The sequence below is a fragment of the Sphingomonas sp. PEI4 genome, from assembly GCF_056679955.1.
Genome location: NZ_CM155258.1, coordinates 3,213,194 through 3,270,540 on the forward strand (window position 1 = coordinate 3,213,194; position 57,347 = coordinate 3,270,540).

General features: G+C 65.8%; 48 protein-coding genes and 1 other RNA gene (2 of these 49 running past the window's edge). 14 read left to right on the forward strand and 35 right to left on the reverse strand.

Translation table 11 applies throughout. The features are described 5' to 3' along the window. Positions 1-397, forward strand: the final stretch of a protein-coding gene (locus AC1MLZ_RS14860; protein WP_480959147.1) for a CocE/NonD family hydrolase. Its footprint begins 1,454 nt before the window's first position; 397 of the gene's 1,851 nt are visible here — the last part of the coding sequence; its start codon lies beyond the left edge, outside the window; it ends in the stop codon at positions 395-397. A gap of 66 nt (positions 398-463) precedes the next feature. Here the strand turns inward: AC1MLZ_RS14860 and AC1MLZ_RS14865 are convergent, their stop codons facing one another. The 5 genes from AC1MLZ_RS14865 to AC1MLZ_RS14885 form a co-directional block, all read right to left on the reverse strand. After that, positions 464-1,225: an ABC transporter permease gene (locus AC1MLZ_RS14865; protein WP_480959148.1), complete on the reverse strand. Its 762-nt coding sequence runs from the start codon at positions 1,223-1,225 to the stop codon at positions 464-466. 127 nt (positions 1,226-1,352) lie between these two features. Next, entirely contained in the window at positions 1,353-2,282 is a 930-nt protein-coding gene (locus AC1MLZ_RS14870; RefSeq protein WP_480959149.1) for an ABC transporter ATP-binding protein, read from the reverse strand. 177 nt (positions 2,283-2,459) lie between these two features. Then, positions 2,460-3,170: a DsbA family protein gene (locus tag AC1MLZ_RS14875; RefSeq protein WP_480959150.1), complete on the reverse strand. Its 711-nt coding sequence runs from the start codon at positions 3,168-3,170 to the stop codon at positions 2,460-2,462. Further along, positions 3,167-4,522, reverse strand: coding sequence for a M48 family metalloprotease (locus tag AC1MLZ_RS14880; RefSeq protein WP_480959151.1), 1,356 nt, complete (start codon positions 4,520-4,522; stop codon positions 3,167-3,169). Before AC1MLZ_RS14880 ends, AC1MLZ_RS14875 begins: the two co-directional genes overlap by 4 nt. A 729-nt stretch (positions 4,523-5,251) precedes the next feature. Continuing rightward, positions 5,252-8,200, reverse strand: coding sequence for an Rne/Rng family ribonuclease (locus AC1MLZ_RS14885; protein WP_480961572.1), 2,949 nt, complete (start codon positions 8,198-8,200; stop codon positions 5,252-5,254). Positions 8,201-8,751: 551 nt separating this feature from the next. Between AC1MLZ_RS14885 and AC1MLZ_RS14890 the strand changes: the two genes are divergently transcribed. Together AC1MLZ_RS14890 and AC1MLZ_RS14895 are read left to right on the forward strand one after the other, a co-directional pair. Further along, positions 8,752-9,993, forward strand: a complete 1,242-nt coding sequence (locus tag AC1MLZ_RS14890) for an N-acetylmuramoyl-L-alanine amidase (RefSeq protein WP_480959152.1) — start codon at positions 8,752-8,754, stop codon at positions 9,991-9,993. A 201-nt stretch (positions 9,994-10,194) separates the two neighbouring features. Next, positions 10,195-12,168: an OPT family oligopeptide transporter gene (locus tag AC1MLZ_RS14895; RefSeq protein ID WP_480959153.1), complete on the forward strand. Its 1,974-nt coding sequence runs from the start codon at positions 10,195-10,197 to the stop codon at positions 12,166-12,168. Positions 12,169-12,419: 251 nt separating this feature from the next. On the opposite strand, the gene AC1MLZ_RS14900 is transcribed toward AC1MLZ_RS14895, so the two are convergent. The 3 genes from AC1MLZ_RS14900 to queF form a co-directional block, all read right to left on the reverse strand. Beyond that, positions 12,420-13,703: a glycoside hydrolase family 130 protein gene (locus AC1MLZ_RS14900; RefSeq protein ID WP_480959154.1), complete on the reverse strand. Its 1,284-nt coding sequence runs from the start codon at positions 13,701-13,703 to the stop codon at positions 12,420-12,422. Between the two features lie 64 nt (positions 13,704-13,767). After that, entirely contained in the window at positions 13,768-16,038 is a 2,271-nt protein-coding gene (locus tag AC1MLZ_RS14905) for a glycosyltransferase family 4 protein (protein WP_480959155.1), read from the reverse strand. 185 nt (positions 16,039-16,223) lie between these two features. Then, positions 16,224-16,682: a preQ(1) synthase gene (queF, locus tag AC1MLZ_RS14910; RefSeq protein ID WP_480959156.1), complete on the reverse strand. Its 459-nt coding sequence runs from the start codon at positions 16,680-16,682 to the stop codon at positions 16,224-16,226. A gap of 164 nt (positions 16,683-16,846) precedes the next feature. Here queF and AC1MLZ_RS14915 point away from each other — a divergent pair, with 164 nt between their 5' ends. The 5 genes from AC1MLZ_RS14915 to AC1MLZ_RS14935 all read left to right on the forward strand — a co-directional run bounded on the left by AC1MLZ_RS14915 (position 16,847) and on the right by AC1MLZ_RS14935 (position 22,186). After that, positions 16,847-18,397, forward strand: coding sequence for a cryptochrome/photolyase family protein (locus AC1MLZ_RS14915; RefSeq protein WP_480959157.1), 1,551 nt, complete (start codon positions 16,847-16,849; stop codon positions 18,395-18,397). Positions 18,398-18,421: 24 nt separating this feature from the next. Beyond that, complete coding sequence (locus AC1MLZ_RS14920) at positions 18,422-19,252, forward strand: sulfurtransferase (protein ID WP_480959158.1); 831 nt, start codon at positions 18,422-18,424, stop codon at positions 19,250-19,252. Further along, on the forward strand, positions 19,249-20,445 hold the full coding sequence (metC, locus tag AC1MLZ_RS14925; protein ID WP_480959159.1) for a cystathionine beta-lyase: 1,197 nt from the start codon (positions 19,249-19,251) through the stop codon (positions 20,443-20,445). The genes AC1MLZ_RS14920 and metC overlap by 4 nt, the downstream gene beginning before the upstream one ends. Before the next feature lie 84 nt (positions 20,446-20,529). Beyond that, positions 20,530-21,114 carry a 5,6-dimethylbenzimidazole synthase gene (gene bluB / locus AC1MLZ_RS14930; RefSeq protein WP_480961573.1) on the forward strand — a complete coding sequence of 195 codons (585 nt, stop codon included), beginning with the start codon at positions 20,530-20,532 and terminating at the stop codon, positions 21,112-21,114. A 220-nt stretch (positions 21,115-21,334) separates the two neighbouring features. Beyond that, positions 21,335-22,186, forward strand: coding sequence for a TorF family putative porin (locus tag AC1MLZ_RS14935; protein ID WP_480959160.1), 852 nt, complete (start codon positions 21,335-21,337; stop codon positions 22,184-22,186). Between the two features lie 270 nt (positions 22,187-22,456). Here the strand turns inward: AC1MLZ_RS14935 and AC1MLZ_RS14940 are convergent, their stop codons facing one another. The 7 genes from AC1MLZ_RS14940 to AC1MLZ_RS14970 form a co-directional block, all read right to left on the reverse strand. Continuing rightward, positions 22,457-22,870: a DUF3035 domain-containing protein gene (locus AC1MLZ_RS14940; protein WP_480959161.1), complete on the reverse strand. Its 414-nt coding sequence runs from the start codon at positions 22,868-22,870 to the stop codon at positions 22,457-22,459. Then, positions 22,863-23,366, reverse strand: a complete 504-nt coding sequence (gene lspA / locus AC1MLZ_RS14945) for a signal peptidase II (protein ID WP_176501154.1) — start codon at positions 23,364-23,366, stop codon at positions 22,863-22,865. The genes AC1MLZ_RS14940 and lspA overlap by 8 nt, the downstream gene beginning before the upstream one ends. Beyond that, a complete protein-coding gene (gene ileS / locus AC1MLZ_RS14950; protein ID WP_480959162.1) occupies positions 23,359-26,238 on the reverse strand; it encodes an isoleucine--tRNA ligase in 2,880 nt (959 codons plus the stop codon). The genes lspA and ileS overlap by 8 nt, the downstream gene beginning before the upstream one ends. A 191-nt stretch (positions 26,239-26,429) precedes the next feature. Further along, positions 26,430-27,353, reverse strand: coding sequence for a bifunctional riboflavin kinase/FAD synthetase (locus AC1MLZ_RS14955; protein WP_480959163.1), 924 nt, complete (start codon positions 27,351-27,353; stop codon positions 26,430-26,432). 99 nt (positions 27,354-27,452) lie between these two features. Next, positions 27,453-27,917 (reverse strand): dihydrofolate reductase, encoded by a 465-nt coding sequence (locus AC1MLZ_RS14960; RefSeq protein WP_480961574.1) that lies wholly within the window; start codon positions 27,915-27,917, stop codon positions 27,453-27,455. Between the two features lie 259 nt (positions 27,918-28,176). Further along, complete coding sequence (locus AC1MLZ_RS14965; RefSeq protein ID WP_480959164.1) at positions 28,177-28,695, reverse strand: hemerythrin domain-containing protein; 519 nt, start codon at positions 28,693-28,695, stop codon at positions 28,177-28,179. 54 nt (positions 28,696-28,749) lie between these two features. Further along, positions 28,750-29,544 carry a thymidylate synthase gene (locus AC1MLZ_RS14970; protein ID WP_480959165.1) on the reverse strand — a complete coding sequence of 265 codons (795 nt, stop codon included), beginning with the start codon at positions 29,542-29,544 and terminating at the stop codon, positions 28,750-28,752. Positions 29,545-29,629: 85 nt separating this feature from the next. On the opposite strand from AC1MLZ_RS14970, the gene AC1MLZ_RS14975 reads away from it, so the two are divergent. Beyond that, complete coding sequence (locus AC1MLZ_RS14975; protein ID WP_480959166.1) at positions 29,630-30,022, forward strand: JAB domain-containing protein; 393 nt, start codon at positions 29,630-29,632, stop codon at positions 30,020-30,022. 361 nt (positions 30,023-30,383) lie between these two features. Here AC1MLZ_RS14975 and AC1MLZ_RS14980 read toward each other — a convergent pair whose 3' ends face one another. From AC1MLZ_RS14980 to AC1MLZ_RS14990, 3 genes are all read right to left on the reverse strand, one after another. Continuing rightward, positions 30,384-31,079 carry a class I SAM-dependent methyltransferase gene (locus tag AC1MLZ_RS14980; protein ID WP_480961575.1) on the reverse strand — a complete coding sequence of 232 codons (696 nt, stop codon included), beginning with the start codon at positions 31,077-31,079 and terminating at the stop codon, positions 30,384-30,386. A gap of 23 nt (positions 31,080-31,102) precedes the next feature. Then, on the reverse strand, positions 31,103-32,230 hold the full coding sequence (gene prfB, locus AC1MLZ_RS14985) for a peptide chain release factor 2 (protein WP_121884314.1): 1,128 nt from the start codon (positions 32,228-32,230) through the stop codon (positions 31,103-31,105). A 112-nt stretch (positions 32,231-32,342) separates the two neighbouring features. Next, positions 32,343-34,862, reverse strand: coding sequence for a penicillin-binding protein 1A (locus tag AC1MLZ_RS14990; RefSeq protein WP_480959167.1), 2,520 nt, complete (start codon positions 34,860-34,862; stop codon positions 32,343-32,345). A gap of 513 nt (positions 34,863-35,375) precedes the next feature. On the opposite strand from AC1MLZ_RS14990, the gene hrpB reads away from it, so the two are divergent. Both hrpB and AC1MLZ_RS15000 read left to right on the forward strand, forming a co-directional pair. Then, positions 35,376-37,904, forward strand: coding sequence for an ATP-dependent helicase HrpB (hrpB, locus tag AC1MLZ_RS14995; RefSeq protein WP_480959168.1), 2,529 nt, complete (start codon positions 35,376-35,378; stop codon positions 37,902-37,904). Positions 37,905-37,914: 10 nt separating this feature from the next. Next, positions 37,915-38,196, forward strand: a complete 282-nt coding sequence (locus AC1MLZ_RS15000; protein WP_480959169.1) for an ETC complex I subunit — start codon at positions 37,915-37,917, stop codon at positions 38,194-38,196. A gap of 314 nt (positions 38,197-38,510) precedes the next feature. Here the strand turns inward: AC1MLZ_RS15000 and AC1MLZ_RS15005 are convergent, their stop codons facing one another. Genes AC1MLZ_RS15005 through AC1MLZ_RS15020 form a run of 4 tightly spaced genes read right to left on the reverse strand, consistent with a single transcriptional unit; the run spans position 38,511 to position 41,145 of the window. Beyond that, positions 38,511-39,014, reverse strand: coding sequence for an NUDIX hydrolase (locus tag AC1MLZ_RS15005; RefSeq protein WP_480959170.1), 504 nt, complete (start codon positions 39,012-39,014; stop codon positions 38,511-38,513). Next, positions 39,011-39,676 (reverse strand): TPM domain-containing protein, encoded by a 666-nt coding sequence (locus AC1MLZ_RS15010; protein ID WP_480959171.1) that lies wholly within the window; start codon positions 39,674-39,676, stop codon positions 39,011-39,013. Before AC1MLZ_RS15010 ends, AC1MLZ_RS15005 begins: the two co-directional genes overlap by 4 nt. Position 39,677: 1 nt before the next feature. Beyond that, positions 39,678-40,538, reverse strand: a complete 861-nt coding sequence (locus AC1MLZ_RS15015) for a TPM domain-containing protein (protein ID WP_480959172.1) — start codon at positions 40,536-40,538, stop codon at positions 39,678-39,680. 10 nt (positions 40,539-40,548) lie between these two features. Then, a complete protein-coding gene (locus AC1MLZ_RS15020; protein WP_480959173.1) occupies positions 40,549-41,145 on the reverse strand; it encodes a LemA family protein in 597 nt (198 codons plus the stop codon). A 105-nt stretch (positions 41,146-41,250) separates the two neighbouring features. Here AC1MLZ_RS15020 and mscL point away from each other — a divergent pair, with 105 nt between their 5' ends. After that, entirely contained in the window at positions 41,251-41,721 is a 471-nt protein-coding gene (gene mscL / locus AC1MLZ_RS15025; RefSeq protein ID WP_480959174.1) for a large conductance mechanosensitive channel protein MscL, read from the forward strand. Positions 41,722-41,868: 147 nt separating this feature from the next. Here mscL and AC1MLZ_RS15030 read toward each other — a convergent pair whose 3' ends face one another. Then, positions 41,869-42,300, reverse strand: a complete 432-nt coding sequence (locus tag AC1MLZ_RS15030; RefSeq protein WP_480959175.1) for an RrF2 family transcriptional regulator — start codon at positions 42,298-42,300, stop codon at positions 41,869-41,871. Between the two features lie 121 nt (positions 42,301-42,421). On the opposite strand from AC1MLZ_RS15030, the gene ssrA reads away from it, so the two are divergent. Next, positions 42,422-42,777, forward strand: a transfer-messenger RNA (tmRNA) gene (gene ssrA, locus AC1MLZ_RS15035). 167 nt (positions 42,778-42,944) lie between these two features. On the opposite strand, the gene AC1MLZ_RS15040 is transcribed toward ssrA, so the two are convergent. The 10 genes from AC1MLZ_RS15040 to AC1MLZ_RS15085 all read right to left on the reverse strand — a co-directional run bounded on the left by AC1MLZ_RS15040 (position 42,945) and on the right by AC1MLZ_RS15085 (position 54,583). After that, on the reverse strand, positions 42,945-44,129 hold the full coding sequence (locus tag AC1MLZ_RS15040) for an acyltransferase family protein (protein WP_480959176.1): 1,185 nt from the start codon (positions 44,127-44,129) through the stop codon (positions 42,945-42,947). Beyond that, a complete protein-coding gene (locus tag AC1MLZ_RS15045) occupies positions 44,120-44,920 on the reverse strand; it encodes a GDSL-type esterase/lipase family protein (RefSeq protein WP_480959177.1) in 801 nt (266 codons plus the stop codon). Before AC1MLZ_RS15045 ends, AC1MLZ_RS15040 begins: the two co-directional genes overlap by 10 nt. Before the next feature lie 113 nt (positions 44,921-45,033). Then, positions 45,034-45,423, reverse strand: a complete 390-nt coding sequence (locus AC1MLZ_RS15050) for a response regulator (RefSeq protein WP_480959178.1) — start codon at positions 45,421-45,423, stop codon at positions 45,034-45,036. 119 nt (positions 45,424-45,542) lie between these two features. Continuing rightward, a complete protein-coding gene (gene pnp, locus AC1MLZ_RS15055; protein ID WP_480959179.1) occupies positions 45,543-47,963 on the reverse strand; it encodes a polyribonucleotide nucleotidyltransferase in 2,421 nt (806 codons plus the stop codon). Positions 47,964-48,154: 191 nt separating this feature from the next. Beyond that, positions 48,155-48,424: a 30S ribosomal protein S15 gene (gene rpsO / locus AC1MLZ_RS15060; RefSeq protein WP_307089093.1), complete on the reverse strand. Its 270-nt coding sequence runs from the start codon at positions 48,422-48,424 to the stop codon at positions 48,155-48,157. Positions 48,425-48,442: 18 nt separating this feature from the next. Beyond that, a complete protein-coding gene (gene truB / locus AC1MLZ_RS15065) occupies positions 48,443-49,432 on the reverse strand; it encodes a tRNA pseudouridine(55) synthase TruB (protein WP_480959180.1) in 990 nt (329 codons plus the stop codon). 193 nt (positions 49,433-49,625) lie between these two features. After that, positions 49,626-50,201, reverse strand: coding sequence for a thymidine kinase (locus tag AC1MLZ_RS15070; protein ID WP_480959181.1), 576 nt, complete (start codon positions 50,199-50,201; stop codon positions 49,626-49,628). A 293-nt stretch (positions 50,202-50,494) separates the two neighbouring features. Then, positions 50,495-50,884, reverse strand: a complete 390-nt coding sequence (rbfA, locus tag AC1MLZ_RS15075; RefSeq protein WP_302675837.1) for a 30S ribosome-binding factor RbfA — start codon at positions 50,882-50,884, stop codon at positions 50,495-50,497. A 118-nt stretch (positions 50,885-51,002) separates the two neighbouring features. Beyond that, on the reverse strand, positions 51,003-53,858 hold the full coding sequence (infB, locus tag AC1MLZ_RS15080) for a translation initiation factor IF-2 (RefSeq protein WP_480959182.1): 2,856 nt from the start codon (positions 53,856-53,858) through the stop codon (positions 51,003-51,005). Next, positions 53,855-54,583 (reverse strand): DUF448 domain-containing protein, encoded by a 729-nt coding sequence (locus AC1MLZ_RS15085; protein ID WP_480959183.1) that lies wholly within the window; start codon positions 54,581-54,583, stop codon positions 53,855-53,857. Before AC1MLZ_RS15085 ends, infB begins: the two co-directional genes overlap by 4 nt. 113 nt (positions 54,584-54,696) lie before the next feature. On the opposite strand from AC1MLZ_RS15085, the gene AC1MLZ_RS15090 reads away from it, so the two are divergent. Then, entirely contained in the window at positions 54,697-55,005 is a 309-nt protein-coding gene (locus AC1MLZ_RS15090) for a GIY-YIG nuclease family protein (protein ID WP_480959184.1), read from the forward strand. Between the two features lie 301 nt (positions 55,006-55,306). Here the strand turns inward: AC1MLZ_RS15090 and AC1MLZ_RS15095 are convergent, their stop codons facing one another. Both AC1MLZ_RS15095 and nusA read right to left on the reverse strand, forming a co-directional pair. Further along, positions 55,307-55,543, reverse strand: coding sequence for a tautomerase family protein (locus tag AC1MLZ_RS15095; RefSeq protein WP_480959185.1), 237 nt, complete (start codon positions 55,541-55,543; stop codon positions 55,307-55,309). Continuing rightward, positions 55,543-57,347 carry the 3' portion of a transcription termination factor NusA gene (gene nusA / locus AC1MLZ_RS15100; protein ID WP_480959186.1) on the reverse strand. The gene runs 10 nt beyond the window's last position, so 1,805 of the gene's 1,815 nt are visible here — the last part of the coding sequence; the start codon falls outside the window, past its right edge; the stop codon is at positions 55,543-55,545. The genes AC1MLZ_RS15095 and nusA overlap by 1 nt, the downstream gene beginning before the upstream one ends.

Here is a 57,347-nt window from a genome sequence, read left to right on the forward strand (position 1 = left end):
TTTCGTGGTGAAGCTGATCGACGTGCTGCCCGACGATACCGAGGTGTTTGATGGCCGCACGGCACAGCCGGGTGACTATGCGAAGACGCTCAACGGGTATCAGCTGCCGATCGCAATGGAGGTCCGGCGTGGGCGGTTCCTGGCGAGCGATACGGCGCCGCAGCCGCTCGTGCCGGGTAAGGTCGTCGCATGGGACGTGCCGCTGCGTGACCATGACCATGTGTTCAAGGCGGGGCACCGGATCATGGTGCAAGTGCAGTCGAGCTGGTTCCCGATGATCGACCGCAACCCGCAGTCGTTCGTGGCGAATATCGGGCGGGCGAAACCGGGAGATTACGTGCGGGCGACGCAGAAGGTCTGCGCCGGCTCGCGGATCACGTTGCCGGTTATGCGCTGAGAAGCTTGTTCTCCCGCGAAGGCGGGAGCCCAGAGTGGGTCCCCGCCTTCGCGGGGAAACATGGTTTTAGTTCTTCATCCGCCAACCGGTCTTGAAGATCCAGGCTATCGCAATCAGGCATACAGCGAGGAATCCGGCCGTGACCGCGAGGCTCACGCCGACCGCGACGTCGCCCTGCCCGAAGAAGCTCCAGCGGAAGCCGCTCACCAGATACACGACCGGGTTGAACAGGCTGACGGTGCGCCACGGCTGGGGCAGCATGTCGATCGAGTAGAACGCGCCGCCGAGGAACGTCAGCGGCGTGATCAGCAGCGCGGGGACGAAGTTCAGTTGCTCGAAGCCGTTCGCCCAGACGCCGATGATGAACCCGAACAGGCTGAACGCCACTGCGGTCAGGATCAGGAACGTGATCATTGCGAACGGGTGCTCGATCTGCAGTGGCACGAAGAACGACGCGGTCGCGAGGATGATGAGCCCGAGGATCACCGACTTGGTGGTCGCCGCGCCGACGTAACCGATCACCATCTCCATTGCCGAGACGGGTGCGGAGAGGAGTTCGTAGATCGTGCCGGTGAATTTGGGGAAGTAGATGCCGATCGACGCGTTCGAAATGCTCTGCGTGAGCAACGACAGCATGATCAGGCCGGGGACGATGAAGCTGCCGTAATCGACGCCGCCGACATGCTGCATGCGGCTGCCGATCGCGCCGCCGAAGACGATGAAATAGAGCGAGGTCGTGAGGACGGGGGTGACGAGACTCTGCCACAAGGTGCGCAGCGCGCGCGCCATTTCGAAGCGGTAGATCGCCCAGATGCCGTGGGTGTTCATGCGCGTTCTCCTCCCGTCATGCCGGGCTCGTTCCGGCATCCACCGTTCCGCATAATCTTTGAGCCGTTGGTTTGCGGCACGGTGGACCCCGGAACGAGTCCGGGGTGACGGAGGAGTCTGGACGGGGTCATGCGCGTTCTCCGACGAGATCGACGAAGATGTCTTCGAGGCTCGATTTGCTGGTTTCGAGATCCTTGAAGCCGATGCCGAGTTCGGCGAGTTTGCGCAGCAACGACGGGATGCCGGTATGATCGGCCTGCGCGTCGAACACGTAGCGGAGGCGCTTGCCGTCGTCTTCCAGGGACAGGTCCCAGTCGGCGAGGTCGGCGGGGATCGTCGTCATCGGGTCCTGGAGCGAAACATCCAGCTCGCGCTTGCCGAGCTTCTTCATCAGCGACGCCTTGTCGTCGACCAGCAGCAGCTTGCCCTTGTCGATGACGCCGACGCGGTCGGCCATCTCCTCGGCCTCCTCGATATAGTGTGTCGTCAGGATGATCGTCGTGCCGCCTTCGCGGAGGCGGTGGACGAGCTTCCACATGTCGCGGCGCAGGGCGACGTCGACGCCCGCGGTGGGCTCGTCGAGGAACAGGATCTCGGGTTCGTGGGCCAAGGCCTTGGCGATCAGGACGCGACGTTTCATGCCGCCCGAGAGTTCGCGGATCTTCGCGTCGCGCTTGTCCCAGAGTGAGAGGTCGCGGAGGACTTGTTCGATGTACGCGCTGTGGCCGGAGCGGCCGAACAGGCGGCGGCTGAAGGTGACGGTGGCGAGCACCGTCTCGAACATGTCGACGTTCAGTTCCTGCGGCACGAGGCCGATGCGGCTGCGGGCCTGCTTATAGTCGCGGATCGCGTCGTAGCCGGCGACCTTGATCGTGCCGGCCGTCGGCGTGACGATGCCGCAGATGATGCTGATGAGCGTCGTCTTGCCTGCGCCGTTGGGGCCGAGGAGGGCGAAAATCTCGCCCTTCTTGATGTCGAGGTCGACGGGGTGGAGGGCTGTGGTGCCGCTCTTGTAGGTCTTGGTGACGCCCGCGATGGACAGGATCGGTTCGGTCATTGGCACCCCTTTTTCGTGGGTGTCAGATGGGGAGCGGGGGACGGGAAAGTAAGGGCTGCCGAACCCACTCCGTCATGCCGGGCTTGTTCCGGCATCCACCCTTCCGCGAACCAACGGCTTGAGAGTTTGCGGGACGGTGGACCCCGGAACTAGTCCGGGGTGACGGAGTGGGTAGGGTTAGTCCGCTCTTGCCGCAGCCACCGCCTTTTGCAGGTCCTCCAGCGGCAGCGCGCCGGAGAGGACGCGGTCGCCGACCACCCAACTCGGCGTGCCGGTCATGCCGAGTTTGGCGGCGGTTTCCATGTTCTTGGCGATTTCTGCGTCGGCGGTTTTGGTGAAGCTTGCTTGCGTGGTGTCTACGCCTGCCCGGCTCGCGGCCGCTGCGATCGAGGCTTCGCTGACCTGGCCGCCTGCGTAGAGCGCGTCGTGGAAGGTGGCGAACTTGCCCTGTTGTGCCGCCGCCAGGCTGGCGCGGGCGGCGATGCGGCTTTCGGCGCTGAGGATCGGGAGTTCGCGGAAGACCACGCGGACCTTGGGGTCGGCGGCGATCAGCTTGGCGATCATCGGCAGGCTCGCGCGGCAATATCCGCAGTTATAGTCGAAATACTCGACCAGCGTGACGTCGCCCTTGGGGTTGCCGGCCCAGGCGCTGCCGAACGGGGTGACGATCGCGTCGCGGTTGGCGGTGACGGTCTTGCCGGACTCGCGGTCGCGAAGCTTTTCCATCGCCTCGGGGAGGATTTCGGGGTGCGCGAGGACGTAGTCGTGGACGATCGACTCGACCTGCGCGCGCTCGACGCCGCCGCCCTGGCGGTCATAGCCCCAGACCGCGAGGCCTCCGATAACGGCGCCGGCTACAGCGATCGCCGGGAATGTGAATTTGCTCATTTGCGGCGCTTATACTGCTTGGGATTGTCGTCCATCTCGTTCTGGGCGGCCATCGCGATATCCTGCGCGCGGATCCAGTCGGTCGTGTTCGCGGGGATGTTCGCCAGCGCATATTGCGCGCTCGCCGACGCGGTCCGCATGTCGCCGCCCATGCTGGCGCGCTCGGCGGTGGCGAGCGCTGCGCGTGCGGTGTCGCCGGTCAGCTCGTAGACGGTGCCGAGCTGCATCCAGGCGAACGGGTTCTGATCGTCGCGACCGACCGCGGTGCGTAACACCTTGGTCGCCTCGGGATAGTTCGCCTTGTTCTCGGTCGCGATCAGCGCGTGGCCGAAGGTGGTGGCGATCAGCGGGTTGTTGCGCGAGCCTTCGGTGGCTTCGCGCAAGGGGACCAGCGACTCGACCGGCTTGCCGGCTTCGAGCAGGATCTGGCCCTTGATCTCGAGGAAATACGGATCGGTGGGTTCGGCCTTCACCAGCGCGTTGGCCTCGGCATCGGCTTTTTCGGGGTAGCCGGCTTTGTGGTACGCGTAGGCGCGGGCGTAGTGCGCGTAGATCGACTGGTTCGAGGGCGGGTAGGCCTGCAGCGTCTGGTCGGCGGGCATGACGTAGCCGGCGAGCTTGGCCTTTACGCGGCGGAAGCGTTCTTCGAGGGCCGCGTCGGGTTTGTTGGCCCAGGCGGGGGAGGCTTGCAGATCGGCGGTGAGCGTCGCGACGCGTTCGCCGGACAGCGGATGCGACTGCATGAAGGGATCGATGTTGGCGGTGCCGAAGCGGTATTCCTGCTGCTGCAATTTCTTGAAGAAGCTGAGCATGCCGCGGCCGGTGACGTTGGCTTCGCGCAGGAATTTGGCGCCGGTGGCGTCGGCGGTGGATTCCTGGACGCGGCTGAACGAGAGATAGGTGCCCATCGCCGCCTGCTGGCCCGCGGCCATGATGCCGGCGCCCGCTTCGCCGCTGCCGGCAGCCATCGCGGCGAGGCCGAGGACCATCGAGAGGAGGTACATGCCCATTGCGGGCTTGGTACCGCGGTCGGCGAGGACAACGTGGCCGTCTGCGATGTGGCCGAGCTCGTGCGCGATGACGCCCTGGACTTCGTTGGCGTTGTCGGCGGCCTGGATGAGGCCTGAGTGGACGTAGACGGTCTGGCCGCCGGCGACGAACGCGTTGATCGAGTCGTCGTTGATGAGGACGACCTTCACGTCACGCGTCGATAGCCCGGCCGCCTTGATGAGCGGGTTGGACATCTCCGCGAACATCGTTTCGGTCTCGGCGTCGCGGAGGATCGACTGGGCTTGGAGGGGCGTCGTCCAGAGGAGGAGGGCGGTGGCTGCGGCGGCTACGAAGCGCTTCATTTTACGGGTTATCGTTGATTGGGGGCGGGGGGGCAATGGTCGTGCGGCCGGGCGTGCGGTGGAGTGAAGTACAGGAAGTATAGGCGCGGGGAGCGGTTTTTGCGGGGTTGATGGGGAGTGGGGGTGGCGTTGGGGAGGGGAGCAGGGTCTGCTTGTGTAGGACAGGGGTTTGCCCGGGGGGGTAAGTGGGTGGCGACACCACCCGCTGTCCTCGTCTCTCTCTCTCTCCGTCATCCCAGCGAAAGCTGGGATATCATCGTTTGGCGGGTGTCGCGTGCCACGTGGGATACCCCAGCTTGCGCTCGGGTGACGGGTTTTGGTTCGTTGGCGTGAGATGGCGTGTTCTTGAAAGTGCCGTCTGACCACCACCCCCGGCGGAGGCCGGGGTCCAATTGGGGAACGATGCTAACTGTGGGCGGGCCTCGATTATTGCCACCGTTCCAATTGGGCCCCGGCCTTTGCCGGGGTGGTAGCGATTGGAGGTTTCATGTGTGCCCCAATACGGCGCTGGAACCCAAACCTCGCATCGCTCTCCTGTCTTGTTCACCCGCGAAGGCGGGTGCCCAGTCTGGGTCCCCGCCTTCGCGGGGAAACAAGCTTTCGACCTTCCCGAGAGGGGGCGTTGGACGCTGAAGGATACCCCGCGGCCCGACGATCGCCCCTCGCCACAAACGAAAACGGGCGCGGCCTTTCGGTCGCGCCCGTTTCCTTGGTAGTTAGGCTTCGGCGTCAGGCGCCGAAGGTGCGCTGCCACCAGCCGCGGCGGGGGGAGCCGTCGGGGTCGTCGTTATTATCGGCTGTGTCGATGTCCTGAGGTTGGACTTCGGCCTTTACCGGGGTGGTCTCGAACGGCGTGGCGAGCGGCTCGCTGGTCGGGGCAGCATCGCCGGCTTCGACGATCGGCGTCTTGCGAGGACGACCGCGGGGCTTGGCGACCTTTACAGGCGCTTCCTCGACGGGCGCGGCCTCGACCGCCGGAGTCTGGACCGTTGCGTCCGATGCCTTGCGACGCGCACGCTTCGGCTTCGGCGCGGAGGCTTCGATGGTCTCGGCGGGCGTTACGCTCACCTCTTCCATCGTGGCGTCGGCGACCGCCGCGCGGCGACGGCGGCCCGGCTTTGGGGTCGGCTCGGCAGCGACGGGCTCTGGAGCGACCGGCTCCGGAACGACGGGCTCCGGAACCACCGGCTCCGGCGCAACCGTCTCGGCTTCCGCCTCGACCGCGCGCGGCTTGCGACCGCGGCGTGCCTTGGGCGCTGCATCCGCCACCGCCTCAACGATGTTTGCCGCAGCGGCGGCCGCACGCGCGCGCGGACGACGGCGCATCTTCGGACCCTCGGCGACTTCCGCGACCGGAGCTTCCTCGACGGCTGGCGTGAACGCGGGTTCGTAAGGGGGCTCGGCATAGGTCGATTCGACCGGCTCGTACGCTTCCGCTTCTGGTGCCTCGGCGATCAGCTGGGCGTCGTCGACGCTGCTGACGGCGACCGACTGGCCGTTCTCCGAGCCCTGCTCGTTGCGGCGACCGCCACGACGCCCCCGACGACCGCGACGACGACGGCCTTCGCCCTCGACGCCATTCGCCTGGTCGGCAGGAGCGCCAGCCTCGACCGCTTCGCCACCGCCGACTTCGACGATGTCGCCCTCGACCTCGTCGATTTCCTCGACGTTGGTGTCGGCGTCTTCGAACGAACCGTCCTCGTTGGCGCCCTCTGCTGCGCCCTCTTCACCCGGACGCGCGCGACCGCGACGACCGCGACGACGACGGCGCTTCTTGCCGCCTTCACCGTCTGCATCGCGACCCTCACGGGGTGCATTCTGTTCGCGGGGCTCACGACGACGCGGCTGCTCGGCTTCGGCCTCTTCGACCTCGTCCTCCTCGATCTCGTCCTCGATCTCCTCGGGGAGGTCGTCTTCGTCTTCCTCGATGATCTGGATGAACTTCGGGGCGTGCGCGGGCGGCGGGCCGCTGGCATCGACCGTCATGTGCGCGCCTTCCTCGTCCTGGCCGGGGATGATCTCGACGATCACGCCGTAGCGATCCTCGATCTCGGCGATGTCGGCGCGCTTGCGGTTGAGGATGTAGACCGCCGCTTCCTGGCTCGCGCGCAGGGTGAGCAGCGAACCGCGACCGCGGGCGGCCTCGTCCTCGATAAGGCGAAGCGCCGAGATGCCCGACGACGACGCGGTGCGGACCAGGCCGGTGCCTTCGCAATGCGGGCAGGGGCGCGTCGAGGCTTCGAGCACGCCGGTGCGCAGGCGCTGGCGGCTCATTTCCATGAGGCCGAACGACGAGATGCGGCCGATCTGGATGCGCGCGCGATCGTTCTTGAGCGCCTCCTTCATCGCCTTCTCGACCTTACGGACGTTGGAATTGTTATCCATGTCGATGAAGTCGATGACGACGAGCCCGGCCATGTCGCGCAGGCGGAGCTGGCGGCCGATTTCCTGGGCGGCTTCGAGGTTGGTCGCGGTCGCGGTCTGCTCGATCGAATGCTCGCGCGTCGAACGGCCCGAGTTGATGTCGATCGAGACGAGCGCCTCGGTCGGGTTGATGACGAGGTAGCCGCCCGACTTCAGCTGGACGACGGGGTGGTACATCGCGGCAAGCTGATCCTCGACGCCAGCGCGCTGGAACAGCGGTACGGGGTCGGCGTAATGCTTGATGCGGCGGGCGTGCGTCGGCATCAGCAGGCGCATGAACTCGCGCGCCTGGCGATAGCCGTCCTCGCCCTCGACGATGACCTCTTCGATTTCCTTGTTGTAGATGTCGCGGATCGCGCGCTTGATCAGGTCGCTGTCGCCGTAGACGAGCGCGGGGGCCGACGCGTTCAGCGTGGCTTCGCGGATGCCGTCCCAGAGGCGGGCGAGGTAATCGAAGTCGCGCTTGATCTCGACCTTCGAGCGCTGGAGGCCCGCGGTGCGGACGATGCAGCCCATCGACGGCGGCAACTGCATGTCGGCCATGATCGTCTTCAGGCGCTTGCGATCGCCCGCGTTGCTGATCTTGCGCGAAATGCCGCCGCCGTGCGACGTGTTCGGCATCAGCACGCAGTAGCGACCGGCGAGGCTGAGGTACGTGGTCAGAGCCGCGCCCTTGTTGCCGCGCTCCTCCTTGACGACCTGGACGAGCAGCACCTGGCGGCGATGGATCACGTCCTGGATCTTGTAGCGGCGGCGCAGGTTCATGCGACGCTCGCGCAGGTCCTCTACCGCGGCATCGTCGGCGCTTGGCTTGCGCTTGCGACGGGGTGCGTCACCGGCCTCTTCGCCGCCTTCGAGCTCGTCGGCGACGTCGGGGTCTACCCCGCCATCGTCCTCGAAGCGCTCGATGTCGTCCTCGTCGTCACCCTCGTCTTCGTCCGAATCGTAATCGGCGCGCAGGGCGGCCTCCTCGGCGGCATGTTCTGCTTCCTCACGGAGAAGCGCGTCGCGATCTTCCTTGGGGATCTGGTAGTAATCGGGGTGGATTTCGCTGAACGCGAGGAAGCCGTGGCGATTGCCGCCGTAATCGATGAACGCCGCCTGGAGCGACGGCTCGACCCGCGTGACCTTGGCGAGGTAGATATTGCCCTTGAGCTGCTTGCGTTCGGCACTCTCGAAATCGAATTCCTCGATCCGGTTACCCTTGACGACTGCGATCCGGGTCTCTTCCCGGTGGCGTGCGTCGATCAGCATGCGCGTTGTCATTATAGATTCTCCGCGCGCGCGCCGGGCCTGTCGGCAGCCGTTGCGCGCTTGATGGTGGTGCGGTCGGGCACGGACGCCCTGACTCGCGGATGGTATGCGAAACTGCCTCTGCTCGGTTCGCATGCCGCGGGAACTCTCCCTGCGGCGCCCGCACGACCGCGATACCGTCGGCGAAAGCCGGTCGGAGAGCGGGGCGGGGGGAATGCGTCATTCGAGCGTCAACCTGAAGTGCGGCGCCGGCGAAGGATCCGCAGGCGGGCGTGGAGACCGGCGCGTCGCTGGTAAAACTAGGCGACACACGGCTGTACGACAAGACTAGCACTGCATACCCGATCTCGCAACTAGCCCCGGAGAGCCTGGTTTCGCGCGCGTTTCGGCTCGAATTAAGGGCGGGAAGGCGCAGATTTGCCGGGCCGGCACAGCCTTGCCGGCAAATTCATGGCAAACGGCAAATTAACCGCACACCGCAACCCGCTCTTGGGACGCCGGGGCTTACCTTTCCGTGCAGCGATCGGATGTATCGATCAAAGGGGTGTATCATGGCTTTTCGCTGGACCGGCGGGCGATCCGCACGGCAAGGACGCGGGGTGTTCACGGTGATCGCCCTCATGGCCGGCTGGCTGTCGAGCGTCCCCGCCTGGGCGGCGACCGTGCAGAGCGTCGCGATTCGTGACGGGCGGATCGTCATCCGCTTCGACGAAGCGGTCGGCAACGCCGTTAGCCGCGTGCTGACCGGGCCGCGTCAGATCGCGGTCGACGTGACCGGCGCGACTCCGGGACGCGAGGTCGCGGCGCGGGGGCTGGTGACCGGCGTTACGCAGATGCGCAGCGGGCGTTCAGGCATGCGAATGGTGTTCGATCTGGCCGAGCCGGCCATCGTCACGGACGGCGGGTTCGATTCCGATGGGCGGGAACTGACGCTGGCATTGCGCACGGTCGATCACGCCCAGTTCGCGCAGGCGGGGATCGCCGGGCCGCTGAACTTCTTCCCGTTCAATTTTGGGGCTGCGTCGCGGCCCAAGTACAAGGTGTCGGTCCCTGTGCCGCCCAAGGCGCGGGGCATGAAATTGCCGCGCGTGCAGGGCGACGACACGCGACCACTGGTGGTGATCGATGCAGGGCATGGCGGCGTCGATCCGGGCGCGATCGGGCCGAACGGACTGCGCGAGAAGGACGTGACGCTGAAGGTCGCGAAAGCCATCCGCGACGAGCTGCTGGCGTCTGGGCGCGTGCGCGTGGCGCTGACGCGGAGTGACGACCGGTATCTGATCCTGCGCGAACGGTACGGAGTTGCCCGGCGGTTGAAGGGTGACCTGTTCATCTCGATCCACTGCGACAGCACGGGCTCTGAAAATGCGACCGGCGCGACGGCTTACACACTGTCCGAGGTGGCGTCTGACAAGGAAGCGGCACGGCTGGCGGCACGAGAGAACAAGGCGGACGTGATCTCCGGCGTGAACCTCGGCGAGGCGCCCGCGGACGTGTCGTCGATCCTGATCGACCTGACTCAGCGCGAGACGATGAACGCCTCGGCGACGTTCGCGCGGTTACTCGGGCGCGAGGCCAGGCCGTTGATGCCGCTCAAGGCGAACTTCCACCGGATGGCGTCGCTGATGGTGTTGAAAGCGCCCGACATGCCGTCGATCCTGTTCGAGACGGGCTATATCTCGAATCCGCAGGACGCGGCGTTTTTGGACAGCGAGGAAGGGCGGCACCGGATCGCGGAGAGCGTGACGCGGGCGGTCGAGGTGCATTTCGCGCGGCGGATGGCGGCGCGGTAGCAAGCTAGTGGTGCGCGATACGGTTTCCTCCCGCTCCTCCGTCATGCCGGGCTCGTTCCGGCATCCACCGTTCCGCATAATCGAGAGAAGTGAGTTTGCGGAACCGTGGACCCCGGAACAGGTCCGGTGACGGAGGGGGCGGTGGTTGCGCTCCAGAAGCTTACGCGGCATTCGGGAGCCTGAATTTTCAGGACACACCAGATGACCGACGCGACGCGGGGCGTACCCGAAACGGGACCCGAGACGAGCATGCGCGAGCTTACCTTTCGCGGGATCGTGCTCGGCGGGATCATCACTTTGCTGTTCACCGCGGCGAACGTCTATCTCGGGCTCAAGATCGGGCTGACGTTCGCGACGTCGATCCCGGCGGCAGTGATCTCGATGGCGGTGCTGCGGGCGTTCAAGGATTCGACGATCCTCGAGAACAACATCGTCCAGACGATCGCATCGGCCGCGGGCACGCTCGCCGCGATCATCTTCGTGCTGCCGGGTCTCGTGATGATCGGCTGGTGGCAGGGCTTTCCGTTCTTCACCACCGCGGCGATCACAATGTTCGGTGGCGTGCTCGGGGTGCTGTTCTCGGTACCGCTGCGCCGCGCGCTGGTCGTCGACACGGTGTTGCCGTACCCTGAGGGCCGCGCGGCCGCCGAGGTTCTGAAGGTCGGCGCGGGCAGTCGCGAAGGCGGCGAGGAAAGCGCGCGCGGGTTGGGCATCATCGTCGCCAATGCGGTCGTCTCGGCCGGTTTCGCGATCCTGACGCAGACCAAGCTCGCCGCCGCCGAAGCCGCGACGTGGTTCCGCGTCGGCGCAGGTGCGACCGGGATCTCGGGCGGGCTGTCTTTCGCGTTGCTCGGCGCGGGGCATCTGGTCGGCATCTCGGTCGGGATGGCGATGTTCGCGGGAGTGGTGATCGGGTGGTGGATCCTGCTGCCGATCCTGACCTCGGGCGGGAGCGTGACCGGCACCGCCGAAGTGATTGCGACCACCGTGTTCCGCTCGGACGTTCGCTTCTTCGGTGCGGGCGTGATCGGCGTTGCCGCGATCTGGACGCTCTTGAAGATCGCCGGGCCTGTCGTTGGCGGGGTGCGTTCGGCGCTGGCGGCTTCGGCGGCCAAGCGGGGCGGCGAGATTCTGGCGCTGGAGGAGCGCGACATTCCGATCGGGATCGTCGGGATCGCGTCGCTGGCGATGCTGGTGCCGATCGGCATCCTGCTGTGGACGGTGTTGCAGGGTGGTCCGCTGGAGGCATCGGCGATCGGGCTGATCGCGGGGAGCCTGGTGTTCATCCTCGTCATCGGCCTCGTGATCGCGGCGGTGTGTGGATACATGGCGGGGCTGATCGGCGCATCGAACTCGCCGGTGTCGGGGATCGGCATCCTCGCCATCCTCGCGGCGTCGATCCTGCTGGTGTCGTGGTTCGGCCGCGCGGTCGAGCCGGGGACGACGCAGGCGCTGGTCGCGTACGGATTGATCGTGACGGGCATCGTGTTCGGGATCGCGACGATCTCGAACGACAATCTCCAGGATCTGAAGACCGGCCAGCTGGTCGGCGCGACGCCCTGGAAACAGCAGGTCGCGCTGTTGATCGGCGTGGTGTTCGGGTCGATCGTGGTGCCGCCGGTGTTGAACTTGCTCGGTAGCACTCTGGGGTTTGCCGGCGCGCCGGGGGCGGGGCCCAATGCGCTGGCGGCGCCTCAGGCGGCGTTGATCTCGGCGCTCGCGAAGGGTGTGCTGGGGGGCAATCTGAACTGGGCGATGATCGGGTATGGGGCGCTGACTGGCGTTTTGGTGATCGCGGTCGACGAGTTGCTCGGCAAGGCGGGCAAGCTGCGGTTGCCGCCGCTTGGGGTAGGGCTCGGCGTGTATCTGCCGATGTCGGTGACGCTGCCGGTTACGATCGGGGCTGTCGTCGGGTTTGCGTATGATCGCTGGGCGGACCGGGCTCGGGATCCTGAACTTGCCAAGCGGATGGGCGTGCTGACGGCGACGGGCATGATCGTCGGGGAGTCGCTGTGGGGCGTCGGGTTTGCGGGGATCGTGTACCTGACCAACCAGGAGACGCCGTTGGCGCTGGTCGGGGACGGGTTTGCTAGCGTGGCGTTGGTTGGCGGGACGCTGCTGTTCGCGGTGCTGACGTGGGTGATGTATCGGCGGACGATGGCGGCTTCGCGGTAACTCACCCGTCGAAGTAAGGTTGTTTCCCCGCGAAGGCGGGGATCCAGACTGGGCTCCCGCCTTCGCGGGAGAACAAGATTGGGTTGGGGCCTTGGCCCATTCCACCACCCCGGCGGAGGCCGGGGCCCAATTGGAAAGGTGGTCGTAACGAAGCGCAGTGCGCCGTTATCTAGGGCCCCCAATTGGGCCCCGGCCTTCGCCGGGGTGGTGCTTCGGTATGGTGGTCGGGACGTGATCCTAACCCACCAGCCTTATTTCATCGCAGCGAGCATGTCCTTGATCGGCACGAACGCGAACCCGACCGAACTATCCGCAATACCGTACGGCATGAAGATCGTATCCCCATGCTTCAGCGCGCCGCAGCTGTAGACGACGTTGGGCACATACCCCTCGCGGTCCTGGTCCTTCGCGGCTAGGATCGGCTGCTTGGTCCGCCCGATAACCTTCGACGGATCGTCCTTGTCGAGCAGCACCGCGCCGATCGAATATTTCCGCATCGCGCCCACACCATGCGTCAGCAACAGCCAGCCCTCGTCGAGCTCGATCGGCGGGCCGCAATTGCCGATCTGCACCAGCTCCCACGGATATTGCGGCGTCAGGATCTTTTCGCCGTCGTCCCAGTCGGTCAGCGTGTCGGACTTGAGCAGGAACAAATTCTCGCCGTCCTGCCGGCCGATCATCATGTACTGGCCGTTCACCTTCCGCGGGAACAGCGCCATGCCCTTGTTGCGGGCGGCCGGGCCGGTCATCGGCACCAGGTCGAACGCGCGGAAATCGCGGGTGCGCATCAGTTCGGACTGGATCACCGAGCCGTTATACGCGGTATACGTGCCGATCCATTCATACTCGCCGTTCTCGTGCTGGAACCGGACGATGCGCAGATCTTCGAGGCCCTTCGACTGCGCCTGCGTGATCGGGAAGATCACCGTGCCGCTCAGCGTGCTGTCGCGGTGGCGATAGACGGTGACGGGGCCGACCGGCATCTCGTCCTCGCCGCTGCCGACTGCATCCGTTGCGGTCGCGAACGGTGGCTCGGGCGCGAGCTTCATCTGGTTTTCGCAGGTGATGATGCCCTCGCGGAACGCCACCGACGAGATGTGACCCTCGCCGACCGCGCGCAGCGACATCAGTATCCGCATCGAGCCCGGCGGCATCCCCGACTGGTCGAAATGCGGCACTGCGCTTGGGTTCATGAGCGCGGCGGCGGCATAGCTGTATTCGTGACAGAAATACGCACCGATCAGCTGACGCTTCTCGTCGCCGATCTCCGAGCCGTTAAGCCCGAGCATGTCCTCGATCTGGTCGTAGCGCGTCATGAACACGCGCCGCGTCTGCCAGTGGCGTGCCTCGAAATCCTTCAGCACGACCTCAAGCTGCGCGCGCGCCTGCGCGGACGTCATCTCCAGCACTTCGCCGACAAGCCGCTCGGTGCGGCTCGGTGCGCCGCCATGACCGCCCCAGGCGATATGGAACGGCCGCACGACGACACGCGAAGGGTCCGCGTGCAGCCGCAGCTGGTGGTTGAACAGATCCATCGTAGCAGTGCCCCGCGTCGTTCCACTCAGCGCACCGTCGCCTGTCAGGCTGTCACTAGCGTGGCTAGGCGACGACGCGCGCCGCTCCTGCCACGCTTTGCGCTGCCTTTGATACCCCTGAAATCGCACAGCTTGCGAGTTGGAGCGCCAAAATCGACTCGGCGCCCTGGTTCCGGTTGAGCCCGTTGGGCATCAAACCATCGTAGCAACCGCCATCCGCGACGCTCGCGAGCGGCAGGTCGAGGTCGTTGACGCCCAGGAACCAGCCATAGGCGCGCAACGCTTCGTCACGCCAGCGCACGTCGCCGGTCGCGTCATACGCCGCGGCGCATGCATCGACCGTCGCTTGAGCCTCCAGCGGCTGCTGATCGAACTGCAACGGTTCGGCATAGGGCCGGTGGAAGCTTTCCGACCCGACTGCGCGGAAGCGACCCTCCGGCGAAGTCTGCTTGGCGACGATCCAGTCGAGCGTGGCTAGGCCGCAGTCAATCAGGTCCTGACGGTCAAGCGCCTGGCCTGCCCGGATCAGCGCCTGTGGGAGGCGCGTATTGTCATAGGCCAGCACGATCTCGAACCACTGCCATTCGGGGCGGCGTGCCTTTGCGAGCAGGTCGAGATGGACCTTGGGGAAGGCCTCGAGGATCGACAACGACAACTGGTGACCGGGCTTGGCCTCCAGCATCGCCGCCGCGCCGAGCATGGCGAACGCCTGCGCGCGAAGGCTGCCGAGTTCGAGCGCCATCGATGCGGTGGAATCGAACATCGCCGTCGCCCAGTCGCGGTGCTTGGCGGCCTGCGCATCGCGCGCGGTGACGCCGAGCGACCAGAGCGTGCGGCCGTTCGAATCCTCCGAACCCGAATCCTCGCACCAGGTGCGATCGAAGTTCATGAAGTTGCGGAACCGGCGCGTGTCCGGATTCCAGGCATACTGCACGAACGACGCATAGATCGTCATCCACTTGTCGCGGGCGACATCGTCGAGACCCGGCATCGCACTCATCAGCATCAGCGCGCGGCAATTGTCGTCGATGCAGTACCCGTGGCGACGATCGGGGATCGAATAGATCGAATGCTGGAGCATGCCGGTCGAATCGCTCATCCGCTCGACCGCGGCGAAATCAGGCGTCAGCAGCTTCAGCGGGGCTGGCACCTTGGCTAGGCGAAAAGGGCGCGCCGCCACGATCGCACGGATCTCCGTCATCATCGCCTCGGCGAGCTTTGGCCAGATCATCGTGCGGCCGCGCGCATAGGCACGCTCGGCCAGACGGTTGCGATCGCGATCGTTCGACATCAGCGCGTCGATCTCGCGCGCGAACGCATCGATGTCGCCGAACGGGACGAGCACGCCGTGGCCATCCGCGAGGATCTCGGTCGCGTGGACATAAGGCGTCGAAATGACGGGCTTGCCGACGCCAATCGCGTAGCTGAGCGTGCCCGACGTGATCTGCGCAGGGTTCGTGTACGGCGTCACATAGACGTCCGCCGCCTGGAGATAATCGAGCAGTTCGCCATGTTCGAGGAATGCATCGACGAACGCGACATTGTCGGCAACGCCCTTCTCTGTTGCGAGCGCCTTCAGCTTGTCGCGGTACTTCTCGCCTTCGTACGCGACGAGGTTCGGGTGGGTGGCGCCGAGCACGACGTACAGCAGGTCGGGATGCTTCGCGATCACCGCAGGCAGCGCGTTGATGACCGTCTCGATCCCTTTGTTGGGGGCGAGCAGGCCGAACGTCAGCATGACCTTGCGGCCTTCCCAGCCGAACTTGTCCTTCAGCGTCGCGGGATCGAGCAGGTCGCGATCGGGCACGCCGTGCGGGATCATGACGATCTGGCGCGAATTGGCACCATAGACACGCTGGAGAATGTCGCGGCCGCGCTCGGCCATGACGATTACGCGGGCAGCACGGCGCAGCAACCCTTCGAGCACGCGACGCTGGTCGGCATTGGGCTTCTCGAGAATGGTGTGCAGAGTAACGATGACCGGCAGGGTGGTGCGATCGAGCAACGCGAGGAGGTGCTCGCCTGCCGGACCGCCGAAGATGCCGTATTCGTGCTGCAGCCAGATCGCCTGTGCGCCACTGGCTTCGATCTTTCGTGCGGTGTCGATATACGCCGACAGGTCGGCTTCGGCGATCGTGCCCGTGACTTCAGCGGGGTAATCGTACCTGCCGGGATGATCGTCCATCGCATACACATCGACGGCGATCTCGGGAAAGCGCGCGCGCATGGCCGTGAAAACGTCGGTCGTGAAAGTGGCTATCCCACACTGCCTCGGCAGAAAATTACCGATCAGCGCCAGTCGCGCGATATTCCCACCGTCCGCCGGTTTCACCATACCCTGTCCCTCGTTTGAGCGCGCACTTCTGGGAAGGCCCGGTCGCGCAATCAATTCAACGGTTCAGATAGCATAAAGTTTCCTCACATACTGCAGTGCAGCACGGGAATAATATCGGTCTAAATCAAATCGATATTTTCCGTGCCTCATCCGCGACCTTCATCCGCGACCTTCATCCACGACCTTCATCCTCGGCCGCGATACGGGGCGACTCCCTGGTCGGGCAGCCAAAGATCTTGTGGCGGTGCACTCGATTGCCAGAACACGTCGATCGGGATTCCACCGCGTGGATACCAGTAGCCGCCGATACGCAGCCATACCGGCTTCATCTCGTCGAACAGGCGTTCGCCGATGCCCATGGTGCAATCCTCGTGGAACCCGGCATGGTTGCGGAAGCTGCTCAAGAAGAGCTTCAGCGACTTCGACTCGACGATCGTCTCGCCCGGGACATAGTCGATGACGAGGTGCGCGAAGTCGGGCTGGCCGGTGACCGGGCACAGCGACGTGAACTCGGGTGCGGCGAACCGCACGAGATACGTCCGGCCGGGCCGAGGGTTCGGAACATAATCGAGCACGGCCTCTTCTGGAGAGGCGGGGAGGGCGCTGTTTTGGCCGAGATGCAATGGGTTCGTTGGAACGGTCATGAGCCTCCATGTAGGAAGCGAACGGGACAGCGCAAAGTGGGTGATACTGCTCGTCGTCATGCCGGACTTGTTCCGGCATCCACCCGTCCGCGGACTCCATGGTCGGCGAGCGTGCTGAACGGTGGCCCCCGGAACACGTCCCGGGTGACGGAAGGGTTGAGGATATGACCGCGAAGACGCTCGTACCGATCCTCGGCGATCAGCTTACGATGGATCTCGCGTCGCTCCGCGGTTGCGACCCTGCGACGACGATCGTGCTGATGATGGAGGTCGATGAGGAGACGACCTACGTCCGGCACCACAAGCGCAAGATCGCATACATCCTGTCGGCGATGCGGCATCATGCCGAGGCGCTGCGCGAGGCCGGGTGGACGGTGGAATACACCAGGCTCGACGACCTCGACAACGGGGGCAGCTTCACCGGCGAGATCGCGCGGGCGGTCGAGCGGCATGACCCCGAGCGGATATTCGTGACCGAGGGCGGCGAGTGGCGCGTCATGGCGATGCTCGAAAGCTGGGAGACGCTCTTCGGCATCCCGGTCGAGATCCGCCGCGACGACCGTTTCATCGCCAGCCATGCCGACTTCGAAAACTGGGCGGCCGAGCGCAAATCGCTGACGATGGAGTGGTTCTACCGTCAGATGCGGACGCGCACCGGGTTGCTGATGACGGACGGCAAGCCCGAGGGGGATCGCTGGAATTTCGACAAGGAAAACCGCAAGCCTGCCAAGAACGACCTGCTCATGCCGCGTCCGCTGGTGTTCGCGCCGGACGCGATCACGCGCGACGTGCTGGCGCTGGTGGCGGAGCGGTTCGCGGATCACCCGGGGAGCCTCGACGGGTTCGATTATGCGGTGACCGCCGAAGATGCCGAGCGGCAGGCCGCGAACTTCTTCCGCCACGCGCTGCCGCAGTTCGGCGATTACGAGGATGCGATGCTCACCGGCGAGCGGCATCTGTGGCACTCGATCCTGTCGCCGTACATCAATTCGGGACTGCTCGATCCGCTCGACCTATGCCGGCGGGCGGAGGCGGAATATCATGCCGGTCGCGCGCCGCTGAACGCGGTCGAGGGCTATATCCGCCAGATCATCGGCTGGCGCGAATATATGCGCGGCATCTACTGGCGCGAGGGGCCGGACTATGTCGAGCGCAACTTCCTCGATCATACCCGCGAACTCCCCGGCTGGTACTGGACCGGCGAGACCGACATGCACTGTTTGCGCGAGGCGATCGGCCAGACGCTGGAGACAGCGCACGCGCATCATATCCAGCGGCTGATGGTGACGGGCAATTTCGCACTGCTGATCGGCGCGGACCCGGCGAAGGTCCACCTCTGGTATCTGGAGGTGTATGTCGACGCCTATGAGTGGGTCGAACTCCCGAACACGCTGGGGATGAGCCAGTTCGGCGATGGCGGGCTGCTCGGGTCGAAGCCGTATATCTCGTCGGGCGCATATATCGATCGGATGTCCGATTATTGCGGGCAATGCCGGTATAATGTGAAGCAGCGGATCGGGCCGGATGCGTGTCCGTTCAATGCGCTCTATTGGGATTTCCTTGCGCGGCACGAGGACAAGCTCGGGCGTAATCCGCGGCTCGCGATGCCGTATCGCAATTGGCACAAGCAGACCGAGGCGGACCAGCAGGCGACGCGCGCGCAGGCGGCGGGGTTCCTTGCCTCCCTCGACGCGAGCGGCCCCGCTGGCTACTGACGGCTTCAGCACAAGGAGCCGCATATGGACGCGTTGGTAAGCACCGAATGGCTGGCGAACGAACTGGGCGCGAGTGATCTGCGGATCGTCGACGCGACCTATGCCGAGGGACGCGACACGGCGGCGGAATATGAGGCGGCGCATATCCCCGGCGCGGTATTCATGAACCTCGCCGAGCTGCGCGATACCGACAGCGACCTCCCCAATATGTTGCCGTCCGCGGAAAAGTTCGCGAGCCGGATGCAGACGCTGGGGCTCGGCGATGGCAGCCGGATCGTCCTGTACGACAGCTCGCCCTGGCACACCTCGGCCCGGGCGTGGTGGATGCTGCGGCTGTTCGGCGCGCACAACGTCGCGATCCTCGATGGCGGGCTGGCGAAGTGGCAGGCCGAGGGGCGCGAGATCGCGTCGGGCAAGGAAACGCCACGGCATCGTCACTTCACGACCTGGGCGGACCTGAAAGGCGTGCGCGATCTCGACCAGATGAAGGCGAACGTCGAGAGCGGCGCGGAGCAGGTGCTCGACGCACGCTCGGCGGCGCGTTTCACCGGTGCGGAGGAAGACCCGCGGGCGGGCACGGCGCCGGGGCATATTCCGGGCTCGAAGAACCTGCCCCAGGGCGCGATATTCAACGCAGACGGCACGTGGAAGACGGGCGACGCGCTGAAGGCCGAGTTCGACAAGGCCGGCATCGATCTGTCGAAGCCGCTCGTCACCACCTGCGGCTCGGGCATCACCGCATCCGTCCTCGCATTCGGCGCGCACCTGCTCGGCAACGAGGCGGCGCTGTACGACGGCAGCTGGTCCGAATGGGGCGGCGATCCGTCCACACCCAAGGCAACGGGAACAGCATGAGCGACACGAACAAGCCGGTCGGCGATGCGACCAAGGTAGTCCTCGCCGGCCGTCGCAAGGAGTGGACGCAGGGAATCGTCAGCCCGCCGGTCTGGCGCGCCTCGACCATCCTCTACGACTCGGTCGGCCACCTCCGCGACAGCGCCACCCGCGATACGCACCACCGGCTGTTCTACGGGCGCAAGGGCACGCCGACGCAGTGGAGCCTCGCCGACGCGCTGACCTCGCTCGAGCCTGGCGCGGAGGGAACGTTCCTCTATTGCTCGGGCGTCGCGGCGATCGCCGCGGCGCTGCTGTCGGTACTGTCCCCAGGCGACGAACTGCTGCTCGTCGACAGCGCCTACGACCCGACGCGCGGCATGGCGGGCGGCCTGCTCAAGCGGTTCGGCATCACCACGCGCTATTACGACCCGATGATAGGCGCGGGCATCGCCGATCTGATCGGCGAGAATACGCGGGCGGTCTTCATGGAGAGCCCGGGTTCGCTCAGCTTCGAGGTGCAGGACGTCCCCGCGATCGTCGCCGCCGCCAAGGCGCGCGGCGTGACGACGCTGCTCGACAACACCTGGGCCACCCCGCTGTTCTTCCCCGCAATCGAGCGCGGCGTCGACCTGACGATCCTCGCCGGCACCAAATACGTCGTCGGCCATTCGGACGTCATGCTGGGCTCGGTCACCGCCGCACCCGGCCATTTCAAGAAACTCCGCGAGACCAGTTTCCAGCTCGGCCAGGTCGCCAGTCCCGACGATTGCTGGCTCGGCAGCCGCGGCCTCCGCACGATGGCGGTCCGCCTCGCACAGCACCAGTCGAGCGCGCTGACCATCGCCAAGTGGCTCAAGTCCCGCCCCGAAGTCGCGCAGGTACTCCACCCCGCACTCCCCGATTGCCCCGGCCACGACCTGTTCGTCCGCGACTTCAAGGGCTCCAGCGGGCTGTTCTCGTTCGTCCTGAACGGCGGCGACGAGGCATCGCGCGCTGCGCTGATCGATACGCTGCAACTGTTCGGCATCGGCTATAGCTGGGGCGGCTTCGAAAGCCTCGCCATCCCGGTCGATCCACAGCGCCATCGCAGCGTCACCAGGCGCGACGCCGCCGGCCCGATGGTCCGCCTCCAGATCGGCCTGGAGGATCCAGCCGACCTGATCGCCGACCTCGAAGCCGGGCTCGCCGCGTTCTCGATCGCGAACGGCTAGACTGTTTCCAATCAAGGCGCACGCGCGGGGGCGGCCACCGAAGCACCGATCTTCGCACCGGCGTTTCATGCGGAACTGGATACGCTGTTCCGCTGGCGCCGCGACGTCCGGCGTTTTCGATGCGACCCGCTGCCGGCCGGGTTGCTCGATCGGTTGCTGGAGATCGCCAACGCGTCACCGTCGGTCGGACTCAGTCAGCCGTGGCGGTTCGTCACGGTCGACGACCCCGCCCGCCGAGCCGCAGTCCGCGCGGACTTCGAGGCGTGCAACGCGGCGGCGTTGACGACGCAGGACGGGGCGAGGACAGCCACCTACGCGCGGCTCAAGCTCGCGGGGCTCGAACAGGCGCCGTGTCATGTCGCGGTGTTCGTCGAACCCGATCCGGAGCAGGGCCACGGTCTCGGCCGCCGGACCATGCCTGAGAGCGTCGCCTATTCCGCCGTCATCGCGGTCCACACGCTCTGGCTAGCAGCGCGCGCGCACGGAATCGGTCTCGGCTGGGTCTCGATCTTGGAGCCTTCCCGCGTCCGCGAGATCCTCGAAATACCCGAGACATGGCAGCTCGTGGCGTATCTTTGCATCGGATATCCGGAGATCGATGCGAATATCCCCGAGCTGGAGGTCGAAGGCTGGGAAAAACGGCGCTCGATCAACATCGTGGTGCGCTGAGGCACGGTGGCTACCCGCCTCAACTGCCCGGTGGCACTGTGGCGGTTGCGCAACATGCGTGCTGTCAAAGCCCGATTGTACGCAAGATTCGCTTGTGCGGCGCACCACGGGCTGTCATCGCGGTGTCACCGTTGGAAAGACCGCGCTGGGGTTAGCTCCTAAAGATGCGGCGTCCACGGATGCAGGGCGGACATCGACTTCCGGTATCGAAAGGGAAACGATGCGCTTCACCACTATTCTTCTCGGCGGCATTGCTTTGGCTGCCGCAACGCCGGCCTTCGCGCAGGACGACACCGCGCCTCCGAAGGAAGTCACCGTCAGCGGCGCCGTCGGGCTCGTCAGCGACTATCGTTTCCGAGGCGTGTCGCAGTCGGACGAGAACCTCGCCGTTCAGGGCGGCATCACCATCACCCACAAGAGCGGGCTGTATATCGGCACCTGGGGTTCCAACCTCGCAGGGTGGGGCACGTTCGGCGGCGCCAACATGGAGCTCGATCTGATCGCAGGCTACAAGGTGCCGATCGGCGGCGGCACACTCGATGTCGGCGCGACCTGGTACATGTACCCCAGCGGCTTCGACAACACCGACTTCATCGAGCCTTACGCCAAGCTGTCGGGCACCGTTGGTCCGGTCGCGCTGCTGGCCGGCGTTGCGTATGCGCCCAAGCAGCAGGCGCTCGGCCCGTGGTATACCAACGGCACGTCGGCCGCGAACGGCGTCTACGACCGCGTCAATGCCAAGGACGACAACCTGTATCTCTGGGGCGACGTCAGCAGCGGGATCCCGACCACCGGCGTGACCGTGAAGGCGCATGTCGGCTATTCGCGCGGCAACAAGGGCCTCGGGCCGTTCGCGACCAGCGTGTCGCCGACCGGCGAGTATTTCGACTGGCTGTTCGGCGCGGACTACGTGATCCCGACGACGCCGCTGACGCTCGGTGTCGCGTATGTCGATACCGACATCAGCAAGGGTGAGTCCGCCTATCTCCAGCCGAGCTTCAGCCGTGGGCAGGACGGCAATGGCTCGATCGCCAACGGCAAGGTGCTGGTGTCGCTGACCGCGGCGTTCTGATCGCTTTGAGGAGAGGGCGCCCCTGAACCTTGTTTCCCCGCGAAGGCGGGGATCCAGACTGGGCTCCCGCCTTCGCGGGAGAACAAAAAGCAGTACCGCCGCGGCTCCCTATTCCGTCACCCCAGCGAAAGCTGGGGTATTTCTCGAGGCGGGCGACGTTCGCCATACGACAAGATCCCAGCTTTCGCTGGGATGACAAGCTCGGCGGGCAGACACGAAAAAGGGCGGCCCCGCGGGGAGCCGCCCTTTTCGTCAGCCGCTAGGACTCGCTCAGTTCGCAGTCGTACGTGCGTCCTGGCCGTCGCCCTCCGGCGCCGCGACGATGTCGCGCGTGGTCGAACCCTTGTCGACGACGGTCGTGCCAGGATCGCCTACGCTCGACCGGATGCCGGGATCGTCGCTGTCCGCGCCCGCATCGTTGACGACACCCGTCTCGGCAGCACTCCGCGGCGCAGCGCCGCCGAACAGCGCGTCGAGCGTCTGGGCGTTGGCGGCGGTATCCTGCGGACGCGCAGCGCCCGGCTGCGGGGGGACCAGCGCGAAGTCGGGCGGGATCACGAGCGGCGCCTGGCGGGCGACGGCGAACTCGTCCGGGCGCGCATGATCGAGGCTTCGACCTGCGCCGCAACCACTGAGCAGGGCGACGCTCGCGAGACCGGCGGCCAGGGGTACGAACTTACGCATGGGAATTCTCCACAGGGGGCTTCTCGCGCACGAGGAGCGCCCGAACAAGCAGGACGAGCACGCCGACAGTAATCGCTGCATCGGCGACATTGAAGACCAAAAACGGACGCCACTCGCCGATATGCAGGTCGGCGAAATCGACCACATAGCCGAGCCGGATCCGGTCGAGGATATTGCCGACCGCACCGCCGAGCACGAAGCCGAGCGCGACCTGATCGGCCGGGTTCTTCTCGCGCGTCATCCACACCGCCACGCCGACCGCAATCGCACCGGTGAGGAGCACCAGCGCCCAGCGGGTCAGGTGGCCGTCGGCAGGAAGCAGCCCGAGCGAGATGCCGATGTTGGGGACGAAGCGCAGGTCGAAGAACGAGGTGATCGTCTGCGAGTCGCCGAGCGAGTCGATCCCGAGCGGCTTGGTCACCGCCCATTTGCTCAGCTGGTCTGCGAGAAACAGCGCGATCGCCGCCCCGAACCCGGCCTTTGGCAGGTTACGCATCGGCCACCACCTCGTCGCACCGGTTGCAGAGTTCACCGTCGACCGTCACTTCGGGGAGGTGGCGCCAGCAGCGGCCGCATTTGTGGAAGTCAGTGCGCGTCACGGTGACCGCGTCGCCCGGCGTGACCTTAGCGACGATAAACGCCTCGGCCAGCGCGTCGGCGTCGAGCAGCATCGCAGGAACGGTGACTTCCGCCTCGAGACTGGAGCGAACGGTCTTCTCGCGGCGGAGCGGTTCGATCGCTTCGGTGACCTGAACGCGCAACTGGCGGACCTCATGCCATTTGCTGCCGACCACGTCCTCGGCGTCCAGCGATGGCAGAGACGGCCATTCGAGATAGTGCACCGAGCTGTCATCGCTCGGGAAGCGCGACTGCCACACTTCCTCTGCAGTGAAGCACAATATTGGCGCGGCGTAGCGGACGAGCGCGTGGAACAGCACGTCGAGGACGGTGCGGTACGCGCGACGCTTCACGTCGCCGGGCGCGTCGCAATACAGCGAGTCCTTGCGGATATCGAAGTAGAACGCGGACAGGTCCTCGTTCGCGAAGTCGGTCAGCAGGCGCGTGTAGCGGTTGAACTCATACGCTTCGGCGGCCTGGCGCAGTTCGACATCAATCATGCCGAGACGGTGGAGCACGTAGCGCTCCAGCTCGGGCATGTCGGACACCGCGACGCGTTCGGAGTCCTCGAAGCCTTCGAGTGCGCCGAGCATGTAGCGGAACGTGTTGCGCAGCTTCCGATACGCGTCGGAGGCCGTGGCGAGCACCTCCTTGCCGATCTTCACGTCGTCGAAATAGTCGGTCGAGGCGACCCACATGCGGAGGATGTCCGCGCCGCTCTCGCCGATGATCTTGAGCGGATCGACGACGTTGCCGAGCGACTTCGACATCTTCCGCCCCTGGCCGTCGAGCGCGAAGCCGTGCGTCAGGACCGCGTCGTACGGTGCGCGACCGCGCGTGCCGCAGCTTTCGAGCAGCGACGACTGGAACCAGCCGCGATGCTGGTCCGAGCCTTCGAGATACAGGTTCGCGCGCGTTCCCTCACCATACCGCGCTTCGACGGTGAAAACGTGCGTGCAGCCCGAATCGAACCAAACGTCTAGGATGTCCTTCACGACGTCATAGTCGGCGAGGTCGTAGTCGGGGCCGAGCAGCGCCTGATGGCCGTCCGAATACCACGCATCCGCGCCGTTCTCGCGGAAGGCTGCGACAATGCGCGCGTTGACCGCGGGGTCGTTCAGATACTGGCCGGTGGTGCGGTCGACGAACAGCGCGATCGGCACGCCCCAGGCGCGCTGGCGCGAGATGACCCAGTCGGGGCGGCCCTGCACCATCGACGTGATCCGGTTTTCGGCGCGCGCCGGGATCCAGGTGGTGGCGGCGATCGCGTCAAGCGCGATTTCGCGGAGAGTCGCGCCGTTGCCTTCTGGCTCCCTCTCCCCTCCGGGGAGAGGGCTGGGGTGAGGGGCTGTTCCAGGCGCAGCATTGCTTGGCTGCCCCTCTCCCCGCAGGGGAGAGGGAGCAGGAGCATCCATCGGGATGAACCATTGCGGGGTCGCGCGGAAGATCACCTTGGCCTTCGAGCGCCACGAATGCGGGTAGCTGTGCTTGAAGTCGTCGCTCGCCGCCAGCAACGCGCCGACCTCGCGCAGGTCGGTGCAGATCGGGCCGTCCGCACCCACGAACTTCTTGTTGATGACGCTGCCCTGGCCGCCAAGCCACGCCCAGTCCGCACGGTACATCCCCGCGCCGTCGACCGCGAAGACCGGGTCGATGCCGTATTGCTTGCAGAGTTCGAAATCGTCCTCGCCGTGGTCCGGCGCCATGTGGACGAGCCCGGTGCCTGCGTCCGTCGTGACGAACTCGCCGGGGAGGAACGGGCGCGGCTTCGCGAAGAACCCGCCCAGTGTGTGCATCGGGTGCCGTGCGGTTGCGCCTTCAAGCTGCGAACCTTTGCCTGACCACTTCAGGACCGGGGAATTCATTGACCCGAGCAGGCGAAGGAACAGTTTGTCATCAAGCGCAAGCGGACTGGCAACGACCAAGGTCTTACCCGTCGCTTCGTCATACCACGCGCCATACTCGATCTCAGGCCCATAGCTCAGCGCCTGGTTCACCGGGATCGTCCACGGCGTCGTCGTCCAGATCACCGCATGCGCGCCGACCAGTTCGGGCGCGTTCGGCGCCTCCACGATCTCGAACGCGACGTCGATCTGCGTGGAAACGATGTCCTCATACTCGACCTCGGCCTCGGCCAGCGCGGTCTTCTCGACCGGCGACCACATCACCGGCTTGGCGCCGCGGTACAGCTGGCCGCTCTCGGCGAACTTCAGCAGCTCGCCGACGATCGTCGCTTCGGCGTCGTATTTCATCGTCAGATACGGATCGGCCCAGTCGCCCATCACGCCGAGCCGCTCGAACTCGCCCTTCTGCACGGCGACCCATTTCTCGGCATAGGCGCGGCATTCGGCGCGGAACTGCGCGACCGGCACGTCGTCCTTGTTGAGCTTCTTCGCGCGATACGCTTCCTCGACCTTCCACTCGATCGGCAGGCCGTGGCAATCCCAGCCGGGGACATAGGGCGCGTCCTTGCCCATCAGCGACTGCGACCGCACGATGATGTCTTTCAGGACCTTGTTCATCGCATGGCCCATGTGGATGTCGCCGTTCGCGTACGGCGGGCCGTCATGCAGGATGAAGCGCTCGCGCCCGAGCCGCTGCTCGCGCAACCGGTCATAGATGCCGAGCTTCGCCCAGCGCTCGAGGATCGCCGGCTCCTTGGCAGCGAGGCCCGCCTTCATCGGGAAGTCGGTCTTCGGCAGGAAGACGGTGTCGCGGTAATCGCGGGCGGGCGCAGGAGTATCGGTCATAGGTGGGCCGGGCTGTAGCCGTTAGCGCGCTACGTTGCCATCCCCTCTCCCTTTGCCGTCACCCCCCTACCGTCACCCCAGCGAAAGCTGGGGTCTCGTGCCGCATGGGGCCGCTTCATTACCGGGATACCCCAGCGTCCGCTGGGGTGACGGATCGTGGTTGAGGACGATGTAATGGGGGGGCGACCCTATCACCCCAAGATCACCCGGGCCCGCTCGCAGTCGGCGTCCATCTGCGTCGTCAGCGCATCGAGGCTATCGAACTTTGCTTCGGGGCGCAGATACTCGACCAGCGAGACTTCGATGCGGCGGCCGTACAAATCCTCGGCGAAGTCGAAGAAATACGGTTCCAGCAATTCCTTCGGCGGATCGAAGCTCGGGCGGATACCGAGGTTGGCAGCGCCCTTCAGCACGCGACCGTCCTCCAGCCGCCCGGTCACCGCGTAGATCCCGTACGCGGGGCGAAGATAATTGCCCATGTCGAGATTGGCGGTCGGATACCCGATCGTGCGGCCGAGTTTGGCGCCATGCTGCACCACGCCTTCGATCGCGAACGGTCGCGTCAGCAGGCGCGTGGCGGTGGCCATGTCGCCGGCGCGCAGGGCGTCGCGGATGCGGGTGGAGGACACCGTTTCGCCGTCGAGCGCTACTGCTCCGACCGTCTCCGCGCGAAACCCGTGCGCAGGCCCCCGCGCGGCGAGCGTGTCGACGGTGCCGCTCTTGGCATGGCCGAAGGTGAAGTCCTCGCCCGTCACCACGCCGCCGATGCGCAAGTTTCGTTCGAGCCGGTTGGCGATGAACTGCTCGGCGGTCAGCGCGGCGAGATCCCCGTCGAAGTGGAACACCACCATCGCGTCCGCGCCGGCATCGGCGAACAGCCGCTCGCGCTGATCGAGCGTGGTGAGGCGGAACGGCACGGAATCGGGGCGGAAGTGGCGGACCGGATGCGGATCGAACGTCGCCACCAGCGCGGGGCGACCCTCGGCCTTGGCCCAGGCGATCGCGCGCGCGACCACCGCCTGGTGACCGAGGTGAAATCCATCGAAATTGCCCAGCGCGACGATCCCGTTCGCAAGCTGCGAAGGAATGGACGCGCCGCCGTCGAGCCGCTGCATGGCGGCGGGCTATAGGGGGGTAGGAAGGGTCACGCTACATATCTTGTTCTCCCGCGAAGGCGGGAGTCCAGCCTGGGCTCCCGCCTTCGCGGGAGAACGTCAGGGGCGGGTGAGCGTTACGAAGCTGTAGGCGGGGCGGTCGCCGTCGGCGGGATGGTCTTCGCGTGCAATCTCTTGCCAGCCTGCGAACGCGGGGACGGTCGCGTCGCCTTCGGGTTCGGCGTGGACTTCCGTCAGTTCGATGCGATCCGCGCGGGGCAGCAACTGCGCATAGACCTGCGCACCGCCGATCACTGCGATGTCGTCGCCAGCCAAGGCCAGCGCATCGTCGACCGAGTGGGCAACCTCGGCACCCTCCGCGGTCCAGTCGCCACGCGTGAGGACGACATGGCGCCGGCCGGGCAGGGGGCTCGGGAAGCTCTCGAAGGTCTTGCGCCCCATCACCATCGGCTTGCCCATCGTCAGCACCTTGAAGCGCTTGAGGTCGGCCGGGATTCGCCACGGGAGGTGCCCGTCGCGGCCGATGACGCCGTTGGTGGCGCGGGCGAGGTAGAAGGTGATCATGGCGGCGGTCATGCCGGAGGTGATGTCGCGAGACTACCCTTCTCGTTCTCCTGCGCACGCAGGAGCCCAGGATACCAAGCGTCATCGTTCGTAACCCTGGGCTCCTGCGTACGCAGGAGAACCGTAAGAGCCCAATTCCACCCCGGCGAAGGCCGGGGCCCAATTGGGGAACGTTGCTGGTGGGCGCCGCGCTCCGTTACGCCGACCTTTCCAATTGGGCCCCGGCCTACGCCGGGGTGGTAGTAAGGTGATGCGCCAATCACCCCGGCGCATGTTCCTTCACATACGCCTCGGGGTCCTTGTCGACCACCTTCACCCCGTTCAGATGATTCGCCTCGAACGCCGCAAACCGCACGCCGAGCTCATGCCGCTCCTCCAGCGTTGCGTGCTTGCGGAAATCGGTCAGGCCCTGGCGTTCTTCCTCCGCCAGATGATCGCTGTTCGCCTTGTTGCACGCGCCGACGGCCTCGAACCAGGCGTCCGACCCCACCGGGTGCTTATCGACCGCTTCGCCAGTATCGCGGATGTCATTGTGATCCTCGATCGCGTCCTCGGTCTCTTCCGCGGCCGAGTCGGCATCGTTGCCGCCGGTGCCGATCTTCATCAGCCGCGGGTAGAAGAAGCGCTCCTCCGCCTCGGCGTGCGCGTCGAGCAGATTCTTGAGCCTTGTCCACAGCGCCGACAACGCATCGGTGTCCTTGGCATCAATCGAATCGATCTGCGCGAAGAGGTTACGCTGCTGCGCGTGTTCGTCGAGTATGAGTTGTGTGATGTCCATGCGCATCTGAACCGCACAGCGCACGCCCGGTTCCTATTGCGATTCGCTCTCCGTTCAGACTGCAACGGGCGCCTTGATGTGCGCCTGCGCGATGTAATCGCGGAGGACGAAATCCTCATATTCGTATGCGTCGATCGAGTCCGGCTTCCGGAGGATTTCCAGTCGGGGAAGAGGTCCCGGCGAACGCGTCAGTTGCAGGCGCGCCTGCTCCAGATGGTTCGAATAGAGGTGGCAATCGCCGCCGGTCCAGATGAACTCGCCGACCTCCAGCCCGCATTGCTGTGCCAGGATATGCGTCAGCAGCGCATAGCTGGCGATATTGAACGGCACGCCGAGGAAGATGTCGCCCGAACGCTGGTAGAGTTGCAGTGACAGCTTGCCGTTCGCGACGTGCGTCTGGAACAGGCAATGGCACGGCGCGAGCGCCATCGCGTGCAGGTCGCCCGGATTCCACGCGCTGACGATCTGGCGACGCGAGGCGGGGTTGGTCTTGATCTGCTCGATCAGCTCGGCGATCTGGTCGATGTGGCGGCCGTCTGCGGCGACCCAGTCGCGCCACTGCTTGCCGTAGACCGGGCCGAGGTCGCCCGCTTCGTCCGCCCACTCGTCCCAGATCGCCACCTTGCGGTCCTGCAGCCAACGGACGTTGGTGTCGCCGCGCAGGAACCACAGCAACTCGACGATGATCGAGCGGAGGTGGAGCTTCTTGGTGGTGAGCACGGGGAAGCCCTGCGCGAGATCGAAGCGCATCTGCGCGCCGAACACGCTGAGCGTGCCGGTGCCGGTGCGGTCCATCGTCTCGACGCCGGTCGAGAGCACGCGGTCCATGAGGTCTAGATATTGGCGCATGGTGCGTGCGTAGTCGGGTGCGCGGGCGGGCTCAAGCGGATGTAGTTGCGCGTGCGGTCGCCGATGCCGCGGGGCAGGCGGGTGCGTGCTCCCGCCGCCTACGCCTGCCCCTCGTATCACCGACCTAGCCTCGGCGCGCGCGCTGTTCGCGGGATTGGGCGAGGCCGGCGTGGAGACGGTGGCGGTCGCGTATCTTGATCCGAATCGGAGGCTTCTCGGGATGCGGCATGTCGTCGGGGGGCGGGATCAGGTGGCGATCTCGATCCGGACGGTCGCGGCGGATGCGCTGGCGTTCGGTGCGGTCGGGGTGGTGATGGCGCACAACCATCCGAGCGGGGATGCGACGCCGAGCGCGCGCGATGTCGCGTTCACGCGAGCGCTGGCGGCGGGGTTGCGGACGTTGGAGGTGGTGTTGCTGGATCACCTGGTGATCGCAGGGGAGCGGGTGACGAGCCTGCGCGCGATGGGCGTGGTCTAAGGTGCCGCGGCAACCCCAACAGACCTGTGGTCGGCATCAGCTTAATGGAGCGGAGTTTCCCGATGGAGCCAGGGAAGTTTGTTTCCCCGCGAAGGCGGGGACCCAGCCTGGGCTCCCGCCTTCGCGGGAGAACAAGGTAGAGTCAGCCGGCATCGGATTGCGGGCGACCGGTTCACAAGTCCTCGCGCGAAGGTGGTGGTGTGAGGAACACCTTCCCCAATTCCACCACCCCGGCGAAGGCCGGGGCCCAATTGGGGGACGTTGCTAACGGGGCAGCCCGCCGTTACTGCGACCTTTCCAATTGGCCCCCGGCCTCCGCCGGGGTGGCGCATCTGGATCTGTTAGGACTGGGAAACCAATCTCAACCCAGCCGACACGCCCGGATCGCCTCCGGCTTCGGCCGCGGTCCGGTCGCGCGGAACGTCGCGATGTACCCCCCGGCCGATGGCATGTCGTCGGTATCGACCTGCGTGTACCCCACCGCCGCGAACTCGCACTTCAACAGCGCCGGCGGCGTGCCGTGGTCCTGCGTCCGGCGGTTCGCATCGACCACCACCACCAACCCATCGGGCTTCAACGACGGCCGCAACCGCCACAGGAACTCATACGGCTGCTCGATCTCGTGATACATATGCACCATCAGCACCCGGTCGAAGCTCGCCTCGGGCAGCTTCGGGTCGTTAGCCTCGCCCAGCTTCACGCTGACGTTCGCCAGGTCCTCGCGCGCGACGCGTTCCGCCAGCGTGTCGCGGACGCTCGCGACGATGTCCTCCGCCAGCACGCGGCCTTCCTTGCCGACGCGCGCCGCCATGCGGATCGTGTAGTATCCCTCGCCCGCGCCGATGTCCGCGACCGTCATGCCCTTGCGAATCTCGGCCTTGTTCATCACTTCGCCAGCCTCGTTCAGCCGGTCGCGCGCCTCTTCGTTAGACCAGCGCGACGACACGATCGACGCGACGGGACGGTCGGCGGCAGGGAACACGGGCTCCTTCGGCTCGCGCTTGATGAGCGGCTTGCTGCCGTCGCACGCCGCGAGCAGGAACACCGGCGACAGCATCAGGGCAAGGGCACCCTTGAGCTTCAATCGACGTCCTCCACCTCGACAGCCTCGCCCGTCACGCGCTGCGACAGCGCCGCCGCCATGAACATTTCGAGGTCGCCGTCGAGCACGTCCGATGGGCTGGTCGACACCACGCCCGTGCGCAAATCCTTCACCATCTGGTACGGCTGGAGCACGTACGAGCGGATCTGATGACCCCAGCCGATGTCGGTCTTGCCCGCATTCTCGGCATTCGCCGCGGTCTCGCGAATCGCCAGTTCGCGCTCGTACAGACGCGCGCGGAGCTGGTTGTACGCCTCGGCCTTGTTCTTGTGCTGCGAACGCTGGTTCTGGCACTGCACGACGATGCCGGTCGGGATGTGCGTGATGCGCACCGCCGAATCGGTCGTGTTGATGTGCTGGCCGCCGGCGCCCGACGCGCGATACGTGTCGATGCGCAGGTCGCTCTCGTTATACTCGACCTCGATATTGTCGTCGACGACCGGATACACCCACACGCTCGCAAACGACGTGTGCCGCCGCGCCGCCGAGTCGTACGGGCTGATCCGCACGAGCCGGTGCACGCCGCTCTCGGTCTTGGCATAGCCGTACGCGTTCTCACCCTTGAGCAGCAGCGTGGCGGACTTGATCCCGGCCTGCTCGCCCGAATGCTGGTCGACCAGCTCGACCTTCAGCCCGTGGCGCTCGCCCCAGCGCGAATACATCCGGCTGAGCATGCCCGCCCAGTCCTGGCTCTCGGTCCCGCCGGCGCCCGCATTGACCTCGATATAGGTGTCGTTGGCATCGGCCTCGCCCGCCAGCAGCGCCTTGATCTTGTCCTTGTCGGCACGCGCGGCGAGTTCGGCGAGCGCGGCGACGCCGTCCGCCTCCATCTCGGTGTCGCCCTCGGCCTCTGCCATCTCGATCAGCTCGGCCGTGTCCGACAGCTCGCTCTGGATCGCCCGCGTCGCGCTGATCGCCTCGTCGAGACGGCGACGCTCGCGCATCACCTCCTGCGCGGCCTTGGGATCGGACCAGAGCGCCTGATCCTCGACGCGCGCGTTCAGCTCGTCGAGACGACGCAGCGCGCGGTCCCAGTCGAGGAAGCGGCGCAGCAGCGCCAGCGCGTCGTTGATGGTGTCTACGTGAGCCTGCGCTTCGGCGCGCATGGGTATTCTCCAAAATGTCCGTCACCCAGCGAACGCTGGGATCTCCGTCCCCAAGGGCGCGGGTGCGGGTTGAGATCCCAGCGTGCGCTGGGATGACGATGTAGGAACTGCGCTAGTAGATTCCGCCTTGTCTTTGCAAGAAATCGCTGTCGCGCGGTGCTTCGGCCTTCTTCACTGCGGTGGTGGCCTTCGCCGCGGTCGGGGTGGCATCGGAGCGTCGAGCGGCACGCCGCGGCTCGCTTTCGGGCTTGAACGCTTCCCAGATCACGGCGGGCTTGGGATCGTCGGTGTTCGGCCACGTGCCATAGACCGGACGGCCGCTCCCGCGATCGATCCGCACCATGCGAATACCCGGCGGCGCGCGGAACGGCAGCTTGGGCAGGCCTTCATACGCCTTGACCGCGAACTGCTTGAAGATCGGCGCGGCCAGCGTACCGCCCTGCGCGGCGCCACCCAAGTTCCGCGGCGTGTCGAAACCGATATACAGCCCGCCGACGAACTGCGGCGTGCCGCCGATGAACCACACGTCGGTCGGGCCATTGTTGGTCCCGGTCTTGCCGAACATCGGCCGATCGAGATCGCGGAGCGTCACCGCGGTGCCGCGCTGGACGACGCCCTCGGTGATATGGACCATCTGGTACGCCGTCATCGCGTTCAGCACCTGGCGCTGGCGCGTGATCGGGCGGGGCATCGGCTTGCCGTCCCAATCGGGCGCATTGCACCGATCGCAGGCGCGCCAGTTCTCCGGCCAGATCACCTTCCCGTGACGATCCTGGACGAAGTCGATCAGCGACGGCGGGCCGCCCTTGCCGTTGTTCGCGAGGATCGAATACGCGTTGACCATCCGCCCCACGGTCGTCTCTCCCGCGCCGAGCGCGAACGAGAGGTACGGGGAATAATCGCCGACGCCCATCTTCTTGATCGTCGCGACCACCTTCGGCATGCCGGTCTGCGCGGCGGTCCGCACGGTCATCAGGTTGCGGGACTGCTCGATACCCCAGCGCATCGTGTGCGGCCCGGCGCCGCGCGAATTGCCGAAGTTGCGGAAGCATTTCTGCCCGAGCCGCGCGCCCTGATAGACGCAGAACGGCCCGTCGACGATGATCGAGGCGGGCGTCATGCCGTTGTCGAGCGCGGCGGAATAGACGATCGGCTTGATGGTCGAGCCCGGCTGGCGCATCGCCTGAGTCGCGCGATTGAACGCCTGCAACCGGTCGTCGAACCCGCCCTGCATCGCCAGCACGCGACCCGATGCGGGCTCCTCGACGACGAACGCGCCCGAGACCTTCGGGATCGCCCGAAGCGCGAACTGGCCGCCTTCCGGCGCCACCGCGATGATGTCGCCGACCTCGATCGCGCCGAACGCGTTGCCGCCCTTGCCGCGCACCGCCATCTGTGCCGCATAGCGCGGCAGCGTGCCGGTCTTGCCGGTGCGGAAGCCCAGGCTCCAGGCATTGCCGTCCTTGCCCGTCACGATCGCCGCGACCCAATCGCGGTAATCGAGCGCGATATTGCTGTTGAGCAGCGGCTGGAGCCAGTTGTCGTCCTCGATCTCGACATGGCGGATGGGGCCGTTCCAGCCGCGCCCGCTGTCGAACCGCACCAGCCCGTCGCGCAACGCCTGCTGCGCCAGTTCCTGCAACCGGTTGTCGAACGACGTCCGCACCCACAGGCCGCCCGAATAGACGCTGTACGGACCGTCCTTCGCGTTCTCGCCGAACTTCGCCATCAACTGGCGACGGACTTCCTCGACGAAATACCCGCCGACGCTTTCGAACTTCGGCGTCCGGCGCAGCACCGCACCCAGCGGCTCCGCGTTCGCCTGGTCACGCTGCGCACGGGTAATGAAGCCGTTGTCGAGCATCCGGTTCAGCACATAGTTGCGCCGGATCATCGCGCGCTCGGTGTTGCGCACCGGATCGTAGTTCGACGGACCCTTGGGCAGGATCGCCAGATACGCCATCTGCGCGAGATCGAGCTGGTCGAGTTCCTTGTCGAAATACGCATGGCTCGCCGCCTCGACGCCGAACGCGTTACGCCCAAGCGCGATCTGGTTGAGGTACAGCTCCAGGATCTGCGGCTTGGTCAGCGTATCCTCGATCTTGTACGCGAGCACCGCCTCGCGAAGCTTGCGCGACGGCGAATAGGCGTTGCCGATCAACAGGTTCTTTGCGACCTGCTGCGTAATGGTGGAGCCACCCTTGGCACGCTTGCCGGTGCCGAGCTTGGTCACATAATCGTACACCGCGCCGGCGAGGCCGGGATAATCGACGCCGTGATGCTCGAAAAACGACTTGTCCTCGGCGGCGAGGAACGCCTTCACCAGCAGCGGCGGATATTCGGCATAGCTCAGTTCCACGCGCCGTTCGCGCGCGTAGGAGTGGATCGGCGCGCCATCGATCCCGCGGACGTTGGTCGGCAGCGGCGGCTCGTACGTGCGCAGCGTATCCACGGAAGGCAGGTCGCGCATGACCGCGAACCAGAACGCAAAGATCGCAACGACGCCGAGCACCACCAACGCGAGTGCCGCCTTGGTCCACCGACTCGCCCAGACGCGCGCGAACCCGCCGCGCAGCCGGTCTGAAGTGCGGCCTGTCGCCGTCGTCGAGTTGGGGGAGGGATCGGACGCCATGATTACTGCCGCAGCGTCTAGCAGGTTAGCGCGCGCTTGCCAGCCTCCGGTGCGATGGGGGGGCGGGGCGCCTGTCCGCACAATACTACGTGGTGCCGAGCCCGCCCCGCCCACCGCGCCGATAGTGCAACGCTTCCACCCCACTTCGTCACCCCGGGCTCGTTCCGGGGTCCACCGGTCCGCAAACTCCACGGCTGGCGAGTCCGCGGAACGGTGGATGCCGGAACGAGCCCGGCATGACGGAGGGGGGAAGAGGGACTCTACTGCTAAATAAAACGATGTAAGGTCGCCCAACCTAACAATCCTCCCCCGCCAGGGGGAGGTGGCACCGAAGGTGACGGAGGGGGAGGACACGGAACAGCGGTCGCCCTTTCCGCCCCCTCCGTCTGGCAAGCGCCAGCCACCTCCCCCTGGCGGGGGAGGATCGCAAAGTTCAGGCGCTCACCCCGGAACGACACGCACGCGCATGCACAAAGCCTGTCACCCAAACCCCCATTGTGGCAGCAGGCCCCGATGACCCCGCCGCCACTTCCGATCCTCACAATACTCCCCGACCTCCTCGCAACCCTGCGCGAGCGCACTTCGGCCGTCCTCGTAGCGCCCCCCGGTGCCGGCAAAACCACCGCAGTAGCTCCGGCCCTCCTCACCGAACCCTGGTGCACCGGCGAGATCCTGCTCCTCTCCCCACGCCGCCTCGCCGCCCGCGCCGCCGCCGAACGCATGGCGTCGACCGCAGGCGAGCCCGTCGGCGGCACGTTCGGCTACGCGACCCGCATGGACAGCAAGCGCTCCGCTGCCACCCGCGTCACGGTCATCACCGAAGGCATCTTCGTCGCCCGCATCCAGGCCGATCCCGAACTCGCCGGCGTTTCCGCAGTACTGTTCGACGAAGTCCACGAACGCAGCCTCGACGGCGATTTCGGCCTCGCGCTGGCGCTCGACGTGCAAGCAGGTTTCCGCCCCGACCTCCGTATCGTCGCGATGTCCGCAACGCTCGACGGCGCGCGGTTCGCAGCATTGATGGACGGCGCCCCGGTTATAGAAAGCGAAGGCCGCAGCTATCCGCTGACTCTCCGCCACATCGGCCGCCAAGCCGAGTTACGGATCGAGGACTCCGTTGCGTCCGCCATCCGCCGCGCGCTCGGCGAAGCGGACGGCGGCGTGCTCGCCTTCCTCCCGGGCGTCGCGGAGATCGAACGCACCGCCGACCGCCTCGCCAATTTGCCCGACGACATCGTGCTCCACGAACTCCACGGCAGCCTCGACCCCGCCGCCCAGCGCGCCGCGATCCTCCCCGAGCCCGACGGCCGCCGGAAAGTCGTGCTCGCTACCAGCATCGCGGAGACCAGCCTCACCCTCGACGGCATCCGCATCGTCATCGATTCGGGGTTGGCAAGGCGCCCCCGCTACGACCGCGCCGCCGGCATGACCCGCCTGGTCACCGAGCGCGCGAGCCAGGCCGCCGTCACCCAACGCGCCGGCCGCGCCGCGCGACTGGGGCCGGGCGTGGCGTATAGACTGTGGGAAGAAGCGGCGACCGCCGGCCTCCCGCGCTACGATCCGCCTGAAATCCTGGAGGCGGACCTCTCCGCGCTGGTGCTCGCCTGCGCCTTATGGGGCGTCGGCGACCCGCGAGACCTTCGCTGGATCGACCCACCCCCCGCGTCCGCGATCGACGAGGCGATGGCGCGCCTGACGACGCTCGAAGCAATCGAGGACGGTCGCCCGACGGCACACGGCCGAGCCATCGCCAAATTGCCGATGCCCCCAAGACTCGCGCACATGCTGCTGAGGGCAGGGGAGCGCGGCCTAGCGCCGGTGGCAGCCCAAATCGCAGTCCTGCTAGGCGAACGCGGCATCGGCGGACAGGACGTGGATCTGGAAACCCGCCTCCGCCGCTGGAAAACCGAGCGCGGACCAAAGGCTCAGGCGGCAAGAGCAATGGCGGATAGGTGGGCGAGACTTGCCCCCCCTCCCGCAAGCGGGAGGGGGCTGGGGGGTGGGCTCGCGCCATCCTCGTCGCGCGACGTCGAAACCGGGCGCCCAACCCCCAACCCCCTCCCGCAAGCGGGCGGGGGAGCAGAAGTGTGCGTCGCGCTCGGCTTTCCCGACCGCGTCGCACGCCGCCGCGATGCGTCCGGCGAAACCTGGGCTTCCGTCGGCGGCCGCGGCTTCAAGCTCGACCCGACCTCGCCGCTCGCCCGCTCCGAATGGCTCGCCGTCGCCGACACACAAGGCTCGGCCGCCGGCGCGCGCATCCTCTCTGCGGTAGCGATCGACCAAGGCACCGTCGAAACCCTCTTCGCAGACCGCATCGAATCCCGCCGCACCGTGACGTTCGACCCCACAACCGGCGGCATCCAAGCCCTCCGCGAACGCCGCCTCGGCGCGATCCGCCTCTCCAGCGGCCCCGATAGCGGCGCCGACCCCGACGCAATCCTCACCGCGCTCATCGAAGGCGTCCGAGAGCACGGCCTCGCGCTGCTGCCATGGAGCGACGGCGCCCAAGCCCTGCGGGACCGCGCCGCCTATGCCGGCGTACCGATCGACGACGCGACCCTGCTCGACCGCGCCGACGAATGGCTCGCCCCACTCCTGACCGGCAAACGCCGACTCGACACGATCGCCCCCGGCGCGCTCGCCGAAGCGCTCCGCAACCTGCTCGGCTGGGACGCGATGCAGACCATCAACCGCCTCGCGCCACCCGATTTCACCAGCCCCGCCGGCAGCACGCACGCGATCGACTACGCAGCCGAAGGCGGCCCCCGAGTCGAACTCCGCGTCCAGGCCCTGTTCGGCCTCGCCGTCCACCCTGTGATCGGCGAAGCCCGCGTGCCGCTGGTGCTGAGTCTCACATCCCCCGCCGGCCGCCCGATCCAGACGACGCGAGACCTGCCCGGTTTCTGGGCCGGCAGCTGGACCGCGGTCGCCAAGGAAATGCGCGGTCGCTACCCCAAGCATCCCTGGCCCGACGACCCCGCCGCGGCGTCCGCGACGCTGCGCACGAAAAAGGCGGATGCAAGGGCCGCCGGTTCGCGATAAGGGAGCATCCATGCCAACCGCCCGTATCTTCCAGCGCCCCAAGAACGCCATGCAGTCCGGCAAGCACCGGACCGACGCCTGGCAGCTCGAATTCGAACCCTCGGAGCCGAAACGCCCCGACCCGCTCACCGGCTGGGCCGGCAGCGGCGACACCCGCGACCAGGTGCGCCTGATGTTCCCGACCGCCGAAGCGGCGATCGCGCACTGCGAGCGCGAGGGCTTCGGCTACACCGTCGTCCCGGCGCCACAGAAGACGCTGAAGCTGCAGAGCTACGCGGACAATTTCAAGTAAGCGGGGCGCGGGCGCGGACCTGACCCCGCTTTCCTTTAGCTGACCACCTCCCGACCACCCCGTCATGCCGGGCCCTTCGGCTCCGCTCAGGAGAGCCTCGTTCCGGCATCCACCGTTCCGCACACTCGCCGACCGTAGATGACGCGGATCCGTGGACCCCGGAACAAGCCCGGGGTGACGGAGCGGCTGAGGACTGGGAAAACACCCATCGCCGCCTCCGGCGTCTCTCCCTCTCCCAACGGGGAGAGGGAAGGGGCCCGCGGCGACTTCGCCGTGGGAAGGGTGAGGGCAAGGGGTGAGCGCGCCACCAGCCCCTAAAGAATAGACCCCGCCAAAATCAGCAGCATCTTCGTATCGATGGCCACCCCAGCCGCGCGCTTCTCCGCCACGAACCCCGGCACGTCCGCCAGCGGCACCCGGTGCACGGTGATGTTCTCGTCACCATCCCCGCCACCATCGCCGACCTTCGTCAGCCCGGTCGCGCGCACCAGCGTGAAGCATTCCGACGTCATCCCCGGCGACGAATAGAACACCCCCAGATCCTCGATCGCGTCCGCGCGGTAGCCGGTCTCCTCCTCCAGCTCGCGCCCGGCCGCCACCGCGACGCTCTCGCCCGCGGTCTGGTCGCCGACCAACCCCGCCGGCAGTTCCAGGCACGCCCGCCCCAGCGGCACGCGGAACTGCTCCACCAAAATAACGTCGCCATCATCGATCGCGACGATCACCGCCGCCGCGATCTCACCTTGGCGAGCGGCGAACTCCCAAGTCCCCTCGGTCTGCACGGTCAGGAATTTGCCCGCCCATACGGTCTTGCTCATACCTCGATCAGCCTATCCGGAAGTTCGTTCACCGGCGCACCGGTCCGCGGGAAATGCTCCGCCAACACCGCGCCGATCTGCGCGACCGCGTCCGCCATCCCGTCGGCCGGGCGATCGTCGCGGACACCGGCCAGCACCGCCGCCATCGCCGCGCCCCAGGTCTCGTTCGGCACGCGCGAGTGGATCGCGTCGTCGGCGATGATCTCGGCACGGTGTTCGGCCAGCGACAGGTACAATAGCACGCCAGTCGCGCCCTTGGTGCGCTTCTCGGCACCGGCGCGGAACAACAGCAAAGCCCGCCGCCGAACGCGCCGCGCCTTGGTCGCACCCGGCGTCAGCGCCACCCGCACCGACGTCGCCGCCAACACCAGCCGCACCGCCAGAAACACCAAAGTCACCAGCACCAGCGCGACCACGTACAGCGCACCCTGCGGTGCCGACTGCCAGGGATCGACCAGCGCATAGATATGGTCCGCCGCGACCGGGTGGAACGCGAGCAGCGCCAGCGTCAGCAGCATCGCCAGCACTGCCCAATGCATAGACACGTCGTGATACGCATCCGACTGCCGCGCGACGATCGTGACGATCTCGCCGGTCGTCGCGGTCTCCGCCTGTGTCACCGCCGCCGTGACGCGGTTATGATCGGTTTCGCTCAACCGCATGTCACCAACTCCCCGATGCGCCGCCGCCGCCGCCGGATCCGCCGCCGCCGCCGCCGAAACCCCCGCCGCCCCAGCCGCCGCCGCCGCCGCTATCGCCGCCACCGCCGCCCCAGCTTCCGCCGCCTCCACCGCCACCACGTGTCATCGCATCGGCGATGCTCCACAGCACGATCGGCAAGGCACCGCTGCCACCGCCACGGCTCCCGCCATCGACATAATGCTTGCCGCCCGCACGCCGCGAGATCATCGGAATGACGATCGCTGCCAGCACGATCCCGAAAAAGATCAGCCCGATCGGCACGCCGCCGCCACCCGAATTGGCGCGGCGATGCGTCTTGTCGTACTCCGCCGCCGCTGCGGTCACCTTCGCGCGCGCCTCCGCATCGGGCAGCGCGAGCTGGTCCGCCACCGCGTTCGTCCCCGCGACGATCCCGCCGGGGATGTCGCCCGCCTTGAAGCGCGGCAGGACCTGCTGGTTGATCACCACGCTGGAGAACGCATCGGTCAGCACCGGCTCCAAGCCATAGCCGACCTCGATCCGCACCTTCCGGTCGTTCGGCGCCACCAGCAGGATCGCGCCGTTGTTCGCGTCCTTCAGCCCGACGCCCCAGCTCCGGATCAGCCGGTTGCCGTAATCCTCGATCGGAGAGCCCTCGAGATCGGGCACGGTCGCGACGACCAACTGGTTGCCGGTCGCCTTTTGCAGGTCGTCAAGCCGCTTGGTCAGCGCCGCTTCCTGGTCGGGCGGAATGACGTTCGCCGCATCGACGACGAAGCCGGTGAACTTGGGAAGCGTCTGCGCGCTCGCGGCGCTGCTACCCAGCAACACCGCGAACGCCAGCGTCAGGAGGTGGCGGAGCATAGCGCCCCGATCAGCTCGCGTTGCCGAAGTTCACCGTCGGCGCGGTCTCGGCGCCCGGCGTGGTCGCCGCGAACGGCACCATCGGCTTCGCGCCGTAAAAAATCTTCGCGCCGACCGCGTCGGGGAAGGTGCGGATCTTGGTGTTATACTCCTGCACCGCGCCGTTATAGTCGCGCCGCGCGATCGTGATGCGGTTCTCGGTGCCCTCCAGCTGGCTCATCAACGTGGTGTAGTTGCCCTGGCTCTTCAGCTCGGGATACGCTTCCTGCAAGCGTTGCAGCGATACGCCGACGGCACCCTGGACGCGCTGATACTGCGCCATCTTCGCCGGATCGGAGAGATCGGCGGCCGAAACCTGGACCGAGTTCGCAGCCGAGCGCGCCTGCGTCACCTCGACGAGGATATCCTTCTCCTGCGCGCCCGCCGCCTTCACGGTCGCGACGAGGTTGGGGATCAGGTCGGCGCGACGCTGATAGTTGTTCTGGACGTCGGCCCAGCGCGCCTTCGCGTTCTCCTCCGCAGTCGGCACGCTGTTGATCCCGCACCCGGCCAGCGCCGATGCGAGCAGGATCGCGGCGGTACCGCGGACGATTGGGGCACGTGACATCGGGGCTCTCCTGAATACCTGTGTCACCGTCATAGGACAGTCCGCGGGGTTGGCGAAACCGAAATCGGTGGCTAGCCTGAACGTCGAACAGCAGGGGGAGCGCGGATGCTCAAGGAATTTAAGGCCTTCATCATGCGCGGCAACGTGCTCGATCTCGCCATCGCGGTGATCATCGGTGCGGCGTTCGGCAAGATCGTCACGTCGCTGACCGACGACGTGCTGATGCCGGTGATCGGCAAGATCTTCGGCGGGCTCGATTTCTCCAGCTATTTCTGGCGGATGGGGGCGGTGCCGGCAAACTACGCGGGCTCGCTCAGCGATTATGCGGCGCTGAAGAAGGCGGGCGTCCCGTTGCTCGGCTATGGTGCGTTCGCGACGCAGCTGGTCAATTTCGTGATCGTCGCGTTCATCATCTTCATGATCCTGCGCGTCGTGAACCGGACTGCGGCGCTGATCGAGCGCGAGACGGCAAGGTTGAAGCGGGAAGAAGACGCGGTTGTCGTGGCTCCGGCGCCAGAACCGGTCGAGATCGCCCTACTCCGCGAGATCCGCGACGAACTGAAAGCGCGCGGGTGACGTACTTGTCCCTCTCCCCTGCGGGGAGAGGGAGGGAGGAGCCATAGGCGACGGAAGGGTGAGGGGCGTGAGGCTCCGGACGGGATCCCAACTCCCCCTCATCCGACGCTACCGCGCCACCTTCTCCCCGAGGGGAGAAGGAAAGTTTCACGCCGCGACCAAGTCCTCGGCGTTAGCATCCGCCAAACTCGTCCCATCCAAAATCCGCGCCGTCTCGTCTCGCACCCGCATCATCGCATAGCGGATCGCGCAATCCGCCTCGCTCTTGCAGTCGAGGCAAAGCCGGTACGCGGTCCGGCTCACGCACGGCACCAGCGCGAGCGGCCCCTCGATGATCCGGATGATCTCGCCCAGCGAAATCAGATGGCTAGGCCGCGACAGGCGATACCCGCCCATTTTCCCGCGATGGCTGTGCAGCAAACCGGACTCGCGCAGGTCGGCGAGGATCAGCTCGAGGAACTTGCGCGGCACGTTCGCCTCGGCGGCGATGCGCGTCATCGGGATGGGAGGGCCACCGACGGGAGCACCGCCAAGGAAGATCATCGCGCGAAGCGCGTAGCGGGAGCGCTGCGTCAACATAATGCAGGTTGCTATGCACGTGCTTTGTGGCGAGCGAAAGGCGGTTTGGCACGCTGTGTGCTAACCCTTTGGAAATTTATCCGGGAGAGGGCAGCCGCCGCCCCAGTCTTTTCATTTGACCGGGCTTTTCAGATCGATGCGGCCCCCCTATATCGGTCAAGCCGTCGGGGGAATCTTCTCTTGGCGGCTATGGCGATAAACCGTGGCGTGTCATAGACACAGCGGACCCGGGGGCAGTACCCGGCGACTCCACCACCGCCCTCTTCGCAAGAGGGGGACGATGACGGGGTCGAACTAGGATCGACGTGTGTTCAACGACGCTATGTTTCGCTCGGAATGGGACCACCGCAACGGCCCATACACAAGTGCCAACGATAACGAAGCACTCGCAATTGCCGCATAACTGACGGTCTAACGACCTAAGTTATACGGACGAAAGCGCGGTTCGGGCCACACCGGGCAACAGAAGTGGAAACCGGCGGTACGGGGGGCACCGAGCAACAGAAGCTCCCCACTATTCCCCAGTTGAATTGCGCTGTCCGTCCATCAACACGGTGTGCGCATACCGTGATGGCATCTGCACTGTCGCGCGCAGAGGAGGGATCGATCCTCTGCCGTCATGATCTTCGCCGGCCAGGCCGCTTTCAGGCCAAGACCGGCACCACGGGTTCGACGGTACGGGGAAGTCGTCCGTTGACCAGAAACGCGATGACGGCAGATCGTTCGACCAGCAGGACATGCGCGGCGTACGCGACGGCGGATCCCGCCGCGATCGCGATGACGAACTCCGCATAGGGGTTCCAGGCTACGCCCATGAGAACGATCTTGGTCGCCACGATGATTGGAAAGTGCAGGATGTAAATCGTGAAAGACGCCTCGGCGAGGCGGCTTACGAGTGGCGGTACGGCGCGTATTGCAACGGCGGACCGCAAGATGAGAACCGACGCCGCGGGCGGGCATGCGGACATCCCGATTATCTCCACCATATCACCGATCATCATCCGTCGCCCCGGATCTACCATCGCGCTGAGCCCTCCGAACCAGACCGCGTAAAGGCCGCACGTGGCGAGAAGGATGATCGCCGGCATATGGAACGAGACAGTCAACGTCCGATACAAATTCGGTGAACGCGCCAGCAGAAACCCCAGCAGATAGAACGGCGCGTAGCCCGTCATAAATGGGACCTGCGCCAGCGCCGATGCGTATGGCGAGCCACCATATCCCGCGAGCATCGTGCGTGTGAGCGTCATCAGCGTATAACAGGCGATCGCCGTGCCGAATAAAATGACCGTCTGTGCCCAGCGCCTGCCACCGGACCCGTCCTCGATGAGGAATTTGTCGATCGCGCTGATCAGACCCTGCCGGCGGTCGAGCTGATGGAGCGCATAGCTCAGGGGCGCATAGGCCAGCAGGGCAGCGAGAAACCACAAATGGTACCAGCTATGTGCCACGGGAAATGGCCAGCCCAGTCGATCCGGTGGATCACCGAACATCATGCCGATCAGCGGACAGATCACCAGCAAGCCGACCAATAAGGGTACGCCGATCTGCACGCTCCTCCGACCAAGCCACGTGAGGGGGGAAGGCCTGCGTGCCAGTGCATGGCCACAGAGAAGCCCGGATATCAGCATGAAACTGCCCATCCGGAAGGCATGCGATATCAGGGGTATCGCCCCGAGGATGGGAATATCCTCTAGGCCCATCACGGCGTGCAGTACGACGCCAGCAAGCATCAAAACGGCTCGCCAGAACGCCAGACCTTCGATCCTGCCGTCCGTGGAAGGCGTGATCGTGCTTACTTTTACGGCCGCGCTCGCTGTTATCGCCACGTGCCGGATCGGGCAGCGACCATCGCTCGGTCGCAGCCCGGGATCGGTGTGCGCCGAAGGACGGCATCCAGTGATGGCCGAATCGCAGCGGTCATCCGTGCGTAACCAGCCGCGTTCAGGTGAATGCCATCATCGACGTAGAAGTCCCCAGGCCGGTGGTTCGCCAGGAATAGCGGGACGATGTCGACGAAGGTCATCCCCGGCGTCTGCGCCGCAAGGGTACGCATCGCGGCGTTGACGGTGGTCTGCTCGGGAAGATTGCCCCACCGTGCCGGCGTTGGTTTCAAGGCGACGACGATCACCGGGATATCGCCCCAGCGGCGCGTTTTCAGGGCCAGGAACGCGCGCAGGTTTGCAATGTCGTCCGCCGCGCGGGCGCCGTTGGCGATATCGTTTTCTCCCGCGTAGAATACGATCGCGCGGGGACGGACTTCACGTGGCTCGTTGCGAGCCATCTGGATCAACTCGGGCATCATCGCCCCGTTGACGCCACGATTACGTACGGCCAGCGGTGCCATGTCGTCCGACAATGTTGCCCATTTATGGATCGTCGAACTGCCGATGAACCAGATGCTGCAGCGATCGACGAGGCCGCGGCCGGGCAATGTCGCGGATCCTGCGCGCATCGCGGCACGGGACTGCATGAATAGGATTGCGCCACCGAAGATGACCGCGAACACCGTCACGGCGAAAACGAACTTGCCTAACGACGCCCGCCAGGTCCCGACCCGGTCGGCGGCGGGAATGCCATTTATCCGCTGGTAGTCGATTTCGTCGTCGCCTCGCGCCACTGCGCCTCACCCGTTGTCAGGAGACCACGTCTAGGGGGTGAGAATGAGGTAAAGGTTAAGCGATGATCGTCTTGGTGAAGGCTGCCGTTTACCGATTCGGCATAGCTCCAAGATCAGTCGATATGCTCGTGCAGGATGCGGCTCAATTGCGCACCCGTGAACGGCTTGGCGATGAACCGAGCGGCGCCCGGCAAGGTCGTTGCTGAAATCTCGCCTGCGCCGGATGTCACAACAATCGAGATATCCGGGCGACGATCATGGACCGCCTTGGCCAAGCCGACGCCATCCAGGGCACCAGGCATTTTGATATCGGTGAACAGCGCGGCGATATCGGGCCGCTCTCCGAGCTTCACCAAGGCATCGGCGGCGTTGCTGGCTTCAACGACTTCGTAGCCGGCATCCTCCAGCGCGAGATGGGAATGGACCCGGACGAGGGCATTGTCATTGACGACGAGAATCACGGACTTCGAAATGGCGTTCATATCGGTTCGAACATCCAGCATGCCGCTCCGTTCCGATGTTAACCGTCTTCTCGGACCAGAACGCGGCAAAGCGAGCCTGACATGAAAAAGGGGCCCGGTTTCCCGAGCCCCTCCGTCATTTGCCGTTATGTGGCAAAGGCTTAGTCGCGATCGCCCGTCAGGAACGCCGGAGCGAACTCGGGGGCCTTGTCGCCGTCGGTGCGTGCAGCACGCTCGCCGCCGCCATTGCCGCCGCCGTCACGACGCGGACCACGGCCACCGCCGTTGCCGCCTGCGTCACGGCCGCCGTCGCCATCACGACGCGGACCACGCGAGCCACGATCGCCGCCGCCGCCTTCGCCGCGCGGACCACGACCGCCACCGCCGTTGCCGCCGCCATCACGACCACCATCGCCATCACGACGCGGAGGACGCGGACCACGGTCACCACCCTCGCGTGGCTCACGAGCAGGACGCGTGTCCTCCAGCTCTTCGCCGGTCGTCTGATCGACGACGCGCATGGACAGGCGCACCTTGCCGCGCGGATCGATCTCGAGGACCTTGACCTTGACGTCCTGGCCTTCGCTCAGCGCATCGCTGACCTTCTCGACGCGCTCGTTCTTGATTTCGGACACGTGGACGAGACCGTCCTTGCCACCCATGAAGTTCACGAACGCCCCGAAATCGACCAGGTTGACGACCTTGCCGTCATAGACCTTGCCGACTTCGGCTTCCTCGACGAGGCCCTTGATCCACTTGATCGCAGCTTCGATCTGCGCGGGGTCGGACGACGACACCTTGATCACGCCCTCGTCGTCGATGTCGACCTTGGCGCCGGTCTGCGCGACGATCTCGCGGATCACCTTGCCGCCAGTGCCGATGACTTCACGGATCTTCGACTTGTCGATCGTGAAGCTCTCGATCCGCGGTGCGTGGCTCGACAGTTCCTCACGCGTGTGGTCGAGCGCCTTGGCCATTTCGCCCAGGATGTGCGCGCGGCCTTCCTTGGCTTGCGCCAGTGCCTTGCCCATGATCTCTTCGGTGATGCCGGCGATCTTGATGTCCATCTGCATCGTGGTGATGCCCTCGGACGTGCCCGCAACCTTGAAGTCCATGTCGCCGAGGTGATCCTCGTCGCCGAGGATATCCGACAGAACCGCGAAGTTCTTGCCCTCGAGGATCAGGCCCATTGCGATGCCCGAAACCGGACGCTTCAGCGGAACGCCCGCATCCATCATGCTCAGCGAACCACCGCAGACCGTCGCCATCGACGACGAGCCGTTGCTCTCCGTGATGTCGCTGAGAACGCGGATCGTGTACGGGAACTCTTCCTTGGTCGGCAGCACCGGGTGCAGCGCGCGCCATGCGAGCTTGCCGTGGCCGACTTCGCGACGACCCGGCGCACCGAAGCGACCGACTTCACCAACCGAATAGGGAGGGAAGTTATAGTGCAGCATGAAGTTTTCGTAGCTGAGCCCGGTCAGGCCATCGATCATCTGCTCCGCGTCGCGCGTGCCGAGCGTGGTGGTGCAGATCGCCTGAGTCTCGCCGCGCGTGAACAGGGCCGAGCCATGCGTGCGTGGCAGGAAGTGGACCATCGCCTCGATCGGACGGATCTGCGTGGTGGTGCGGCCGTCGATGCGGGTGCCGTCCTTGAGGATGGCGCCGCGGACGATCTCCGCCTCCAGCTTCTTCATCAGCTTGCCGGCTGCCATCTGATCCTGCGGGGATGCATCGGCAAACGCCGCCTTGCCCTTCGCACGCGCAGCGTTCAGCAGGTCCGAACGCTTGGACTTGTCGGTCACCTTGTAGGCAGCCGCGATGTCCTTGCCGATCAGCTTCTTCAGCTTGTCCTTGGCGGTCGACAGGTCAGCCTGCTCGGCCATTTCCCAGGGATCCTTGGCAGCCATCTCGGCCAGATCGATGATCAGGTTGGCGGCTTCGCGGCAGGCCTTGTGGGCGAACTGCACGGCGCCGAGCATGATCTCTTCCGAAAGCTCCTTGGCTTCCGATTCGACCATCATCACGGCCTGGCCGGTGGCGGCGACGACGAGGTCGAGATCGCCAGCCTTGGCTTCTTCCAGCGTCGGGTTGAGGATGTACGCGCCATCGACGTAACCGACGCGTGCTGCGCCGATCGGACCCATGAACGGCACGCCCGAGATCGTCAGCGCAGCCGACGCCGCGACCATCGCGAGGACGTCCGGCTCGTTCTCGCCGTCATACGACAGAACCTGGCAGATCACGTTGATCTCGTTGTAGAAACCCTCGGGGAAGAGGGGACGGATCGGGCGATCGATGAGACGGCTGGTCAGCGTCTCCTTCTCGGTCGCGCCGCGCTCACGCTTGAAGAAGCCACCGGGGATCCGGCCGCTCGCGGAGAACTTTTCCTGGTAATGGACGGTGAGCGGGAAGAAATCCTGCCCTTCCTTGACGGTCCGTGCAGCCGTCACGGCGCACAGAACGACGGTCTCGCCGAGGGTGGCGAGGACTGCGCCGTTTGCCTGGCGCGCAACGCGGCCGGTTTCTAGCGTCAGCGTCTTGCCGCCCCACTGGGCGCTTACGGTCTTGGTATCGAACATTCTTTTTCCTTCACTCCGGTCGCCAGATGCGAACGGGGCCTATGTGCGGGCTTAGCCGGCCCGCGGCGGTGTGGAGCGAGTTGTCGCTCCTTGCCAGTCCACCGGATTGTGGTCTGGCGTTTGCCTCCGCGCGGGTGCGCGGAATCAAAGTCGTATATAGCAAAACGGCCCCCCGAAGGGAGCCGTTCACGTTACTTGCGGAGACCGAGCTTCGCGATCAGATCCAGGTAGCGCTGGCCGTCCTTGTGACGGAGATAATCCAGCAGCGTCCGGCGCTTGTTGACCATCATGAGAAGGCCACGACGCGAGTGGTTGTCCTTCTTATGGGCCTTGAAATGCTCGGTCAGGTTCTTGATGCGCTCGGTCAGGATCGAAACCTGGACTTCCGGCGAACCGGTATCGCCCTCGGCGCGCGAATGCTCCTTGACGAGTTCGGTCTTGCGTTCAGCGGTAATCGTCATGAATTCATGTCCTCGACATCACATATTGAAACCGCGAACGACCCGGACGTCTCCGTCCTCGACCTCGACCAGCGCGACCGGGACAGCGTCCAGCTCGGCAAAGTATTGGCCATCGTCTGCGGCGATCCCGGCCAAGATACGCCCCTGTCGGAGCGCCCCTGCCTGGTCGGGGGTGAGGGAGAGAGCCGGGATGTCGTCCAGCGCCACCCTCAAGGGCAGAAGTACATCTTCAAGCGCGGAGGCCTTAGCGAGTTCGTCCAGTTTGTCCAGCGATATCGCGGAATTGAGGTCGAACGGGCCAGCCTTGGTACGGCGCAACATGGTGACGTGGCCGACAGTGCCGAGGGCGATCGCGATGTCCCGCGCGAGGGAGCGGATATAGGTGCCCTTCGACACATGCGCGGTAAGCGTGACCTCATCGAGGGGCGAGTGGGGCAGGGAGCTATCCCCCCCCACTCCGTCACCCCGGACTTGTTCCGGGGTCCACTCTTCCGCATGCTCCAGAGTTCGTGGAACGGTGGACCCCGGAACAAGTCCGGGGTGACGGAGAAGCGAATAAATCGTCACATCCCGACTAGCCAGCACCACCTCAACCCCCGCCCGAGCCAGATCATAAGCCCGCTCCCCATCCACCTTCAGCGCCGAATAGGCGGGCGGCACCTGAGAAATCGGCCCGGTAAACTGCGCCAGAACCGCCTCCGCCGCCGCCAAAGTCGGCCGCACATCGGACGTCGCGATGCTAACCCCCTCAGCGTCCAGCGTATCCGTCTGCACCCCGAACAGCACCGTAAAATCATAGATCTTGTCGCTATCGAGCATCCGCCCGGCCAGCTTGGTCGCCTCCCCAACAGCGATCGGCAGCACGCCAGTTGCCAGAGGATCGAGAGTCCCCCCATGCCCCACCTTGAACTTCCCATACCCGCCGCTCCGCAACGCACGCTTCACCGCCGAAACGCCCTGCGTCGACCCCAGCCCCAGCGGCTTGTCGAGAATGATCCAGCCATGCATGCGCGTAAGTCCTAGATTAACAAGTGAGTGGCTGGCTTGGTCCAACCAGCCGCGTGACGGCCCTACCTCCGTCACCCCAGCGAAAGCTGGGGTATCTCACGGGGCAGATGATGCCTGCCAAATACCGAGATCCCAGCTTTCGCTGGGATGACGGTGGGGGGTGGCGAAGCGGGGGCACTTCCGACGCGAAACGCTACCCCAAAGCCTCACAAAAATGCCGCCGGCAAAGCGCGACATACCGGTCGTTCCCGCCAATCTCCGTCTGCCGCCCCTCGGCAATCGCCCGCCCGCTATCGTCGACTCGCAGGTTCATCGTAGCCTTACGCCCACACCCGCACACCGACTTGATCTCGACCAGCGAGTCCGCCAGCGCCAGCAACCGCGCCGACCCCGGAAACAGCGCCCCCTGGAAATCGGTCCGCAACCCGTACGCCAGCACCGGTATCCCGACCACGTCACAGATATGCGCGAGCTGATCGACCTGCGCGGACGTCAAGAATTGCGCCTCATCCACCAGCACGCAAGAAATCGGATCCTCGCCGTGCTGCTGAACCACGCAAGCCCCAATGTCTGTGGCAGAGTCGAACGCGATCGCCGGCGCCTCCAACCCGATCCGCGACGTGATCGTCCCCGCCGCGAACCGATCGTCGATTGCGGCTGTAAACAGCATCGTCCGCATCCCCCGCTCACGGTAATTGAAGTCCGCCTGCAACAGGTTCGTCGACTTCCCCGCGTTCATCGACGCGTAGTAGAAATACAGCTTGGCCATGGGAGGCAAAGAGCTGGAACGTGGAGCGATGTCCAGCGCCGTTTGTCACGCGCTACCCCATCACCCGTTCGTCACCACCCGTTCGTCCTGAGTAGCTGCTGAGCTTGTCGAAGCGGCGTATCGAAGGACAGGTTGGAATGCGGAACCTGTGCTTCGATACGAGCCCTCGATACGCTTCTTCGAAGCTACTCGGTCTCTACTCAGCACGAACGGGGAGAGGGGAGGCGGGGGTGGCCTCGCTCGATCGACCGTAAAGTCCGAACTGCAAGCGGAGCGCTCGCAGTCCAGGAGAATCAATCCTCGGTAAGATCCCGCGCGACATGCGGATCGCGCAGCAGCGTATCAATGTGCGTGCCCTCGTCGAAGCTCTCGTCCGCGAGGAACTTGAGCTTGGCAGCATACCGCATCTGCACCCGGTTCGCGACTTCGCGCTGGAGATAGGCGGTGTTGGTGCGCAGCGCCTTCAGCACCTTTTCCTCGTCCTTGCCGAGCAACGGCTTCACGAAGACGGTGGCGTGGCGGAGATCCGGCGACATGCGAACCTCGGTGATCGTCACGAGGTGTTTTTCGAGCACCGGATCATGCACGTCGCCGCGCGCGAGGATGTCGGACAGCGCATGACGCGCCTGTTCGCCGACTCGCAAGCTGCGGACGGCTTTTGCTTCTGGGGTATCTGTTTTCATTCTTCTAACTCCCTCGCCCCTCCGGGGAGAGGGTGGGGGTGAGGGGCGGCCACGAACGCTATCGCGCGGTACTGCCCCTCACCCAACCCTCTCCCCGCAGGGGAGAGGGGTCTCGGCCTCAAAGCGTGCGTTCGCGCATCTCGACTTCGAACGTCTCGAGGACGTCGCCGGCCTTGATGTCGACGAAGTTCGACGTGAACGTCACGCCGCACTCCAGCCCCGCACGGACCTCGGCGACATCATCCTTGAAGCGACGCAGCGATGCGATTTCGCCCTGGTAGATGATGACGTCGTTACGCGTGATGCGTGCCTTGAGCGCCTTGCGGATATTGCCCTCGGTGACGAGCAGACCCGCCGCCTTGCCGTGCTTGCCCGCCGAGAAGACCTCGCGGATATCGGCACGACCGACGACCGTCTCGAACGCTTCCGGCCCAAGCTCGCCTGCCATCCCCGCCCGGATCTCGTCGATCAGGTCGTAGATCACGTCGTAATACTTGAACGCGACCTTCTGGCGCTCGGCGATCTCGCGTGCCTTGGCATTCGGACGGACGTTGAAGCCGATGATCGGTGCACCCGAAGCCGCCGCCAACGTGACGTCCGACTCGGTGATGCCGCCAACGCCCGAGCTCAGCACGCGCGCCTTAATCAGATCGGTGGAGATCTTGTTGATCGCCCCGACGATCGCCTCGACCGTACCCTGCGTATCCGCCTTCACGACCAGCGGATATTCGATCGCCTGCTTTTCCTTCAGCGCCGAGAACATGCTTTCGAGGCTGGCAGGAACCGAAGCCGTCCGCTTGTCGGTCTTCACGCTGCGACGATATTCCGCGACTTCGCGGGCCCGTGCCTCGTTCTCGACCACCTGGAACGGATCGCCCGCCTGCGGAACACCCGACAGACCGAGGACCTCGACCGGCATCGCTGGCCCTGCTTCCTTGATCTGCTTGCCCTTGTCGTCGACCAGCGCACGGACCTTGCCGCTCTCGCCACCGACCACGAAGATGTCGCCGACCCGCAGCGTACCGCGGTTAACGAGGATCGTCGCAACCGGGCCACGACCCTTGTCGAGCTTGGCCTCGATCACCGTACCCTCGGCCGCGCGATCCGGATTGGCGCGCAGTTCGAGCAGTTCGGCCTGGAGCTGGATCTTCTCGATCAACGCATCGAGACCGATCTTCTTGGTCGCGGAGACTTCGACGTCCTGGACGTCGCCGCCCATGTCCTCGACCACGATCTCCTCGCTCAGCAGGCGCTCGCGCACCTTCTGGGCATTGGCGCCTTCCTTGTCGATCTTGTTGATCGCGACGATCATCGGCACGCCAGCCGCCTTGGTGTGGGCGATCGCCTCCACCGTCTGCGGCATCAGGCCGTCGTCCGCCGCCACCACCAGGATGACGATGTCGGTGACGTCCGCGCCACGCGCACGCATCTGCGTGAACGCCTCATGGCCCGGGGTGTCGAGGAAGGTGATCTTCGACTTGTCCTTCAGCGTAACCTGATACGCGCCGATATGCTGGGTGATGCCACCCGCTTCGCCGCGCACCACGTCGGTGCCGCGCAGGGCATCGAGCAGCGACGTCTTGCCGTGATCGACGTGACCCATGATCGTGACGACGGGGGCACGCGGCTTCAGCGTCTCCTCGGCATCGTCGATCGTGTCGTTGGCCAGATCCTGGTCGACATCGCTGACGCGCGTCAGGTTGTGGCCGAACTCGGTGACGAGCAACTCGGCGGTATCCTGGTCGATCGTCTGCGTCATCGTGACGGGCATGCCCATCTTGAACAGCGCCTTGACGAGGTCGGCACCCTTCTCGGCCATGCGGTTGGCGAGCTCCTGGACGGTGATCGCCTCTGGGACGACGACGTCGCGGATCTGCTTGGCCTGCGCCTCGCGCGGACCACCGGTGCCACGACGCTCCTTCTCGCGCGCACGCTTCAGTGCAGCAAGCGAGCGCGCGCGCGCACCATCACCATCGCCGAGCGCGCGGTTGACGGTGAGCTTGCCCGAGGTGCGACGATCGTCGCCCTTGCGGTCACGCTGCTGCGGACGGGCAGGCACCGCATCGCGACGCACGCCACCGGCCGGAGCGTTCGCACCAGTCGCGCCAGGACGCGCGGCGGTCGTGCCGGCGTTGCCCGTCGTTGCCGGCGCTGCGGCAGCGGGTGCTGCGACAGGCTTTGGCGGCGGCGGAGGACGCTCGGGCCGGGCGACCGGCGAGAACCGGCGTGGTGCCGGGAACGCCGGATCGCGGGTCAGCTCCAGAATGGGCGGCGGTGCCGGCGGTGCGACAGGGGCCGGCGCAGGCTTGGGAGCCGGTGCAGGAGCCGCGGCGACCGGAGCAGGCGCAGGCTTTGGTGCAGCGACCGGAGCGGGGGCAGGCGCCGCAGCAACGGGCGCTTCGACCGGAGTCGGCGCAGGCGCTGGCGTCGGTGCAGCAACCTTGGGTGCCGCGACCGCAGCGGGAGCCGCTTCGACCACCGGAGCAGGTGCGGGCGCAACCTCGACCGGCTTCGGCGCCTTGGCTTCCGCCTCGGCACGCGCACGCTCAGCAACGCGGTTACGCTCGTCTTCGATCGCCTTGGCACGCTCGGCCTCCTGGCGACGACGCCCTTCCTCCAGCGTGTTCATGCGCTGCTCTTCGGCCTCGCGGAGCAGCTTGGCCTGGCGCTCCTGCGGCGACAGATTGCTCTGCTGCTGACGCACGGGGGCGGGCGCAGGCTGCGGTGCGCGCGCCTGCGGGGCAGGGGCTGCGGGGGCCGCCGCCGGGGCGGGCGCGGCAACCGGGGCGTCCGCAACCTGCACGTCGGGCTCGCCCGGACGGCGCAGGACGCGCGCACGCTTGGTTTCCACGATCACCGTATTCGATCGGCCGTGGCTGAAGCTCTGCTTCACCTGGCCGGTCTCGACCGTGCGCTTCACACCCAAAGGTGCGCGCATGCCAAGTTTCGGCTTCTCGTTGTCCGTGTCGCTCACTCAAATTCCTCAGTCATGTCCACGGCCGGGCGTTGTCCGGTCGATCCGGACGCCCCTATATTTTGTGACGCCGATGCGCCCTGCGAGGCCGTTTCGCAAGACACGGAAGAAGGTTCGGAGCCGATAAAATGCAGCCAGCGGTCGAGCGCTTCGCTCACCCGCTTTGCTGCAGCGCGGTCTGTCAGGCCGATGTGTACCACATTTTCCCGTCCCAGCGCCAACGCCAATATGGTGCGCGACACCGGGAGTGCCAACCCCCGCAAACCCGAGCCTTCGACATCGTTGCCGATGCGCCACGCCTGATCGAGCTTGCGGTTGCCATCCTCGGCCGCATCCGACGCGTGATACAGCGTCTTCAGCTTGCCCTGACGTGCGTTCTGCTCGATCCGGTCGGACCCGATCAGCACCGTGCCGGAACGCGATTCAAGCCCCAGCCGATCGAGCGCGTTACGCTCCAGCGCGGCCTCGATCTTGGCTGGAAGCTCGGGCGCGATGGTAAACTCGCCGGTCTTGAACGCGCGGGAAAGCGCGCCCTTGAGCTTGCCCTTCTTGATCGCGGCCTCAAGCTCGATTCGCGTGACACCGATCCAGGCGCCGCGGCCCGGAGCCTTGGCGCGAACGTCGGGAAGGATCTGCCCATCGGGCGACAACGCGAGTCGCACCAAGTGCGGCCGCACATCGCGCTCGCCGGAAAGGATGCACTTGCGAATGGGTTCGTCGGTCATGCGGCGATCCCTTCGGTACGCGGACGGGTGGATGCCGGAACAAGCCCAGCATGACAGAATACTTCGTCACCCCGGACTTGTTCCGGGGTCCACGGTGCCGCACTCTCCAAGGCATGAGGAACAGACAACCCTGCGTCTACATCCTCTGCAACGCCTATAACGGCACGCTGTACGTCGGCGTAACGTCCAACCTGATCGGCCGAATCCTCCAGCACCGCGAAGGCACTTTCGAAGGCTTCACCAAACGCCACGGCATAATCCGCCTGGTCTGGTACGCAATGGCCGACACGATGGAGTCCGCAATCGCCAGCGAAAAGCGAATCAAGAAGTGGCACCGCGACTGGAAAATGAACCTGATCGAGCGAGACAACCCGCACTGGGACGATCTCGCCGTGGCGTTGGGCCTCGAGCCGCTGCCCTAAGCCCCCCCCGTCATGCCGGGCTCGTTCCGGCATCCACGGCTCCGCAAACCAACCGGCCGTAGAGAATGCGGACCGGTGGACCCCGGAACAAGTCCGGGGTGACGGAAGAGGGGTGGGACGGGTTTGCGTCCCATACGCACCACCGTTCCGAGGCTCTGGTCGCATGCCAAACACCACCCCGTCATGCCGGGCTCGTTCCGGCATCCACGGCTCCGCAAGCCAACCAGCCGTAGAGAATGCCGACCGGTGGACCCCGGAACAAGTCCGGGGTGACGGAGAAGAGAGGGTACGCCCTAGCGTCTCATCGGGAGGGTTCCGCATGTGCGTCCTCCTGCGCCGGAGGTTTGGGAGCGTCGCGGTCGACCAGCAACTGACCCCCCGCGCCGTAATTCTCAGTCGAGACCTCTTCGATCACGATCTGCACCGCAGCCGGGTTCTTCCCCAGCCGCTGCACGAGCGACTGGGTGACGTCGGCGACGATGCCGGCCTTCTGGTCCTTGGTGGCGGACCCCGAAATGCGGATGCTGACGAAGGGCATCAGGCTTTCTTGTCCTCGTCGGTCGAGTCGGTCGCGTCCGCGCCGTCTTCCACCAGAACGTCTTCCGCCGCGCCTTCTTCCACCGGAGCGTCTTCCACCGGAGCGTCTTCGGCTTCAGCAGCAGCCTCTTCGGTCGCGACGTCCTCTACGGCCGCCTCTTCCACCGGAGCCTCGTCCGCGACCACGGCGACGTCAGCCTCAACGTCGTCAGCCTCAACGTCGTCAGCCGAAACCTCAGGAGCCTCGTCCTCGAACCAATGCGCGCGCGCGGCCATGATGATCTCGTTACCCTGCTCGTCGCTCAGGCCATATTCCGCGAGAATCCCGCCCTTGGGCTCAGGCCGCTTCGGTGCGTCCTCATTCCGACGACGCGGTTCTACACGCTTCTTCTCGACCAGTTCGTCGGTCGCCAGATCGGCGAGGTCGTCGAGCGTCTTGATGCCCGCCTTGCCGAGCGTGACCAGCATCGCCTCGTTGAGATACGGCATACCGGCCAGCGCGTCCTCGACGCCGAGCGCGGTACGCTCCTCGCGGCTCGCTGCGTCGCGACGTTCCAAAGCCTCGGTCGCGCGGTTCTGCAACTCGCCCGCCAAATCCTCGTCGAAGCCTTCGATACCGGCGATCTCCCCGACCTCGACATAGGCGACCTCCTCGAGGTTCGTGAACCCTTCGGCGACCAGCAGCTGCGCGAGCGTCTCGTCGACGTCCAATTCCTTCTCGAACATCGCCGAACGCTCGACGAAGTCCTTCTGGCGCTTCTCCGACGCATCGGCCTCGGTGAGGATGTCGATCGCCTTGCCGGTCAGCTGCGACGCAAGCCGCACGTTCTGGCCACGACGGCCGATCGCCAGCGAAAGCTGATCGTCGGGAACGACCACCTCGATGCGCTCTTCTTCCTCGTCGATCACGACGCGCGACACCGAAGCCGGCTGCAACGCGTTGACGACGAAGGTCGCGATGTCGGGCGACCAGGGGATGATGTCGATCTTCTCGCCCTGCATCTCCTGCACGACGGCCTGAACGCGGCTACCCTTCATGCCGACGCACGCGCCGACCGGATCGATCGACGAGTCATGCGAGATCACACCGATCTTCGCGCGCGAACCCGGATCGCGAGCCGCAGCCTTGATCTCGATGATGCCGTCGTAAATCTCTGGCACTTCCTGCGCGAACAGCTTCTTCATGAAGTCGGGGTGCGCGCGGGACAGGAAGATCTGCGGCCCACGGTTCTCACGGCGGACGTTCAGGATCAGCGAACGGATGCGGTCGTTGACGCGCACCACTTCGCGCGGGATTTGCGCGTCGCGGCGGATGACGCCCTCGGCGCGGCCCAGGTCGACGACGACATGGCCGAACTCGACGCGCTTGACGACGCCGGTGATGATCTCGCCCGCGCGGTCCTTATATTCTTCGAACTGGCGCTCGCGCTCGGCGTCGCGGACCTTCTGGAAGATGACCTGCTTGGCGGCCTGCGCGGCGATGCGGCCGAACTCGATCGGAGGCAGGGGATCGACGATGAAGTCGCCCAGCGCCGCGTCCTTCTGGAGCTTCTGCGCGCCCTTGACGTCGACCTGCTTGAAATAATCGTCGACCGCCTCGACCACTTCGACGACGCGCCACAAGCGCAGATCGCCGGTGTTCGGATCGAGCTTCGCGCGAATGTCGTTCTCGGCGCCGTAGCGCGAGCGGGCGGCGCGCTGGATCGCGTCCTCCATCGCCTCGATCACGATCGCCTTGTCGATCATCTTCTCCGACGCGACCGAATTCGCGATCGCGATCAGTTCCGCGCGGTTGGCGGTGACTG

Coding starts and splice junctions, on each gene's coding strand:
- AC1MLZ_RS14865 (WP_480959148.1), bottom strand. CDS start 1,225: ATGAACACCCACGGCATCTGGGCGATCTACCGCTTCGAAATGGCGCGC.
- AC1MLZ_RS14870 (WP_480959149.1), bottom strand. CDS start 2,282: ATGACCGAACCGATCCTGTCCATCGCGGGCGTCACCAAGACCTACAAG.
- AC1MLZ_RS14875 (WP_480959150.1), bottom strand. CDS start 3,170: ATGAGCAAATTCACATTCCCGGCGATCGCTGTAGCCGGCGCCGTTATC.
- AC1MLZ_RS14880 (WP_480959151.1), bottom strand. CDS start 4,522: ATGAAGCGCTTCGTAGCCGCCGCAGCCACCGCCCTCCTCCTCTGGACG.
- AC1MLZ_RS14885 (WP_480961572.1), bottom strand. CDS start 8,200: ATGCTGATCGACGCACGCCACCGGGAAGAGACCCGGATCGCAGTCGTC.
- AC1MLZ_RS14890 (WP_480959152.1), top strand. CDS start 8,752: ATGGCTTTTCGCTGGACCGGCGGGCGATCCGCACGGCAAGGACGCGGG.
- AC1MLZ_RS14895 (WP_480959153.1), top strand. CDS start 10,195: ATGACCGACGCGACGCGGGGCGTACCCGAAACGGGACCCGAGACGAGC.
- AC1MLZ_RS14900 (WP_480959154.1), bottom strand. CDS start 13,703: ATGGATCTGTTCAACCACCAGCTGCGGCTGCACGCGGACCCTTCGCGT.
- AC1MLZ_RS14905 (WP_480959155.1), bottom strand. CDS start 16,038: ATGGTGAAACCGGCGGACGGTGGGAATATCGCGCGACTGGCGCTGATC.
- queF (WP_480959156.1), bottom strand. CDS start 16,682: ATGACCGTTCCAACGAACCCATTGCATCTCGGCCAAAACAGCGCCCTC.
- AC1MLZ_RS14915 (WP_480959157.1), top strand. CDS start 16,847: ATGACCGCGAAGACGCTCGTACCGATCCTCGGCGATCAGCTTACGATG.
- AC1MLZ_RS14920 (WP_480959158.1), top strand. CDS start 18,422: ATGGACGCGTTGGTAAGCACCGAATGGCTGGCGAACGAACTGGGCGCG.
- metC (WP_480959159.1), top strand. CDS start 19,249: ATGAGCGACACGAACAAGCCGGTCGGCGATGCGACCAAGGTAGTCCTC.
- AC1MLZ_RS14935 (WP_480959160.1), top strand. CDS start 21,335: ATGCGCTTCACCACTATTCTTCTCGGCGGCATTGCTTTGGCTGCCGCA.
- AC1MLZ_RS14940 (WP_480959161.1), bottom strand. CDS start 22,870: ATGCGTAAGTTCGTACCCCTGGCCGCCGGTCTCGCGAGCGTCGCCCTG.
- lspA (WP_176501154.1), bottom strand. CDS start 23,366: ATGCGTAACCTGCCAAAGGCCGGGTTCGGGGCGGCGATCGCGCTGTTT.
- ileS (WP_480959162.1), bottom strand. CDS start 26,238: ATGACCGATACTCCTGCGCCCGCCCGCGATTACCGCGACACCGTCTTC.
- AC1MLZ_RS14955 (WP_480959163.1), bottom strand. CDS start 27,353: ATGCAGCGGCTCGACGGCGGCGCGTCCATTCCTTCGCAGCTTGCGAAC.
- AC1MLZ_RS14960 (WP_480961574.1), bottom strand. CDS start 27,917: ATGATCACCTTCTACCTCGCCCGCGCCACCAACGGCGTCATCGGCCGC.
- AC1MLZ_RS14965 (WP_480959164.1), bottom strand. CDS start 28,695: ATGGACATCACACAACTCATACTCGACGAACACGCGCAGCAGCGTAAC.
- AC1MLZ_RS14970 (WP_480959165.1), bottom strand. CDS start 29,544: ATGCGCCAATATCTAGACCTCATGGACCGCGTGCTCTCGACCGGCGTC.
- AC1MLZ_RS14980 (WP_480961575.1), bottom strand. CDS start 31,079: ATGCTGTCGCCGGTGTTCCTGCTCGCGGCGTGCGACGGCAGCAAGCCG.
- prfB (WP_121884314.1), bottom strand. CDS start 32,230: ATGCGCGCCGAAGCGCAGGCTCACGTAGACACCATCAACGACGCGCTG.
- AC1MLZ_RS14990 (WP_480959167.1), bottom strand. CDS start 34,862: ATGGCGTCCGATCCCTCCCCCAACTCGACGACGGCGACAGGCCGCACT.
- hrpB (WP_480959168.1), top strand. CDS start 35,376: ATGACCCCGCCGCCACTTCCGATCCTCACAATACTCCCCGACCTCCTC.
- AC1MLZ_RS15000 (WP_480959169.1), top strand. CDS start 37,915: ATGCCAACCGCCCGTATCTTCCAGCGCCCCAAGAACGCCATGCAGTCC.
- AC1MLZ_RS15005 (WP_480959170.1), bottom strand. CDS start 39,014: ATGAGCAAGACCGTATGGGCGGGCAAATTCCTGACCGTGCAGACCGAG.
- AC1MLZ_RS15010 (WP_480959171.1), bottom strand. CDS start 39,676: ATGCGGTTGAGCGAAACCGATCATAACCGCGTCACGGCGGCGGTGACA.
- AC1MLZ_RS15015 (WP_480959172.1), bottom strand. CDS start 40,538: ATGCTCCGCCACCTCCTGACGCTGGCGTTCGCGGTGTTGCTGGGTAGC.
- AC1MLZ_RS15020 (WP_480959173.1), bottom strand. CDS start 41,145: ATGTCACGTGCCCCAATCGTCCGCGGTACCGCCGCGATCCTGCTCGCA.
- mscL (WP_480959174.1), top strand. CDS start 41,251: ATGCTCAAGGAATTTAAGGCCTTCATCATGCGCGGCAACGTGCTCGAT.
- AC1MLZ_RS15030 (WP_480959175.1), bottom strand. CDS start 42,300: ATGTTGACGCAGCGCTCCCGCTACGCGCTTCGCGCGATGATCTTCCTT.
- AC1MLZ_RS15050 (WP_480959178.1), bottom strand. CDS start 45,423: ATGCTGGATGTTCGAACCGATATGAACGCCATTTCGAAGTCCGTGATT.
- pnp (WP_480959179.1), bottom strand. CDS start 47,963: ATGTTCGATACCAAGACCGTAAGCGCCCAGTGGGGCGGCAAGACGCTG.
- rpsO (WP_307089093.1), bottom strand. CDS start 48,424: ATGACGATTACCGCTGAACGCAAGACCGAACTCGTCAAGGAGCATTCG.
- truB (WP_480959180.1), bottom strand. CDS start 49,432: ATGCATGGCTGGATCATTCTCGACAAGCCGCTGGGGCTGGGGTCGACG.
- AC1MLZ_RS15070 (WP_480959181.1), bottom strand. CDS start 50,201: ATGGCCAAGCTGTATTTCTACTACGCGTCGATGAACGCGGGGAAGTCG.
- rbfA (WP_302675837.1), bottom strand. CDS start 50,884: ATGAAAACAGATACCCCAGAAGCAAAAGCCGTCCGCAGCTTGCGAGTC.
- AC1MLZ_RS15085 (WP_480959183.1), bottom strand. CDS start 54,583: ATGACCGACGAACCCATTCGCAAGTGCATCCTTTCCGGCGAGCGCGAT.
- AC1MLZ_RS15090 (WP_480959184.1), top strand. CDS start 54,697: ATGAGGAACAGACAACCCTGCGTCTACATCCTCTGCAACGCCTATAAC.
- AC1MLZ_RS15095 (WP_480959185.1), bottom strand. CDS start 55,543: ATGCCCTTCGTCAGCATCCGCATTTCGGGGTCCGCCACCAAGGACCAG.